The 55,773-nt window shown below is 69.4% G+C and carries 57 protein-coding genes and 1 tRNA gene (2 of these 58 only partly in view); 30 read left to right on the top strand and 28 right to left on the bottom strand.

Features of this window, described 5'->3' with window-relative positions; genetic code table 11:
- From fliG to fliS, 15 genes are all read left to right on the top strand, one after another.
- Positions 1–379: the end of a flagellar motor switch protein FliG gene (gene fliG, locus AC07U4_RS10600; protein ID WP_283214460.1), read on the top strand. 644 nt of this gene lie to the left of the window's left edge; the window shows 379 of its 1,023 coding nt (coding positions 645–1,023); the start codon falls outside the window, past its left edge; it ends in the stop codon at positions 377–379.
- Positions 372–1,133: a FliH/SctL family protein gene (locus tag AC07U4_RS10595; protein ID WP_038664002.1), complete on the top strand. Its 762-nt coding sequence runs from the start codon at positions 372–374 to the stop codon at positions 1,131–1,133. Before fliG ends, AC07U4_RS10595 begins: the two co-directional genes overlap by 8 nt.
- The gene (locus AC07U4_RS10590) at positions 1,127–2,455 is read left to right on the top strand and encodes a FliI/YscN family ATPase (protein ID WP_038664005.1); all 1,329 of its coding nucleotides are present in this window, start codon (positions 1,127–1,129) and stop codon (positions 2,453–2,455) included. Before AC07U4_RS10595 ends, AC07U4_RS10590 begins: the two co-directional genes overlap by 7 nt.
- Positions 2,448–2,879 (top strand): hypothetical protein, encoded by a 432-nt coding sequence (locus AC07U4_RS10585; RefSeq protein ID WP_495195383.1) that lies wholly within the window; start codon positions 2,448–2,450, stop codon positions 2,877–2,879. The genes AC07U4_RS10590 and AC07U4_RS10585 overlap by 8 nt, the downstream gene beginning before the upstream one ends.
- A gap of 35 nt (positions 2,880–2,914) precedes the next feature.
- Complete coding sequence (locus AC07U4_RS10580) at positions 2,915–5,479, top strand: flagellar hook-length control protein FliK (RefSeq protein ID WP_495195382.1); 2,565 nt, start codon at positions 2,915–2,917, stop codon at positions 5,477–5,479.
- Positions 5,480–5,499: 20 nt separating this feature from the next.
- Entirely contained in the window at positions 5,500–6,117 is a 618-nt protein-coding gene (locus AC07U4_RS10575) for a flagellar basal body-associated FliL family protein (RefSeq protein ID WP_038664014.1), read from the top strand.
- Between the two features lie 4 nt (positions 6,118–6,121).
- Positions 6,122–7,060 carry a flagellar motor switch protein FliM gene (locus AC07U4_RS10570; protein WP_495195381.1) on the top strand — a complete coding sequence of 313 codons (939 nt, stop codon included), beginning with the start codon at positions 6,122–6,124 and terminating at the stop codon, positions 7,058–7,060.
- Entirely contained in the window at positions 7,057–7,359 is a 303-nt protein-coding gene (fliN, locus tag AC07U4_RS10565) for a flagellar motor switch protein FliN (RefSeq protein WP_038664020.1), read from the top strand. Before AC07U4_RS10570 ends, fliN begins: the two co-directional genes overlap by 4 nt.
- A gap of 10 nt (positions 7,360–7,369) precedes the next feature.
- Positions 7,370–7,624 (top strand): flagellar biosynthetic protein FliO, encoded by a 255-nt coding sequence (locus AC07U4_RS10560; RefSeq protein WP_038664023.1) that lies wholly within the window; start codon positions 7,370–7,372, stop codon positions 7,622–7,624.
- A complete protein-coding gene (gene fliP / locus AC07U4_RS10555) occupies positions 7,621–8,505 on the top strand; it encodes a flagellar type III secretion system pore protein FliP (protein ID WP_038664026.1) in 885 nt (294 codons plus the stop codon). Before AC07U4_RS10560 ends, fliP begins: the two co-directional genes overlap by 4 nt.
- A gap of 156 nt (positions 8,506–8,661) precedes the next feature.
- Positions 8,662–8,931: a flagellar biosynthesis protein FliQ gene (gene fliQ / locus AC07U4_RS10550; protein WP_038664029.1), complete on the top strand. Its 270-nt coding sequence runs from the start codon at positions 8,662–8,664 to the stop codon at positions 8,929–8,931.
- Positions 8,932–8,935: 4 nt separating this feature from the next.
- Complete coding sequence (fliR, locus tag AC07U4_RS10545; protein ID WP_495195380.1) at positions 8,936–9,706, top strand: flagellar biosynthetic protein FliR; 771 nt, start codon at positions 8,936–8,938, stop codon at positions 9,704–9,706.
- A complete protein-coding gene (gene flhB, locus AC07U4_RS10540) occupies positions 9,706–10,845 on the top strand; it encodes a flagellar type III secretion system protein FlhB (protein WP_137899287.1) in 1,140 nt (379 codons plus the stop codon). The genes fliR and flhB overlap by 1 nt, the downstream gene beginning before the upstream one ends.
- A 51-nt stretch (positions 10,846–10,896) precedes the next feature.
- The gene (fliD, locus tag AC07U4_RS10535; protein WP_495195379.1) at positions 10,897–12,411 is read left to right on the top strand and encodes a flagellar filament capping protein FliD; all 1,515 of its coding nucleotides are present in this window, start codon (positions 10,897–10,899) and stop codon (positions 12,409–12,411) included.
- Positions 12,411–12,809, top strand: coding sequence for a flagellar export chaperone FliS (gene fliS, locus AC07U4_RS10530; protein WP_038664041.1), 399 nt, complete (start codon positions 12,411–12,413; stop codon positions 12,807–12,809). Before fliD ends, fliS begins: the two co-directional genes overlap by 1 nt.
- A gap of 107 nt (positions 12,810–12,916) precedes the next feature.
- On the opposite strand, the gene AC07U4_RS10525 is transcribed toward fliS, so the two are convergent.
- Genes AC07U4_RS10525 through argH form a run of 5 tightly spaced genes read right to left on the bottom strand, consistent with a single transcriptional unit; the run spans position 12,917 to position 17,513 of the window.
- Positions 12,917–13,870 (bottom strand): zinc transporter ZntB, encoded by a 954-nt coding sequence (locus AC07U4_RS10525; protein WP_495195378.1) that lies wholly within the window; start codon positions 13,868–13,870, stop codon positions 12,917–12,919.
- A complete protein-coding gene (locus tag AC07U4_RS10520; RefSeq protein WP_495195857.1) occupies positions 13,867–14,628 on the bottom strand; it encodes a precorrin-2 dehydrogenase/sirohydrochlorin ferrochelatase family protein in 762 nt (253 codons plus the stop codon). The genes AC07U4_RS10525 and AC07U4_RS10520 overlap by 4 nt, the downstream gene beginning before the upstream one ends.
- Positions 14,625–15,902: a diaminopimelate decarboxylase gene (lysA, locus tag AC07U4_RS10515; RefSeq protein ID WP_495195377.1), complete on the bottom strand. Its 1,278-nt coding sequence runs from the start codon at positions 15,900–15,902 to the stop codon at positions 14,625–14,627. Before lysA ends, AC07U4_RS10520 begins: the two co-directional genes overlap by 4 nt.
- 10 nt (positions 15,903–15,912) lie before the next feature.
- A complete protein-coding gene (locus tag AC07U4_RS10510; protein WP_038664050.1) occupies positions 15,913–16,149 on the bottom strand; it encodes a flagellar basal body L-ring protein FlgH in 237 nt (78 codons plus the stop codon).
- Positions 16,146–17,513, bottom strand: a complete 1,368-nt coding sequence (argH, locus tag AC07U4_RS10505) for an argininosuccinate lyase (protein ID WP_495195856.1) — start codon at positions 17,511–17,513, stop codon at positions 16,146–16,148. The genes AC07U4_RS10510 and argH overlap by 4 nt, the downstream gene beginning before the upstream one ends.
- Before the next feature lie 16 nt (positions 17,514–17,529).
- Between argH and AC07U4_RS10500 the strand changes: the two genes are divergently transcribed.
- The gene (locus tag AC07U4_RS10500) at positions 17,530–18,123 is read left to right on the top strand and encodes a TlpA family protein disulfide reductase (protein ID WP_495195376.1); all 594 of its coding nucleotides are present in this window, start codon (positions 17,530–17,532) and stop codon (positions 18,121–18,123) included.
- 114 nt (positions 18,124–18,237) lie between these two features.
- Here AC07U4_RS10500 and AC07U4_RS10495 read toward each other — a convergent pair whose 3' ends face one another.
- The 3 genes from AC07U4_RS10495 to AC07U4_RS10485 form a co-directional block, all read right to left on the bottom strand.
- Positions 18,238–18,795 carry a hydrolase gene (locus AC07U4_RS10495; RefSeq protein ID WP_495195855.1) on the bottom strand — a complete coding sequence of 186 codons (558 nt, stop codon included), beginning with the start codon at positions 18,793–18,795 and terminating at the stop codon, positions 18,238–18,240.
- A gap of 7 nt (positions 18,796–18,802) precedes the next feature.
- On the bottom strand, positions 18,803–19,648 hold the full coding sequence (locus AC07U4_RS10490; RefSeq protein WP_495195375.1) for a DUF429 domain-containing protein: 846 nt from the start codon (positions 19,646–19,648) through the stop codon (positions 18,803–18,805).
- Positions 19,649–19,662: 14 nt separating this feature from the next.
- Positions 19,663–19,736, bottom strand: a tRNA-Gln gene (locus AC07U4_RS10485).
- A gap of 174 nt (positions 19,737–19,910) precedes the next feature.
- On the opposite strand from AC07U4_RS10485, the gene AC07U4_RS10480 reads away from it, so the two are divergent.
- On the top strand, positions 19,911–20,933 hold the full coding sequence (locus AC07U4_RS10480) for a Ppx/GppA phosphatase family protein (RefSeq protein WP_137899292.1): 1,023 nt from the start codon (positions 19,911–19,913) through the stop codon (positions 20,931–20,933).
- 13 nt (positions 20,934–20,946) lie between these two features.
- Entirely contained in the window at positions 20,947–21,624 is a 678-nt protein-coding gene (locus AC07U4_RS10475; RefSeq protein WP_495195374.1) for an RlmE family RNA methyltransferase, read from the top strand.
- Positions 21,625–21,952: 328 nt separating this feature from the next.
- Here the strand turns inward: AC07U4_RS10475 and rpoZ are convergent, their stop codons facing one another.
- Positions 21,953–22,297 (bottom strand): DNA-directed RNA polymerase subunit omega, encoded by a 345-nt coding sequence (gene rpoZ, locus AC07U4_RS10470; RefSeq protein ID WP_038664062.1) that lies wholly within the window; start codon positions 22,295–22,297, stop codon positions 21,953–21,955.
- Between the two features lie 121 nt (positions 22,298–22,418).
- On the opposite strand from rpoZ, the gene AC07U4_RS10465 reads away from it, so the two are divergent.
- Positions 22,419–23,588 (top strand): phospholipase D-like domain-containing protein, encoded by a 1,170-nt coding sequence (locus AC07U4_RS10465; RefSeq protein ID WP_495195373.1) that lies wholly within the window; start codon positions 22,419–22,421, stop codon positions 23,586–23,588.
- A gap of 22 nt (positions 23,589–23,610) precedes the next feature.
- Here the strand turns inward: AC07U4_RS10465 and AC07U4_RS10460 are convergent, their stop codons facing one another.
- Together AC07U4_RS10460 and AC07U4_RS10455 are read right to left on the bottom strand one after the other, a co-directional pair.
- The gene (locus AC07U4_RS10460; RefSeq protein ID WP_038664068.1) at positions 23,611–24,096 is read right to left on the bottom strand and encodes a MarR family winged helix-turn-helix transcriptional regulator; all 486 of its coding nucleotides are present in this window, start codon (positions 24,094–24,096) and stop codon (positions 23,611–23,613) included.
- 89 nt (positions 24,097–24,185) lie between these two features.
- Positions 24,186–24,797, bottom strand: coding sequence for a class I SAM-dependent methyltransferase (locus tag AC07U4_RS10455; RefSeq protein ID WP_137899717.1), 612 nt, complete (start codon positions 24,795–24,797; stop codon positions 24,186–24,188).
- Between the two features lie 180 nt (positions 24,798–24,977).
- On the opposite strand from AC07U4_RS10455, the gene AC07U4_RS10450 reads away from it, so the two are divergent.
- Positions 24,978–25,301, top strand: coding sequence for an antibiotic biosynthesis monooxygenase family protein (locus AC07U4_RS10450; RefSeq protein WP_495195372.1), 324 nt, complete (start codon positions 24,978–24,980; stop codon positions 25,299–25,301).
- A gap of 64 nt (positions 25,302–25,365) precedes the next feature.
- Positions 25,366–26,604 carry an MFS transporter gene (locus tag AC07U4_RS10445; protein WP_495195854.1) on the top strand — a complete coding sequence of 413 codons (1,239 nt, stop codon included), beginning with the start codon at positions 25,366–25,368 and terminating at the stop codon, positions 26,602–26,604.
- Between the two features lie 132 nt (positions 26,605–26,736).
- Here AC07U4_RS10445 and AC07U4_RS10440 read toward each other — a convergent pair whose 3' ends face one another.
- Positions 26,737–29,028 carry a CDC48 family AAA ATPase gene (locus AC07U4_RS10440; RefSeq protein WP_495195371.1) on the bottom strand — a complete coding sequence of 764 codons (2,292 nt, stop codon included), beginning with the start codon at positions 29,026–29,028 and terminating at the stop codon, positions 26,737–26,739.
- A 255-nt stretch (positions 29,029–29,283) separates the two neighbouring features.
- Between AC07U4_RS10440 and AC07U4_RS10435 the strand changes: the two genes are divergently transcribed.
- Positions 29,284–30,171: a LysR substrate-binding domain-containing protein gene (locus AC07U4_RS10435; RefSeq protein WP_038664080.1), complete on the top strand. Its 888-nt coding sequence runs from the start codon at positions 29,284–29,286 to the stop codon at positions 30,169–30,171.
- Between the two features lie 119 nt (positions 30,172–30,290).
- On the opposite strand, the gene AC07U4_RS10430 is transcribed toward AC07U4_RS10435, so the two are convergent.
- On the bottom strand, positions 30,291–30,746 hold the full coding sequence (locus AC07U4_RS10430; protein WP_038664083.1) for a peptidylprolyl isomerase: 456 nt from the start codon (positions 30,744–30,746) through the stop codon (positions 30,291–30,293).
- Positions 30,747–30,870: 124 nt separating this feature from the next.
- Between AC07U4_RS10430 and mgtE the strand changes: the two genes are divergently transcribed.
- The gene (gene mgtE, locus AC07U4_RS10425; protein ID WP_495195370.1) at positions 30,871–32,274 is read left to right on the top strand and encodes a magnesium transporter; all 1,404 of its coding nucleotides are present in this window, start codon (positions 30,871–30,873) and stop codon (positions 32,272–32,274) included.
- A gap of 16 nt (positions 32,275–32,290) precedes the next feature.
- Entirely contained in the window at positions 32,291–32,692 is a 402-nt protein-coding gene (locus tag AC07U4_RS10420) for a DUF1489 family protein (RefSeq protein WP_038664089.1), read from the top strand.
- Between the two features lie 28 nt (positions 32,693–32,720).
- On the opposite strand, the gene AC07U4_RS10415 is transcribed toward AC07U4_RS10420, so the two are convergent.
- The 6 genes from AC07U4_RS10415 to AC07U4_RS10390 all read right to left on the bottom strand — a co-directional run bounded on the left by AC07U4_RS10415 (position 32,721) and on the right by AC07U4_RS10390 (position 38,468).
- A complete protein-coding gene (locus AC07U4_RS10415) occupies positions 32,721–33,452 on the bottom strand; it encodes a GIN domain-containing protein (RefSeq protein ID WP_495195369.1) in 732 nt (243 codons plus the stop codon).
- 20 nt (positions 33,453–33,472) lie between these two features.
- Positions 33,473–34,192, bottom strand: a complete 720-nt coding sequence (locus AC07U4_RS10410; protein ID WP_495195368.1) for a head GIN domain-containing protein — start codon at positions 34,190–34,192, stop codon at positions 33,473–33,475.
- Positions 34,193–34,516: 324 nt separating this feature from the next.
- Positions 34,517–35,050 (bottom strand): CarD family transcriptional regulator, encoded by a 534-nt coding sequence (locus tag AC07U4_RS10405; protein WP_038664094.1) that lies wholly within the window; start codon positions 35,048–35,050, stop codon positions 34,517–34,519.
- A gap of 216 nt (positions 35,051–35,266) precedes the next feature.
- Positions 35,267–35,608: a ferredoxin FdxA gene (fdxA, locus tag AC07U4_RS10400; RefSeq protein ID WP_038664097.1), complete on the bottom strand. Its 342-nt coding sequence runs from the start codon at positions 35,606–35,608 to the stop codon at positions 35,267–35,269.
- 96 nt (positions 35,609–35,704) lie between these two features.
- The gene (locus tag AC07U4_RS10395; protein WP_038664100.1) at positions 35,705–35,995 is read right to left on the bottom strand and encodes an RNA-binding S4 domain-containing protein; all 291 of its coding nucleotides are present in this window, start codon (positions 35,993–35,995) and stop codon (positions 35,705–35,707) included.
- Positions 35,988–38,468: a helicase-related protein gene (locus AC07U4_RS10390; RefSeq protein WP_495195367.1), complete on the bottom strand. Its 2,481-nt coding sequence runs from the start codon at positions 38,466–38,468 to the stop codon at positions 35,988–35,990. The genes AC07U4_RS10395 and AC07U4_RS10390 overlap by 8 nt, the downstream gene beginning before the upstream one ends.
- Before the next feature lie 204 nt (positions 38,469–38,672).
- Here AC07U4_RS10390 and AC07U4_RS10385 point away from each other — a divergent pair, with 204 nt between their 5' ends.
- Positions 38,673–40,139 carry a M23 family metallopeptidase gene (locus tag AC07U4_RS10385; RefSeq protein ID WP_495195366.1) on the top strand — a complete coding sequence of 489 codons (1,467 nt, stop codon included), beginning with the start codon at positions 38,673–38,675 and terminating at the stop codon, positions 40,137–40,139.
- A gap of 30 nt (positions 40,140–40,169) precedes the next feature.
- Here AC07U4_RS10385 and AC07U4_RS10380 read toward each other — a convergent pair whose 3' ends face one another.
- The 6 genes from AC07U4_RS10380 to AC07U4_RS10355 form a co-directional block, all read right to left on the bottom strand.
- Positions 40,170–41,852, bottom strand: coding sequence for an ATP-binding protein (locus tag AC07U4_RS10380; RefSeq protein WP_038664108.1), 1,683 nt, complete (start codon positions 41,850–41,852; stop codon positions 40,170–40,172).
- 68 nt (positions 41,853–41,920) lie between these two features.
- Positions 41,921–42,691, bottom strand: coding sequence for a TIGR02186 family protein (locus AC07U4_RS10375; RefSeq protein WP_495195365.1), 771 nt, complete (start codon positions 42,689–42,691; stop codon positions 41,921–41,923).
- Positions 42,688–43,602: a sulfite exporter TauE/SafE family protein gene (locus AC07U4_RS10370; protein WP_038664111.1), complete on the bottom strand. Its 915-nt coding sequence runs from the start codon at positions 43,600–43,602 to the stop codon at positions 42,688–42,690. The genes AC07U4_RS10375 and AC07U4_RS10370 overlap by 4 nt, the downstream gene beginning before the upstream one ends.
- A 40-nt stretch (positions 43,603–43,642) precedes the next feature.
- Complete coding sequence (locus AC07U4_RS10365; protein ID WP_495195364.1) at positions 43,643–44,428, bottom strand: hypothetical protein; 786 nt, start codon at positions 44,426–44,428, stop codon at positions 43,643–43,645.
- Positions 44,429–44,694: 266 nt separating this feature from the next.
- Positions 44,695–46,056: a glycosyl transferase family protein gene (locus AC07U4_RS10360; protein ID WP_495195363.1), complete on the bottom strand. Its 1,362-nt coding sequence runs from the start codon at positions 46,054–46,056 to the stop codon at positions 44,695–44,697.
- Between the two features lie 384 nt (positions 46,057–46,440).
- Positions 46,441–46,935 (bottom strand): outer membrane protein assembly factor BamE, encoded by a 495-nt coding sequence (locus AC07U4_RS10355; protein ID WP_038667428.1) that lies wholly within the window; start codon positions 46,933–46,935, stop codon positions 46,441–46,443.
- 123 nt (positions 46,936–47,058) lie between these two features.
- On the opposite strand from AC07U4_RS10355, the gene AC07U4_RS10350 reads away from it, so the two are divergent.
- On the top strand, positions 47,059–47,565 hold the full coding sequence (locus AC07U4_RS10350; RefSeq protein ID WP_245640728.1) for a ubiquinol-cytochrome C chaperone family protein: 507 nt from the start codon (positions 47,059–47,061) through the stop codon (positions 47,563–47,565).
- The gene (locus AC07U4_RS10345) at positions 47,562–48,080 is read left to right on the top strand and encodes a YceD family protein (RefSeq protein WP_038664118.1); all 519 of its coding nucleotides are present in this window, start codon (positions 47,562–47,564) and stop codon (positions 48,078–48,080) included. Before AC07U4_RS10350 ends, AC07U4_RS10345 begins: the two co-directional genes overlap by 4 nt.
- Before the next feature lie 6 nt (positions 48,081–48,086).
- On the opposite strand, the gene AC07U4_RS10340 is transcribed toward AC07U4_RS10345, so the two are convergent.
- From AC07U4_RS10340 to AC07U4_RS10330, 3 genes are all read right to left on the bottom strand, one after another.
- A complete protein-coding gene (locus AC07U4_RS10340) occupies positions 48,087–49,160 on the bottom strand; it encodes an AI-2E family transporter (protein WP_495195362.1) in 1,074 nt (357 codons plus the stop codon).
- Positions 49,161–49,552: 392 nt separating this feature from the next.
- Positions 49,553–50,092 (bottom strand): SixA phosphatase family protein, encoded by a 540-nt coding sequence (locus AC07U4_RS10335; RefSeq protein WP_495195361.1) that lies wholly within the window; start codon positions 50,090–50,092, stop codon positions 49,553–49,555.
- Positions 50,089–52,818 carry an ATP-dependent DNA helicase gene (locus AC07U4_RS10330; protein ID WP_495195853.1) on the bottom strand — a complete coding sequence of 910 codons (2,730 nt, stop codon included), beginning with the start codon at positions 52,816–52,818 and terminating at the stop codon, positions 50,089–50,091. Before AC07U4_RS10330 ends, AC07U4_RS10335 begins: the two co-directional genes overlap by 4 nt.
- Before the next feature lie 96 nt (positions 52,819–52,914).
- On the opposite strand from AC07U4_RS10330, the gene AC07U4_RS10325 reads away from it, so the two are divergent.
- The 3 genes from AC07U4_RS10325 to AC07U4_RS10315 all read left to right on the top strand — a co-directional run.
- Positions 52,915–53,223: a hypothetical protein gene (locus tag AC07U4_RS10325; RefSeq protein ID WP_038664126.1), complete on the top strand. Its 309-nt coding sequence runs from the start codon at positions 52,915–52,917 to the stop codon at positions 53,221–53,223.
- Positions 53,224–53,280: 57 nt separating this feature from the next.
- Positions 53,281–54,861: a lysine--tRNA ligase gene (locus tag AC07U4_RS10320; protein WP_495195360.1), complete on the top strand. Its 1,581-nt coding sequence runs from the start codon at positions 53,281–53,283 to the stop codon at positions 54,859–54,861.
- A 152-nt stretch (positions 54,862–55,013) separates the two neighbouring features.
- Positions 55,014–55,773, top strand: partial view of an MFS transporter gene (locus tag AC07U4_RS10315; RefSeq protein ID WP_495195359.1) — the 5' portion only. Its footprint extends 449 nt past the window's final position; only the first 760 of its 1,209 coding nucleotides appear in the window; its start codon is at positions 55,014–55,016; its stop codon lies beyond the right edge, outside the window.

Here is a 55,773-nt window from a genome sequence, read left to right as displayed (position 1 = left end):
GCGCAAGGCGACCGAACAGCGGGTGCTGCCGAAATTGTTCAAGATCGACAAGGACGTCGCCAAGGCGATCGAGGAGGCGATGTTCGTCTTCGACAATCTGCTCGACATGGACGACAAGAATCTCGGCACGCTCATCCGCAACGTCGACGGCGACATCCTGTCGCGCGCGCTCAAGGGTGTCGACGAGACGGCGCGCAACCGCTTCCTCGGCTGCATGTCGGCGCGTGCCGCCGACGGCATCCGCGACGAGATGGAGGCACGCGGGCCGATGAAGCTCGCCGAGGTGCTGGAGGCGCAGAAGGCGATGATCGGCATCGCCCGCAACCTCGCCAAGGACGGCACGATCATGATGGGCGCAGGCGACGACGATTATGTCTGACTTCGTCGCGGGTTTCGCCGCACGCCACGACACCGCCGCGCATCTGTTGCAGGCCGCCTTCGCGCCCCCCGCCGGCTTTTCGCCGCGCGAGATGTGGGCGACGCTGGAACGCACGATGGGCGGCGCTGCCGCCGCCGCGCCGGCACCCGAGCCGCGCAGCGGCCCGCGCCACTTCAGCCCCGCCGACCCCGGCGGCGACAAGCCGACGCGCGGCTGGGACCCGCTCGACACCGAGGCGGAGCCGAGCGGCTTCATCGACCCGGTCGAGACCGCGCACGCCGCCGGCTATGCCGAGGGACTGGCCGCCGCCGCCGCCGCCGCGCGCGCCTCCGGCGACCGCGACCGCGCGCTGCTCACCCAGCTCGCCGCGGCGCTCGCCAACGGCCACCAGCTCGACCGCGACCATATCGCCGGGCAATTGCGCCAGACGGTGCTGCTGCTGGTCAACAAACTGGTCGGCGAATGCGGCGTCGCCCCCGCGGTGCTCAACGCCCGGATCGAGGCGGCGGCGGAGCTGCTGGCGGAGGCCGGCGAATCGGCACTGCTGCGGCTCCATCCCGACGACCTGCCGCTGGTCGAGGGATCGCTGCCCAAGACGATCTTCGCCGCCGGCGACGCCTCGCTGACGCGCGGCAGCTTCGTGCTCGAAAGCGCCTCGACGCTGGTCGAGGACGGCCCCGAATTGTGGCTCGGCCAGCTCGCCGAGGCGATCGACCGCGTGCCCGTGCCGACGCTGGAGGAGCGCGGGTGTTGAACCGCTTCACCGCCGATTACCTCGAAACGCTCGCCGCCGCCGACTTCCGCCCGACGCCCAAGGTGTCGGGGCGGCTCTCGTCCTACGACGGGTTGCTGATGGAGGCGGTCGGCCTGTCGCTGCCCGTCGGCACGATCTGCGAGATCGGCGGCCATGGTGACGCCAAGGTCGAGGCGGAGGTGATCGGCTTCCGCAACGGCCGGACGCTGCTGATGAACCTCGGCGGCCCCGCCGCCCTGCTGCCGCGCGCGCCGGTACGCCCGATCGGCGCGCCCGGCGAGGCGGAGGTCGGCGCGGCGATGCTCGGCCGCGTCGTCGACGGCGCGGGACGGCCGATCGACGGGCTCGGCCCGATCCGCGGCGCGGGCAAATGGCCGCTCGCCGGCAAGCTGCAATCGCCGCTCGACCGTGGCCGCGTGCTCGAACCGATGGACGTCGGCGTGCGCGCGATCAACGGGCTGCTGACGATCGGCCAGGGCCAGCGCGTCGGCATCATGGCCGGCTCGGGCGTCGGCAAGTCGGTGCTGCTCGGCATGATGGTTCGCGCCGCGCAGGCGGACGTGATCGTCATCGGCCTGATCGGCGAGCGCAGCCGCGAGGTCGCCGACTTCCTCGAGACCAAGGTCGCCGGTGCCGCGCGCCAGCGCTCGGTCGTCGTCGCGGTGCCAGCGAACCATTCGCCGGTGCTGCGCATCCGCGGCGCGCTGCGCGCCACCGCGATCGCCGAAGCCTTCCGCAACGAAGGCAAGAAGGTGCTGCTGATCATGGACAGCCTCACCCGCGTCGCCCACGCCGGCCGCGAGATCGGGCTGGCGCTGGGCGAGCCCGCCTCCGCGCGCGGCTATCCGCCGTCGGCGATCGCCATGCTGCCCAACCTCATCGAACGCGCCGGCACCGACGTGCGCACCGGCGGCTCGATCACCGCGATCTACACCGTGCTCGCCGACGGCGACGACGGCAACGATCCGGTCGTCGATTCGGCGCGCTCGATCCTCGACGGCCATATCGTGCTCAACCGCCATCTCGCCGAGCGCGGCGTCTATCCGGCGATCGACATCGGCCCCTCGGTCAGCCGCGTGATGACCGACATCGCGCATGCCGATCACATCCATGCCGCACGCGTGCTGCGCCGCCATCTCGCGACCTATGAGGAGAATCGCGACTTGGTGCTGATGGGCGCCTATCGCCCCGGTGCCGATCCGGCGATCGACGCGGCGATCGCTGCGCATCCGGCGGTGATGGAATATATCAAACAGGGGTCGGACGAGATCGTCTCGCTCGGTGATGCGATCGGCGAGCTGACCGGCGTGTTCGGTGCCTGACGCCAGGAAACTCGCGCGCATCCATCGCGTGCGCACGCTCCAGCTCGGCCTGACCCGTGCCGACGAGGTGCGCGCGCACGAGAAGTTCGCCAGCGAGGAGCATCTCGCCCGCCGCATCCAGGCGCTCGCCGATGCGGTGTCGCCGACGCCGGACACGCGCGCCAGCGCCGCGGCAATGGGCGCACAGGCGCATTTCCGCGACCGTCTGCACCAATCGTCGGCGGCAGCACAGGCGCGGCTCCAGTCCGCCGAAACGTTCGTCAACCGCGCCACCGAGGCGACCCGGTCCGCCAAGCGCGATCAGAGCGCGATCGAGAAACTGCTCGAGCGGGCACGCCGCGCCGCCGCGGTCGCCGAGATGCGTGCGCTGGAGGAAACGCCGCCCGTTTCGCCGCTGAAAGCAAAACGGCACGATCCTTGCTGATCGCAGCGGGACACCCTCTCGACGAGATTGCCCCGATGATCACCCCCGCCACTGCCGTCGCCACGATCGCCCCCGGCCTGCCGGGCAAGGGCGCGTCGCCGGCCGGCGGCGAGATGTTCGCTCTGTCGATGCTGGCGGTGGGCGGAGAGGCGGATGGGGCGGCCTTGCCCGCCACGGCGGCCGCCCCCGTACCGATGACCGGACCGGTGGCGCCGATCGAGACCGGCCGGCAAGGCTTTGCCGCTCCCGGCATGCCGCTGCCGACCGAGGCGGTGCCGGCGCGGGTCGATCCGGCGCTCGCGTGGCTGGCGGCGGTCGACATTCCCGTGCCTGCGCCACTCGACGTGCCGCCGGCGCTTGCCGCCGTACCGGTGGCCGAGATTGCGATGCCCACGCCGCGGCCCGTCCGGCCGGTGGCGAACAACGGCGCATCGGTAATGGTGCTCGCGGCGACCGTACCCGATGCGGCCGTCGCGCCGGCCGATCCGCTGCCGATCGCAACCGCACCGGTCGACTCGCCGGCGGCGCCGGCGACCCCGGATATCCCGGCGCGGCAGCCCGATACGGCCACGCGTTCGGCCGCCAAGACGGTTGAACGTCAGCCGACACCGGCCGCCGCGATGACGGCTGCCGCACCGGCACCCGATAGTGCACCGGTGGTCACGACCGTCCCGGTGATGACATCGGTCGCACCGCAAGTCGGCGACGCTCCACAAACGGTGCCGGGTGCGGATGCCGTCGTCGTTACGCCCGACGCTCCCACGAAGCGCAGCGTCGGCAGGGCCGAAGCGCCGGCGCGGGGCACACGCACCGCCGCACCGCGTCTCGCCGAACCGGTCATGCCGACTCTGCCCGAACCGGACGAGGCCCCCGTATCCGCCAGCAATCAGGGTGACGAGGCCGCCGTCCCGGTGGCCGTCGACACGCCGGCCTTGCCGCAGCCGGACGCCGTGGTGATCGCCCAGGCCGCGCCGGCGCCCACACCGCCGCCGACGCCGGTCGTCGCGGAACAGCCGCAGCCGGCCCGCCGCGTCGCGCTGGCCACCAAAACGACGGCGGCGGCCCCCATGACCCCGTCGGCGATGCCGCAGGTCGCCGCACGCGACGCCGCATCGACCCCACAGACGGAAGCGTCCGTCCCTGTCACGGCACCGATGAGCTCGCCCGTACCGGCGGCGCCGACAACTGCACCGACGCCCTCCGCGCCGAAGCCGGTGATCGATCAAGCCACAGCGTCACCGCCGCCGGCAAAGCGCTCGGACGATGCCCCGCCGGTCGTGGCACAGCGCGTTGCCGACACCGCTCCGCCGCCTGCATCCGCGGCGCCAGTGACCGGGGCGATGGCGCCGGTCGCAGCGCCGGTGCAGATCGCGCGGTCGCAGCCGGGTGGCGGCGCTACCGTCAGCCCGGCGACGACGCAGGCGCGGCCCGCACAACGTCAGACGACGACACCGGTCCCGCAAACGGCCTTGGACCCGGCCCCGCCGACCATGACCGTCAATCGTGCTGCGGTCGCGACCGCACCGGTCACGACCGTCACCGCGCCGCTCTCCTCACCGGTCGCATCGACCGCCGCTACCGCCAACGTCCCGCCGCCCTCCACCCTCGCGGCGGCCACGCCGGCAGATGCCACCCCGGTCACCCCCGCTACGCAACCGACGGTCGCTGCGCCGGTGCCCGCGACCGCGACCGCGCCCGCGCCCGCCGCAATACCAACCGCGGTCGCGCCCCCCGTCATCGCAGCGGCAGCGCCGGTCGCGGTCGCCGGCGCGCCCGTGATAGCCGGTCCCGCGCCTGCCACCCCGGCACCCCAGCCGCGCGCGTTCGTGCGGGAGGTCGGCGGCACGGTCCGTCAGACGGTCGCGCTGCGCCCGCAGGCGGCGGCGCTGCCGCAACCGCCCGCGGGCACGACCGCGCCGGCCTCGCAGGTGTTCGGCGCCGCGATCCACGCCGCCGCCGGTGCCGACGAGCGCCGCGCCGCCGAGCCGGTCGAGCTGGCGCCGACCGCGGCACCCGCGCTCACGCCGGTCGTCGGTGGCAATGCCGTCGTCGATTCGCAGCCGACGCTCGACCTGCGCCAGAACGGCTGGCCGGCGGCGATGATCGACCATATCGAGACGCTGCGCGATGCGGCCAATGCCACCGACACGCGCATCCGCCTCGTCCCCGATGCGCTCGGCGTGATCGACATCGCAGTGAAGACGGTCGGCGACGCGATCCACGTCCGCTTCGCCGCCGCCGACGCGACGACGCGGACGCTGATCGAGGATGCGCAGCCACGCCTTGCCGCGATCGCCGAGGAACGCGGCCTGCGCATCGGCCAGACCGTGGTCGAGGCGGCGCCGGCCAGCCAGACGAACACGGGTCAGCCGCAGGGCCAGTCGTCCCAAAGCCAGTCGTCCCAAAGCCAGTCGTCCCAAGGCCAGTCCACCAGCCAGTCCGCCGGCCAGAGCACGAGCGGTCAGCCGCAAGCCAATCAGGCGCAGACCGGCCAGCAGCAGCAGCCGCGCCAGAACCAGACCTCCGCGCGCCAGCCGGCCTCGCCGCCGCGGGCGCCCTCCCCCCACACCGACGCCGCCGCCGACGGCCGCGTCGCCTGACATTCTGAGGATCCGAGACGATGAGCGACAAACCCGAAGACGCCCCCAAGAAGAAGGGCGGGATGAAGAAGATTCTGATCATGGTGATCGCGCTGATCGTGCTGGTCGGCGGCGGCGTCGGCGCCGGCGTCTATGCGGCGAGCAGCGGCCTGATCGGCGGCGGCCATGCCGCGGCGCCCGAGGAGCACGGCCCCAAGCTGATCCCCAAGTCCGAACAGAAGCGCCCCGCCGCGGGCGGCGAAGGTGGCGAGGGCCATGGCGGCGGCGAAGCGGCGTCGAGCGGCGGCAAGCACACGCCGTCGGGCGGCGACGGCGACAAATATGCCTCCAATTATTACGCGATGGACCCGCAATTCACCTCCAACCTGCAGGATTCGGTGCACGTCATCCAGGTCGGCATCGCCGTCTCGACCCCCTATGACGATACGGTCATCGAGAATCTGAAGACCAACGACATCGCCGTCCGCTCGGCGGTGCTGCTCACGCTCGGCGACACGCCCGAGGAGCAGGTGTTCAGCTCCGCCGGCAAGCTGCAGATGCAGCAGCGGATCGCCAAGGCGATCAACGCGACTCTCGAACAAAAAGAAGGATTCGGCGGCATCAGTAACGTCTACTTTACCAATTTCGTTGTTCAGTGAGCCCATGGTTAATGCCGCAGAAACCTCCGAACGACGGGCAAGGGAACGCCGCCCCGCCGCGCATGCGGCGCGGCTCGGCGAGACCAAGCTCAATCCGTTCGGCGACCTGCACACGCTGCAGCATCTGTCCGCGCGGCTCGCGCGGGCGTTGCGCGGCGTGTTCGAGCCGTTGCTGCGGCGCGAGGTGCGCGCCTGGGCCGAGCCGCTCGTCGTCCAGCGTTTCGGCGACTATCGCACGGAGCGGGCCGACGGGCTGACCGCGTGGCTGCCGCTGATCATGTCGCCGCAGGGCGCGACCGGCCTGTGCGTGCTCGACGGCGTCTTCGTGCTGGAGATGCTCGACCTGTTCTTCGGCGGCACCGGCGCCGCGCCCGCGGTGGTGCCGGCCGAATTCTCGCCCGCCGCCGAGGCGATCGTCGGCAAGATCGGCGCCGCGATCACCGGCCCGCTGCGCTCCGCCTGGGAGCCGCTGGCGCGGATGGACTTCACCCCGACGCGCGTCGAGATCAACGCCGCGATGCTCGCCACCGACAGCGACGATGCGATGATCGTCACCCGCTTCGGCCTCGCCGCGGGGGACGACAAGCCCGTCTTCATCGACCTGCTCTACCCGGTGACCGCGCTCAAGCCGCATGCGCCGACGCTGACCGGCAAGGTGCTCGACAAGCAGGAGGCGGACCCCGCCTGGCGCACGTCGCTGACCCGCGCCGCGATGAACGTCCGCTTCCCGATCCGCTCGGTGCTCGCCGAGCCGGTGGTGCCGCTGTCGATGCTGATGAACCTCAAGCCGGGCGACGTGATCCCGATCAGCTTCGGCCCGGAAGTGCCGGTGATGGTCGGCAGCGACTGCCTCGGCAAGGGCACCGTCGGCACCTCGAACGGCCATGCCGCCGTCCGCCTTACCTCCATTGCCCGATTCGACGACGAAGGACCTGACGCATGAACGATATGACCGGCGGCTTCCCGCTCGATGCGGGGGTGGCCGCCAACTTCCGGCTGCTCCAGGACGTCGACGTCAAGCTGACCGTGGAGATCGGCTCCACCCAGCTCACGCTGCGCGAATTGCTCGCGCTCGGCGAATCAAGCGTGATCGAGCTCGACCGGCAGGCCAACGAACTGCTCGACGTCTTCGTCAACGGCACGCTGATCGGCCGCGGCGAGGTCGTCACCGTCGGCGACCGCTTCGGCGTGCGGATGACCGAGCTGGTCACTCCCGACAAATCCGCTCCCTCGCGCGGCTGAAGGCAGACCCATGCTCTGGTCCTATATCCTCAAGCTCGTCATCCTGCTGCCGCTCGTCTGCGGCCTGATGATCGGCTGTCTCTACGCCTGGCGCAAGCTCGAGACGCGGATGCCGGGCAAGGCGCCCAACCGGCTGATCGCGATCAAGGAAACGATGATGATCTCGCCGGGCCTGCGGCTCGCGGTGCTCGATTTCGAAGGCAAGCGGCTGCTCGTCTCGGTCGGTCGCGGCGGCGTCACGCTGATCGACAAGGTGGACCAGTGAGCATCACCGTCACCCGCAACGGCCATGGCCCCGCGCTGATCCGGCCCGCACGCCCGTCGCGCCGTGGTGGCCGCGACCGTGCGCACAAATGGCTGTGGGCGATCCTCGCGATCGCACTCGCGCTGCTGATCGCGATGCCCGCCTTCGCGCAAGCCACGCCCGCCGCGCCGGCGCCCGGCGTCGGCGACGCGGTCGACCGCGCGCTGGGGCAATTGAGTTCGGGCGCCGCCTCGGGCGGTACGCAGTCGGCGCCGCTGTCGCTGTCGCTTCAGGTCCTCATCATCATGGGCCTGCTGACGATCCTGCCCGGCATCCTGCTGATGATGACCAGCTTCACCCGCATCGTCATCGTCCTCGCGGTCCTGCGCCAGGCGCTCGGGCTGCAACAGACGCCGCCCAATCAGGTGCTGATCGGCCTCGCCCTGTTCCTGTCGCTGTTCATCATGGCGCCGACGATCAGCCAGATGAACACGCAGGCGATCCAGCCCTATGCCGCCGGCCAGCTCGCCGGCACGCAGATGATCGAGCGCGCCGGCGCGCCGCTCCACGCCTTCATGGTCAAGCAGACGCGGATTAAGGACGTGACGATGTTCGCCGACATGGCGAAGTCCGGCCCCTATGCCGCGCCCACCGACATTCCCTTCGCCGTGCTGCTGCCCGCGTTCGTCACCTCGGAGCTGAAGACCGCTTTCCAGATCGGCTTCCTGATGTTCCTGCCGTTCATCGTCATCGACCTCGTCGTCGCGACGGTGCTGATGGCGCTCGGCATGGCGATGCTGTCGCCGACGATCATCTCGCTGCCGTTCAAGCTGCTGCTGTTCGTGCTGGTCGACGGCTGGGCGCTGACCATGGGCAGCCTCGCCAATTCGTTCGCGACATGACCGCGCCCATCCACCCCCGCCCGGTCGCCCTGAGCCTGTCGAAGCCTATCCTGAGCGACGCCGCAGGCGGCGTCGAAGGGGACATGGGACACGGGTGCTTCGACAGGCTCAGCACGAACGGTGCGGATGTCGCCACCGTCGCTTCGGGATTTCCCAATGGACGCTGATTATTTCCTCACCGTCGCCAACCAGACGATGTGGGTGCTGGCGCTGGCCAGCGCGCCGATCCTGATCCCGGCGCTGCTCGCCGGCCTGATCCTCGGCATGATCCAGGCGGCAACGTCGATCAACGAACAGACGCTGAGCTTCGTCCCCAAGCTCGTCGTCGTCGCCTTCTCGATCATGATCTTCGGCAGCCTGATCCTCGGCCTGCTCACCGATTTCACCGTCGGCATGTTCGAGCGCATCCCGGATCTGGTGAAGTAGACCCATGCTCGGCTTCGGCCTCGCGATCGAGCCCAAGCTCTGGGCGCTGATCTTCGTCATGGTGCGGATCGGCGCGGCGTTCATCGTCGCGCCGGTGTTCGGCGCGGTGGCGATCCCCCTGCCGGTGCGCGTCGGCCTGTCCGGCGCGATCGGCATCTTCGTGCTCAACGTCCATCCGATCGTGCCGCCCGCGCAGATCTTCGCGGTCGCGACCTTCCTCGCGATCTTCGCCGAGGCGCTGGTCGGCTCGGCGATCGGCTTCATCCTCCAGATCGCCTTCGCCGCGCCGATGATCGCGTCGGAGATCATCGGCGGGTCGATGGGGATCGGCTTCGCCTCGTCGATCGATCCGCAGAACGGCCGGTCCACGCCCGCGCTCGGCCAGTTCTTCAGCGTGATGCTGACCCTGCTGTTCCTGTCGGTCGACGGCCATCTCGTTCTCGTCGAATTGCTGGTGAAAAGCTACGAGACGATGCCGCCCGGCACCTGGGTCGCGCCCGATCGACTCAAGCAGATCGCCTTCTTCGGCGGCTATGCCTTCCTCGCCGGGCTGCTGCTGGCGCTGCCGGTCGGCTTCCTGCTGCTCTGCCTCAACATCATCGTCGGCATGGTCAGCCGCGCCGCGCCCGCGCTCAACCTCTTCTCGGTCGGCATGCCAGCCAGCCTCGCGGTCGGCGTGATCGCGCTCGCCGTCGCCTTTCCGGCGATGGGCGACTATATGCTCGTCATCGTCCGCGAGGGCCTCGCCGCGACGCAGGCGCTGGTGACCGGCTGATGTCGGAGGGTGGCGACAAGACGGAAGCCCCGACACCCAAGCGCAAGCAGAAGGCGGCGGAAGACGGCAATATCCTCAAGTCGAAGGACTTCGCCACCGCGCTGGTGGTGATGGCCGGCGTCGCCTGGCTGATCTTCGCCGGCCCCTCGCTGCTTGCGGCGTGCAAGGCGGTGATGGCGGCGAGCTTCCAGTTCGACCGCGCCGACGTCGAGGATTTCTCGCCGTGGCGGCCGTTGCAGGAAGCGGGGCTCAAGCTGCTGCCCTCGCTCATCACCCTCTTCGCGGTCAGCGTGATCGCGACGATCGTCAGCTCGGCGGGCCTCGGCTCGCTGACCTGGAACAACAAGCTGATCGCCTTCAAGGGCAATCGCATCAACCCCGCGTCCGGCCTCAAGCGCATCCTCGGGCCACAGGGGTGGATCGAACTCGGCAAGTCGCTGCTCAAGGTCGTGCTGCTCGGCGTGATCGGCGGCTATATGCTGTGGAAGTCGAGCCGCGCGACGCTGGGCCTCACCTCGTCGAGCCTGGGCGACGCGATCACCGAGCTGGGCGGCACCTTCATCGGCATCATGATCGCGATGGCGGCGGGGCTGTTCGCGATCGCGCTGTTCGACGTGCCGGTGCAGATCATGCAGTTGCTCAGCAAGCTGCGCATGACCAAACAGGAAGTGCGCGACGAGCACAAGGAAACCGAGGGCTCGCCCGAGGCCAAGGGCCATCAGCGCGCGATGCAGCGCGCGATGGCGACCGGCGGCGTCCGCAAGGCGGTGGCGGAGGCGCATGTCGTGCTCACCAACCCGACGCATTTCGCCGTCGCGCTGCGCTACGATCGTGGCCAGGACCAGGTGCCGGTGGTCGTCGCCAAGGGCCGCGGTGCCACTGCGCTGGCGATCCGCGAGGCGGCGGGCGAGATGCGCGTGCCGGTGCTCGAATATCCGATGCTCGCCCGCGCGGTCTATTACACCAGCCGCGAGGGCCAGGAGGTACGCGACGATCTATACGTGGCGATCGCCACCGTCCTCGCCTTCGTCTTCAACGTCAACGCCGCGGCGGGCGGCGTCGTCCAGCCGCCGATCGACGTACCCGAGGGCGCTCGATTCGACGAGCATGGCATCAAGATTACCGGGAAAACGCCCTAAATTGTGCCGCCCCACGGCCGTTTAGAGGAATGAAGCGCGCGGAGTTCGACGATGACCACGACCACTGCCACGACGAGCACGCCCACACCGACGGCCACGTCGACGACCGCGACCAGCAGCTCCGGCGTCACCCGTAACACCGCGCAGCAGGTTCTCACCTCGCTCAGCACCGGATCGGGCATCGACACCGCCTCGCTGGTGACGGCGCTGGTACAGGCGCAATTCGCCGCCAAGAATGCCGCGATCACCGCCAAGAACACCACGCTCACCGCCCAGATTTCCGCGGCGAGCACGCTCAAGAGCACGATCGCCAATTTCTCGACCGCGCTCGGCACGCTGAGTGGCGGCGGCACGCTGCAGACGCAGCCGGTCAGTTCGAACCCGACCGCACTCGGCGTCTCGGCGATCAGCGGCACCAAAACCGGCAATCTGTCCTCCAGCGTCACCGTGACCGCGCTCGCCGCGGCGCAGGGGTCGCGCTCGACCGCGGTCGCCGACCGGACCGCGACGATCGCCACCGGCACGCTGACGCTCAAGCTCGGCACCGCCACCTATAGCAGCGACGGCACGTCGATGACCGGCTTCACCGCCAATTCGGGCTCGTCGGTGTCGATCAACGTCACCGACGGCAGCCTCGACGGCATCGCCAGCGCGATCAACGCCGCCAAGGCCGGCGTCACCGCCAGCGTCATCACCGACCAGGACGGCAAGGCGGTGCTGTCGCTCAAGGGAACGACCGGCGCGACGCAGGCCTTCACGTTGCAGGCCGACGATTCGAGCAGCAAGCTCGCCGACTTCAACGTCGGTTACGGCACCGGCGCGACCAAGACGACGCTCACCGGCACCGCCGCCAATGCGCAGCTGACCGTCGACGGCGTCTCGGTCCAGCGCAGCAGCAACACGATCACCGATCTCGTCACGGGCGTGAAGCTGCAACTGAACGCAGTGACCAGCGGCCCGGTGTCGCTGACCAGCAGCCGGCCGACCAGCGCGCTGACGCAGGCGGTCAGCGATCTGGTCGACACCTACAATCAGGTCTATGCGAGCGCCAAGAGCCTGACCGATACGGGCACCGGCGACCTCAAGTCGGATACCGCCGCCAAGACGCTGCTGCGGTCGTTGCAGACGCTCACCACCAAGTCGCTGGTCTCCACCGGCACCAGCGGTGCGCCGACGACGCTGGCGCAACTCGGCGTCGCGACCAATCGCGACGGCACGCTCAGCGTCAACACCGCGACGCTCAACAAGGTGCTCGCCGCTTATCCCGACGAGGTCGAGGCGATGTTCGCGACCACGTCGGGCAATGCGCTCGGCCTGTCGAGCACGATCAGCGGCATCTCGCTCGCCGCGTCGAGCAGCATCACCGGCCTCGGTGCTTCGATGTCGCGCTACACCAAGGCGCAGACCGAGCTGACCGATGCGCAGGCCAAGATCACGACCCAGTCGGACGCGATGTCGACGCGGCTGACCCAGCAATTCTCGACGATGAACAGCAAGGTCGCCGCCTACAAGGCGACGCAGACCTTCATGACCAACCAGATCGCCGCGTGGAACAAGAGCAACTGATGGCCTACGCAACCGCACTTCGGGGCGACCCCTATGCCACCTATCGCCAGATCGACGTCGTCGGCCGCACCGCCGAGGCGCATGGCGCCGGTCTCGTCCAGTTGCTCTACGAGGAACTCGTCTCGGCGCTGCGTGCCGCGGCCTGGGCGGTCGAGCACGACCAGCTGCGCACCAAGAGCGAGCGCGTGACCCGCGCGACCGCGATCCTGTTCGCGCTCGAATCGGGCCTCGATTTCGAGCGCGGCGGCGAGGTGTCGACCACGCTGGCGCGGCTGTACGCCGGCATCCGCCAGACGGTGATCCACGCCTCGGTCGGCTACGATCCCACCCCGTTCCGCGAGGCGGCGAGCAGCCTCAGCGAGATCGCCGAAGCCTGGCGCATCGCCCGCGCGGCTTAGGCGTCCACGCCCTCGGGATCGCTCCTGCATAGCAGCGGTCCGTTGAACCCACGCTGCTTCCGCAGGAACACGGCACCAAACCATCCTACAGCGATGGAGTCTGGCGGTTACTTCTGGAACCAGTGCTTGCGCGTGAAATAGCCGAGCACCAGCACCGCGATCGCCGCGCACAGGCCCATGATCGCGTCGAACGCCCAGGGCTTTTGCGCATAGGGCAGATCGGCGACGTTCATGCCGTAGACGCCGGTGATGAAGGTCAGCGGCAGGAAGATCATCGCGATGATCGAGATGACCAGCGAGCGGCCGTCGATCTGTTCGCTCCTGAGGTCGGTGAGCGCCTCGTGCATCAGCGAGGCGCGTTCGCGGATCGATTCCAGCTCCTCGGCCATGCGCGCGGCACGATCCGCCGCGGCGGCGAGATGGCGGCGATCGTCCTCCGCCAGCCATGCGCCGGGCAGCGTCGCCAGCTTCTCCAGCGCGGCACGCTGGGGGCTGAGGAAGCGGCGATAGCCGATCGCGGCGACGCGGACGCGGGTGACGGTGCGACGCAGGTCGAAGACGCGGTTGGCGTCGAGCCGCTCCTCGCAATCGTCGAGTTCGTCCCCGAGATCGGCGACATGCGGATCGAGATCGCTGGTGATCGCGGTCGACACCGCGGCGATGAAGTCGCCGGGATCGACGATCTCGCCGGCCTCGACCTCCTTCTCGACCTCGGCGATGCCGATCAGCGCACGCCGCGTCACCGAATAGACCCGGCCCTTGATCGCCCAGATCCGGACCGAGGCGAGCGCGTCGCCGGAGGTGACCTCTTCGGTCGAGCGACCGCGCAGGTTGAGCAGGGCACCATTGGCGAACGCCTCGCAGCGCGGCCGCGTCTCGCTCGCGGTGAGCGCATCGACGACGTAATCGTCGAGCCCCGCCTGATCGCGCAGCCACGCCTGCGCCTCCGCCTCGTTGCTGGTCAGATGCACCCAGACGAAGTCGGCGGTGCAGGACAGCGCCGCCTTGACCGCGACCCGCTCGACCTTGCCGTCGGTGATGCGATAGCCGAAACCGCTCATGCCATCGCCAGTTCGACGGTGAGGCCGTCCGACGCAGCGACTCCGGGCGCCCACGGCTGCCGTGCCGCATCGGCGCGCGCGCGGTCGAGGATCGCCGCCGGCACGCCGGGATGGTGGAGCACGCGATCGGCATTGGCGAGCGCGCGTGCCTGCCGCAGGGTCAGGTCGTCGGGATCGGCGGAGGTCAGCACGACCCGGACGTGTCCGGTCGGCTGTGGCTGGTCGGCGGCGAGCCAGCGCGCGACGTCGCCCTCCCCGGCCAGCGGATCGAGCGCACCGCCCGCCGCCATCGCCGCGCCCAGCGCCCGGCGCCGCTCGCCGCCATCGGGATAGCGCCAGCGCAATGCCGGCCGTGCCGCCTGCAGCCGCTCCGCCAACGCGCCGAGGCCGGCGGGCAACAGCGCCTCGAGCCGCTGGCGCAGCGCCGCCGCCAGCCCCGCCGACACGCCGCCGGTGCCGATGGCGACCAGCACCGGCGCACGATCGACGATCGCCGGCGTGGTGAAGTCGCAATGCTCCGGCCGGTCGACCGCATTGACCAGCAGCCCGCGCGCCTTGAGCCGCGTCACCGCCGCCAGCGCCGCGTCCTCGTCCTCGATCGCGACGATGGCCAACGCCGCCGCGACCTCCTCGCCGACGATCACCGCACCGGCGCGTTCGAGCAGCCGGCGCTTGGCGTCGGCGGGCTCGCCGCTGCCGAGCAGGATCACCGGGCGGCCCGCCAGCCGCACGAACAGCGGCAGGCTGTGCAGCGTCACCGCGCCGCGCGCCCCGGCGTCAGCCATTCGGGCACGCGCTCGGCAGCGAGGATCGTCTCCGCGGCGATGCGGTCGGCGACCACCGCAAACCGGTCGCCGTCGACCAGCACTTCGGGCACCAGCGCACGGCTGTTGTAGGTCGAGGCCATCGTCGCGCCATAGGCGCCCGCGGTGCGGAACACGGCGAGGTCGCCGCTCTTCACCGCGTCGATGTCGCGGCCCATCGCAAAGGTGTCGCCGCTCTCGCAGACGGGGCCGGCGATATTCGCGGTCATCCGCTCGCCGCTCGGTGCGACCGCGTCGAAATCGTGCCAGGCGTCGTAGAGCGCCGGGCGGGCGAGGTCGTTCATCGCCGCATCGACGATGACATAGGGGTTGGTGACGCCCGGCTTGACCCAGATCACCTCGGTCAGCAGCACGCCCGCATTGCCGGCGATGACGCGGCCGGGCTCGAACATCAGTTCGACGTCCCAGCCTTCGGTGACGCGCGCGACCATCGCGCCGTAATCGGCCGGGCTCGGCAGCACGTCGCCCTGCTTGTAGGGCACGCCCAGCCCGCCGCCGAGATCGACGCGCGTGATCGTGTGCCCGGCGGCGCGCAGGTCGGCGACGAGCTGCCCGATCCGGCGATACGCCTCCTCCAGCCGCGAGAGATCGGCGAGTTGGCTGCCGATGTGGCAGGCGACGCCGCGCAGGTCGAGGCCGTCCAGCGGCGCGAGCCGGTCGAACATCGCCGGCGCCTGATCGATCGGCACGCCGAACTTGTTCTCGGCGCGCCCGGTCGAGATCTTGGCGTGCGTGCCGGCGTCGACGTCGGGATTGACGCGGAGCACTGCGGGCGCGCGCCTGCCCTTGGCGTGGGCGATCTGCGCGAGGACGGCGCCCTCTTCCTCCAGCTCGAGGTTGAACTGGCCGATGCCCTCGTCGAGCCCGCGCGACAGTTCGGCGCGGGTCTTGCCGACGCCCGAGAAGACGATGTCCGCCGCCGGAATGCCCGCCGCCAGCGCACGCGCCATCTCGCCGCCCGAGACGACGTCGGCGCCATAGCCTTCCTCGGCGAGGACGCGCAGCACCGCGACGTTGGGATTGGCCTTGATCGCATAAGCGAGATGGACGCGGCCGAGGTCTTTCAGCCCGTCGCGGAACACCTGCGCATGGCGGCGGAAGGTCGCGGTGGAATAGACGTAGACCGGCGTGCCGACCTCGTCGGCGATGCGGGTCAACGGCACGTCCTCGCAATGGAGGGTGCCGTCGCGGTAATCGAAATGGTTCATCGGGCCTGGATCAATTGGGGGGCAGGTCGAAATCGTCGCTGCGCCGCTGTTCGGAATTGCTGAGCAACTCGTCGCTGCGCTGCGGCCGCTGCTGCGTCGTCGGGGTGAGCAATTGCGCGGGGGTCGGCGTCGCCTTGGCGCCATATGGTGCGGGCGGCAACGACGCGCCCGGTGCCGGCTGCAATTGTTTGGCGGCACCGCAGCCGGCAAGCGCCAGCACCAGTGCGAGAGGGATCAGGCGCGTCATGACAGGCTCTCCCGCGCAGCCGCGATCGCGGCGCGCACGTTGGCGGGCGCGGTGCCGCCGAAGCTGGTCCGGCTGGCGACCGAGGCATCGACCGACAGCACGTCGTACAGGCTCTCGTTGACCCGCGCGTCGATGCCCACGAATTCGGCATAGGGCAGTTCGTCGAGCCGCACGCCCAGTTCCTCGGCGCGTTTGACCGCGCGGCCGGTGACGTGATGCGCCTCGCGGAACGGCAGCCCCGCCTCGCGCACCAGCCAGTCGGCGAAATCGGTCGCGGTGGCGAAGCCGCTCTCGGCGAGCCCGCGCATCCGGTCGGTGCGGAAGGTGGCGCTCTCGATCATCCCGGTCATCGCTGCGATCGACAGGCCGAGCAGGTCGTGCGCCTCGAACACCGGCGGCTTGTCGTCCTGCATGTCCTTGGAATAGGCGAGCGGCAGGCCCTTCATCGTCACCATCAGCGCGGTCTGGCAGCCGAGGATGCGCCCGGCATGGCCGCGCACCAGCTCGGCGGCATCGGGGTTGCGCTTCTGCGGCATGATCGAGCTGCCCGTCGACCATTGGTCGGACAGCGCGACGAAGCCGAACGGCTGCGACGCCCACAGCACGAATTCCTCGGCGAGCCGCGACAGGTGCAGCGCGGTCTGGGTCGCCGCGGTCAGATAGTCGATCGCGAAGTCGCGGTCGCTGACCGCATCGAGGCTGTTGCGCGTCGGCCCGTCGAAGCCCAGCGCCGCCGCAGTCATCTGCCGGTCGAGGGGGAAGCTCGTTCCCGCCAGCGCCGCCGAGCCCAAGGGACACAGGTTCATCCGCGCCCGCGCGTCGCGGAAGCGCGACACGTCGCGCGCGACCATCTCGACATAGGCCATCAGATGATGGCCGAGCGTCACCGGCTGCGCCGATTGAAGATGGGTGAAGCCGGGCATCACCGCAGCGGCATACTCCTCCGCCCGCGTCAGCAGCGCCTGCGTCAGCGCATCGAGCGCGGCGAGCACCTGATCGATCGCATCGCGCACCCACAGACGGAAATCGGTCGCGACCTGATCGTTGCGCGAACGGGCGGTGTGCAGCCGGCCGGCGACCGGGCCGATGCCTTGCGCCAGCTTCGCCTCGGTCAGCATATGGATGTCTTCGAGCGCCAGATCCTCCGGCACGCCATTCGCCGCATAATCGGCGGCGACGACGTCGAGACCGGCGTCGATCGTCGCGGCATCCGCGGCCGAGACGATGCCCTGTTGCGCGAGCATTGCGACATGCGCCTTCGATCCGGCGATATCCTGTCGCCACATCCGCTTGTCGAACGGGATCGATGCGTTAATCTCACGCATCACCGCCGCCGGGCCCTCGGCGAACCTGCCGCCCCACATCGAATTGGAACCGCTCATGCTCTTGGCCTCTTCCGCGCGCGTCGCGATCGTCTGTCTCCTGGCGCTCACCGCCGCGGGCTGCGATAGGCAAAGCCCGCCCCCCGAGCAAGCGAACGCGCAAGCAAACGTGACCGGCGCCTCGCCCGACGAGGCGACGGGCGCCGCCGCGACCGCACAGATCGGCGTCGATCGCAGCCACAAGGGCGAGGCCGCGCCCGCCACCGCGTTCAAGGACGCCGCCGGCAAGCCGACGACGCTGGCGGCGTTCAAGGGCAAGCCGGTGCTCGTAAACCTTTGGGCGACTTGGTGCGGGCCGTGCGTCGCCGAACTGCCGACGCTCGAGGCGCTGGCGAAAAGCGGAACGATCCGCGTCGCCGCGATCAGCCAGGACACCGGCGCCGCGGCGAAGGTGCTGGCGTTCCTGAAAGAGCATGGCGCACCGACGCTGACGCCCTATCTCGACGACAAGATGGCACTGTCGACCGGCTGGAGCGCGAATCTGCCGACGACGATCCTGTTCGATTCGGCCGGCAAGGAAGTCTGGCGCTGGAACGGCGGCAACGACTGGAATGGCGCCGCGGCGGCGAAGCTGATCGCCGAAGCGAGCTGAATGCCACCGCGCTTCGACAGGCTCAGCGCTGACGGTGAAGTGGGTGTCCCTGACCGGAACCGATTTCCTCCCGTTCGCCCTGAGCCCGTCGAAGGGCAGGTGAGACCTGATCCCTCACCCCAACGTCACCGTCTCCACACTGACCACCCGCGCGATCTGCGGCAGGATGTGGCGGATCGCGAAGTTGTGCAGGTCGCTGGACCGCGAGGTGCACGCATCCTCGACGATCACCACGTCATAGGACAATTCCCACGCCGTCCGCGCGGTCGACTCGACGCCGAAATTGGTCGCGATCCCGGCGATTACCACCGTCTTCACGCCGCGGCGACGCAGGTGCAAGTCGAGGTCGGTGCCGGTGAACGCCCCCCAGTGATGCTTGAGCACGACGATATCGCCGTCCTGCCTCAGCCCCTCGACCAGCACGCTGAACGCCGGTGGCGTCCCCTCGGCGGGCAGGCGCGGCTGATCGACGTTGAGGCTCGGCATCGCGCCGGCAGTGAAGCCCACGTGGACGAGCACCACCGGCGCACCCTGCGCCCGGAAGCGGCCGGCAAGCCTCTTGCCGGCGGCGACGACCGCCGCCGCGCTGTGCGGCCCCTTGTCGCCGGCGATAATGCCGTCCTGCAGGTCGATGAGGATGAGGGCGGTGGAGCGGGGATCGAAGGTCGGCATGCCGGCTTCAACCGGTCGCATCCACCCCGGTTCCCGTCAGCGCCCGCGGTACCCAGATCGCCGAGTCGTCGTCGCCGAACGCGTCCGCCTCCCCTTCTAGCGCGGTGACGCCGACCCAGGCGCAGACGATCGCATCGAGCATATCCTCATGCGCCTTGGCCGCGAAGCCGGCGGGGTGATCGGCGAGCGGCGGCAGCTGATCGGCCAGCCCGTCGAATCGCGTCGCGAGCAACGCGGCGATCCGCCGCCACTCGGCATGCAGCCGCCCGCGTCGCATTGCGAGCGGCTCACCGGGCCAATATTTTGCGCTGTTGCCCGCCTTGTACGGCAGCCGCCGCGTCCCGCCGGCGAGCCGCACCAGCGCCGGATGCGGATAGACCTCGATCAGGCCGCCCGCGCCCGCGTCACCTGTGCGCAACGGATAGCCCACCGCGGCGAAGCCGGCGCGCAGCGTGTCGCTGAGCGCCCCCGGCCGGTCGGCGCTCGGCGAATGCGTCGCGCAATGCCACGCCCCGAACGCACGGGCGATCGCATTGTCCGACGGCCGCCGTGCGACGATCGGCGCATGCGCCAGCGGCATGTCGACCGCGACCAGCGCCACGGCCTTCCCCGCGATCCGGGCCGCCGCCGCGAGCAATGCCGCCGCATCCGGCAACGACCCCGCCGGCCGCGTCGTCAGCGGCGTGCCTTCGGCGAGCGCGAGAAAATGGTCATAGGACGGCGCCACCGCGCGCAGCGTCCACCGCCCCGCCTGCCGCACGGCAAGCGCGACCCCGCTCGGCCGCGTCGCGGTCCAGGCGGCGTCGATGCCGAGCACGACGTCAGCGTTCAGACGGGATGGGATATCGCGCATGCGGCGGTGAAAACTGGATGCCCGACAAGGACTCGAACCTTGATTGACGGAGTCAGAGTCCGCTCTCTTACCATTAGAGGATCGGGCAATCGCAGGCGGCGCATTTAGGGGGCAGGTGCAGGGCTGTCAACGGGGCAAACGCCTCCGCTTGTCGCAAGCCCCCGTCCGCGCTACCTAGGGGGCAAGCACCGAGCGGGTATCGTCCCGCGACGGCAGTAGAAAACAGAAAGTCACCACGGCTATGGGGGATCGATCCGCCCGAATGCCGTACCGGCAGGAGCCCCCTGCCCGTCCGGCGCCGAGCCGGCCGCCACGCGGCCGCTGGTCCGATGCGCAGGCGTTCGCCGCGCTGGACCTCGGCACCAACAATTGCCGGCTGCTGATCGCGCGCCCGCAGGGCGACGGCTTCGCGGTGGTCGATGCCTTCTCGCGCATCGTGCGACTCGGCGAAGGCCTCGCCGCGACCGGACGGCTCAGCGACACCGCGATCGAGCGTACCATCGCGGCGCTGCGCGTCTGCGCCGACAAGCTAAAGCGCCGCAACGTCACGCTCGCCCGCTCGGTGGCGACGGAAGCGTGCCGCCGCGCCGCCAATGGCACCGACTTCATCGCGCGCGCCTATGCCGAGACCGGCATCCATCTCGACATCATCTCCGCCGAGGAGGAAGCGCGACTCGCCGTGCTCGGCTGCCATGCGCTGATCGAGCCGGGCGACGACCCCGCGCTGATCTTCGACATCGGCGGCGGCTCGACCGAGCTGGTGCTGATCGACACCAAACCCGGCGCGATGCCGCGCGTGCTCGACTGGCATTCGGCGCCCTGGGGCGTGGTGTCGCTGACCGAACATGCCGGCGGCGGCGAGGGTGAGAGCGGCCGGCTCGCGGCCTATGCGCGGATGCGCGGCATTGTCGCGGAGAGCTTCGCCGGTTTCGCCGCGCGCCTGCCTAGGGAGGTGGCGCGGCCGCGCCTGCTCGGCACCAGCGGCACGGTGACGACGCTCGGCAGCGTCCATCTCGGGCTCAGCCATTACGACCGCGCGCAGGTCGACGGGCTGATCGTGCCCGCCGATGCGATGCGGCGGATCAGTGCCGACCTCGCGCGCAAATCGGTGCGCGAGCGCGCGCAGCTCGCCTGCATCGGCTCGGAGCGCGCCGATCTGGTCGTCGCCGGCTGCGCGATCCTCGAGACGATCCTCGACCTCTGGCCCGCCGAACGGCTGGGTATCGCCGATCGCGGCATCCGCGAGGGCATTTTGCGACGCCTGATGGGGAGTCCCCGACCGTGAAGAGGAATATCGCGTGAGCCGTGATGGTGGCGGCCTGCGCACGCGGGTCAAGACGGCGCGCGGCCGCACCGCGCAATCGACGCGCTGGCTCGAACGCCAGCTCAACGATCCCTACGTCAAGCGCGCGCGCGCGGAGGGCTATCGCAGCCGCGCCGCCTACAAGCTGATCGAGCTCGACGAGCGGTTCGGCATCATCCGCGGCTCGAAGCGCGTCGTCGATCTCGGCATCGCGCCGGGCGGCTGGAGCCAGGTCATCAAGCGTCGCCTGCCCAAGGCGGCGGTGGTCGGCATCGACCTGCTGCCGGTCGATCCGATCGACGGCGTGACGATCTTCGAGATGGACTTCATGGACGATGCCGCGCCGGGCAAATTGATCGAGGCGCTGGGCGGCGCGCCCGATCTGGTGCTGTCGGACATGGCGGCGAACACCGTCGGCCATCCCCAGACCGATGCGCTGCGCACGATGGCGCTGGTAGAGACCGCCTTGGCGTTCGCGGTCGAGGTGCTGGAGAAGGGCGGCACGTTCGTGTCGAAAGTGTTCGCCGGCGGCGCCGACCAGCAGCTCGTCGCCGAGATGAAGCGCAACTTCACCACGGTGAAGCACGCCAAGCCGCCGTCGAGCCGCAAGGGCTCGGTGGAATGGTTCGTCGTGGCACAGGGGTTCAAGGGCAGGGATCGGCCAGCGGATTAGCCCCGCTAATCCGCGTCGCGGGCCGATCCACGGCCAGCGTCGCGGCACGCGACGACTGACGACGCGGCTTTGCCGCGGCGGGGGGCCTGGAAGTCGCCCCCACCCTCGTCATCCCCGCGCAGGCGGGGATCCATACGCGCGGATGTCGCGGCTCTTGTCACGAGCGTCAGCGTTTATGGATCCCCGCCTGCGCGGGGATGACAAGGAGGGTAGGCATCCCCCAAACGCAAACGACGCGGCAAAGCCGCGTCGTCAGTCGCGCTAGCGCCCGCTGGCCGAGGATCGGTCCGAGGCGCGGATTAGCCAGGCCAATCCGCCGACCGATCGCTCACCCGTCGTAATCGGCACCCAGATTCTGGTTACGAGGCGGCGCGGCGGCGGTCAGGCGGAGCGCCTCGGCCGAGGCCGACAGCGAGCCGACCGCATCGACCTCATCGTCGTCGTCGATCTGGACGCGCTGCAGGCTGTTGATCACCGCCTCTTCCAGATTGTCCGGACGGACCAGCTCGTCGGCGATCTCGCGCAGCGCGACGACCGGATTCTTGTCGCGATCGCGATCGAGCAGCAGTTCTGCGCCGCCCGAAATCTGTCGCGCACGCTGTGCGGCGAACAGGACCAGATCGAAGCGGTTGGGGATCTTGTCGACGCAATCCTCGACAGTGACGCGCGCCATGGACGCTTTCCTTCGCAAATACCGATGTAGTGAAGGCGGGGGACTAGGCGCCTGTGCCCGCAAAGTCAAGAAATGCGCGGGCGCGCTTGTGCGGCGGCGGCGCAATCGCCACAGACGGGCGATGGCCGCCCCCGCCCCCCAACCGACGTTCACCGTCGACGGCAACCGGCTGACGCTGCTCGACACCGGGCCGCGACGGCTCGACGCCTTGCTCGCGCTGATCGACGGCGCGCAGACCGATTTGCGCATCCTCTATTACATCTACGCCGACGACGAGACCGGCCGGCGCGTCAATGCCGCGCTGATCGCCGCGGCGGATCGCGGCGTCGCCACCGCGCTGATCGTCGATGGCTTCGGCAGCGAGACCGACGACGCCTTCTACGCGCCGCTGCGCGCGGCGGGCGTATCGGTGTGCCGCTTTTCGCCGCGCTTCGGCCGCCGCTATCTGCTGCGCAACCACCAGAAGCTCGCGCTCGCCGACGCGGGCAGCGACGCCCAGCGGATCATCATCGGCGGCTTCAACGTCGAGGACGATTATTTCGGCACCCCCGCCGAGGAAGCGTGGCGCGACCTCGGCCTGCTGGTCGAGGGGCCGGCGGCGGGGCGGCTCGCCGGCTATTTCGACGCGCTCCACGATTGGGTGCGCGCGCCCAAGGGCAAGGTGCGCCACCTCAACAAGGCGCTGTCGCGGTGGAGCGAGACGCGCGGGCTGACGCGGTGGCTAATCGGCGGCCCGACGCGGCGGCTGTCGCCCTGGGCGCGGGCGGTGCGCGACGACCTGCGCCGGGGCAAGCGGATCGACATCATCGCCGCCTATTTCACCCCCTCGCCAACAATCCTGCGGCGGCTCGACAAGGCGGGGCGGCGCAAGGCGAAGGTGCGGATCGTCACCGCCGCCAAATCCGACAATGCCGCGACGATCGCCGCGGCGCGCTTCACCTATGCCGGCCTGCTGCGCAAAGGCGTGCAGGTCTTCGAATATCAGCCGACCAAGCTGCACACCAAATTGTACGTGATCGACGATGCCGTCCACGTCGGCTCGGCCAATTTCGATATGCGCAGCCTGTTCATCAACATGGAGCTGATGTTCCGCGTCGAGGATCGCGCCTTCGCCGATCATGTGCGCAGCTATGTCGAGGGCGAGATCGCGCGATCGCAGCCGATCACCAAGGCATGGTACAAGGCGCATACCGGCCCGGTGCAGCGCATCCGCCAGTTCTTCGCCTATCTGATGATCGCGGTGGTCGATCCCGGCGTGTCGCGCGGGCTCAATTTCGGCATCGACGAATAAGGCGAGGGGCTACCCCGCCCCCTCAGCGTCCCAATGCGTCGACATGGACGCGCGAAGCCTCGGGGATCAGCGCCTCGAGCACCGACCAATAGCCCGCCACCGCCTCCTGGCCGGCGTGCGAATAGGCCCGCGCCATCTTCTCGCGCTGTTCCTCGTACAGCGCCTGTTCGAGCGCCTCGCCGGCGTCGGTCAGCCGCAGCAGCCGATGGCGGCGGTCGTGATCGCCGTGACGCATCTGGACGAGGGTGCGATCGACCAGATCCTTCATCACCCGGCCGAGCGATTGCTTGGTGACCCCGAGCAGGGTGAGCAGTTCGCCGACGGTGATGTCGGGCTTGCGGCCGATGAAATACATCGCGCGATGATGCGCCCGTCCCAGGCCGATCTCGGCGAGCTTGTCGTCTGCGCTGCGGACGAACCGCGATTGGGCGAAGATCATCAATTCCATGCCGCGACGGATCGCCGAATCGTGCAGGAACAAGGCAGACGAGAGCTTGGGTGCGTCCATAACGGACGGGCTAACTTAACCTTGGATAAAAGGGAAGCGGATTCACATCCGAAAACGTTGCTAAATTTCGCGATCGTCGCGTTTTGCGATCAATCCTTCCATGCCCAATAGAGCTGGGCGGGCGGGACGTTCCACCATTCCATGTCGTGATCGATCCGCTCGAAATGCGGGGTGAGGAAATCCTTCACCTTCGGCGAGAATTGATAGACGAGGAAAGCGCCGCCGGGGCGGATCACGCGGTGCGTCGCCGCGCCGATCGCCGGGCCGACGCCAGCGGGCAGCGTCGAGAAGGGCAGGCCGGACAGCACGTAATCGGCATGGTCGTGCCCGTGGTCGCGGACGATCTGCTCGACGTCCGCCGCCGATCCCTCGACCGCGACGAAGCGCGAGTCGGTGATGGTATGATCGAGATAGCGGATGAAGTCGGCATTGGTGTCGATCGCGATCAGCGTCGCGTCCGGCGCCATCCGCTCGAGGATCGGGCGGCAGAAGGTGCCGACGCCGGGCCCATATTCGACGAACAGCTTGCACGCGCTCCAGTCGACCGGGCCGAGCATCTTGCGGATCAATTTGTCCGACGACGGGATGATCGAACCGACCATCACCGGATGCTTGAGGAACCCCTGGAAGAACATCGCGACCGGACTCGGCACGCCGGCAGGACGGGAATTGCGCCGGGCGGCGGTGGTCGGACTGGGCATCGTGTTCCTGTCGTTCTCGTGATCGGCCCGCGTCGACACGCGGGTGACACCCCGTGCCACGTTTTCCGAACGCGTTTCAAGACACACGGTTGCGTTTGGCCACGCGGTTCATCGCAGCGGTGCGCGCTTGCCCCGCCCGAACGGAGGCGTAGGAAGGGGCGGCACGGGGGGTGAGCGGCGATGCAGCGGGAGGATGAAGGCGAGGTCGCGGTGATCTTCGTATCGCGGCGCAACGGCGAGGATGCGGCGGGCTACGATGCCGCCGCCGCGGCGATGGACGCGCTGGCCGCGTCACAGCCCGGCTATCGCGGCGTCGACAGCGTCCGCGACGGCGACGGGGTCGGCATCACGATCAGCTATTGGGCGGATACCGCGAGCGCGGAGGCGTGGCGCGACCATCCCGAGCATGTGACGATCCGCAAACGCGGCCGCGCGCGCTGGTACGATTGGTATCGCGTCACGGTGACGACGACGACGCGCGCCTATGCCTGGACGCGTCCGTGAGGGTACAGAGGTGAGGGCGGACCCGCGCACGATCGATCCACATTTCGCATTGCTCTTCCTCGTCATGCTGACGATCGCGGCGGGCAATACCGCCTTGCAGTCGATCCTGCCGGCGCTCGGCCGCTCGCTCGGCGTCGCCGATCGCGCGGTGGCCGCGGCGTTCTCGGTGTCGGCCTTGCTGTGGGTGATCGCCGCGCCGTTCTGGGCGAACCGGTCCGACCGGCATGGCCATCGCGCGCTGATCCTGCTCGGCGTCGGTGGTTTCGCGGTGTCGCTCGGCCTGTGCGGGCTGTTCCTGGCGGCGGGGATCAACGGCTGGATCGGCGGCACCGCGGCGTTCGGCTGCTTCATCGGCGGCCGGCTGATCTACGGCACGTTCGGCTCGGCCGCGCCACCGGCGGTGCAGGCGCTGGTCGCCGGCGAGACGAGCCGGCAGGATCGCACCCGCGCGCTGACGCTGCTGGCGAGCGCGTTCGGGCTCGGCACCATCCTCGGCCCGGCGATCGCGCCCTATCTGTTGCTCGGCACGATCGGCGGGGTCGAGATCGGGCTCGCCGGCCCCGCCTTCGTCTTCGCGCTGTTCGGCGTCGGCGTGTGGATCGCGGTGCGGTCGCTGCTCCCCGACGACCGGCGTGCGGGGAATCGCAAACATGGTGCGTCGTCCGCCTATCCCTCGATCGGCGGCGCACCGACCGGCGCGAGCGTCGCCGCCGCCACCGCACCGCACGCCGAGCGCGTCGGCTATCTCGACCGCCGCGTGCGCGGCTGGATGATCGCCGGGCTGGTGATGGGGCACGCGCAGGCGATGACCAGCCAGGCGATCGGCTTCCTGGTGATCGACCGGCTGGCGATCCCGCCCGCCCAGGCGCTCGAGCCGACCGGCATCGTGCTGATGATGGGCGCGGGCGCGGCGCTGCTGGTGCAATGGGGGGTAATCCCGCTACTCGGGCTCAGCCCGCGCCGGCTAGTGCTGACCGGCCTGATACTGGCGGCGGCGGGCGTCGCGCTGACCGGGGTGGCGACGTCGCTGTACGGCATCGCCACGGCCTATGCGCTCGCCAATCTCGGCTTCGGCTTCACCCGCCCCGGTTTCACCGCCGGATCGAGCCTCGCGGTCGGCCCGGCGGCGCAGGGTTCGGTCGCGGGCAAGGTGACCAGCGTCAACGGCGCCAGTTTCGTGCTCGGTCCGTCGATCGGCGTCGGGCTGTACGAAATCGCGCGACCGCTGCCGTATCTGACGGCGGCGGCCGCGCTGCTGCTGCTGTTCGGCTACGCATGGGCGAGCTTGAAGGAGCGCATCTAATTCCTCCCCGGCACGGGGAGGGGGACCGCGGCCGCAGGCCGCGGTGGAGGGGGATCACCGCGAGCGCAACGCCTGTGGACGTCCCCCTCCGTCACCGCTTCGCGGCGCCACCTCCCCGTCCCGGGGAGGACCTTACACGTCCGCCTTGCCGCCGCGGCTCTGCAACTGGCCGGGCGAGATGAAGCCCAATGGCTGGATCGCCGCCGCATCCTGTTTCAGGCGCGAGGCGATCTGCTCGTAATCCTTCTCCATCTCGGGGGTGACGCTCGCCCGCGATTCGGTCAGCGCCTCCTCGAAATCGGCCATCGTCACCTCGGTCGACTGCAGCGACCGGCGCAGCGCGATCAGGCCGGCGCGGCGCACCACGTCCTCCAGATCGGCACCGGTGAAGCGATCCGTCCGCTTCGCCACCCGATCGAGATCGACGTCGCCGGCGAGCGGCATCTTCTGCGTCTGGATCGACAGGATGCGCCGTCGCCCCTCGGTGTTGGGAACACCGACGTACACCAATTCGTCGAACCGCCCCGGCCGCAGCAGCGCCGGATCGATCAGATTGGGCCGATTGGTCGCCCCGATCACGACGACCGATTGCAGCTCCTCCAGCCCGTCCATCTCGGCGAGGATCGTGTTGACCACGCGCTCGGTGACCTGCGGCTCGCCCGCCCCCGAGCCTCGTGCCGGCACGAGGCTGTCGAGTTCGTCGATGAAGATCACGCACGGCGCGACCTGACGCGCGCGCTGGAACAGCCGGCTGATCTGCTGCTCGCTCTCGCCATACCATTTCGACAGCAGATCGGAGGATTTGGTGGCGATGAAATTCGCCTCCGCCTCGCGCGCGACCGCCTTGGCGAGCAACGTCTTGCCGGTGCCGGGAGGGCCGTAGAGCAGGAAGCCCTTCGCCGGCCGGATACCCAGTCGCCGGAACGCGTCCGGGTCCTTGAGCGGCAGTTCGACGCCCTCCTTGAGCCGCGTCTGCGCGGCATCGAGCCCGCCGACATCCTCCCAGCGCACGCGCGGCGCCTCGACCATCACCTCGCGCATCGCCGACGGCTGGACGCGCTTCAGCGCACCGAGGAAATCCTCGCGCGTCACCGACAGCGTATCGAGCACCTCGGGTGGCACGGTCCGCTCCTCGAGGTTGAGCTTCGGCATGATCCGCCGCACCGCCTCGATCGCCGCCTCGCGGGTCAGCGCGGCGAGATCGGCGCCGACGAAGCCGTAGGTGGTGCGTGCCAGCTCAGCGAGATCGACCTTGTCGCCCAGCGGCATGCCGCGCGTATGGATACCGAGGATCTCGCGTCGGCCGCGCTCGTCGGGCACGCCGACGACAATCTCGCGGTCGAAGCGGCCCGGCCGGCGCAGCGCTTCGTCGATCGCCTCGGGCCGATTGGTCGCGGCGATGACGACGAGATTGGCGCGCGATTCGAGCCCGTCCATCAGCGTCAGCAGCTGCGCGACGACGCGCTTCTCCGCCTCGCCCTGCACGTTGCCGCGCTTGGGGGCGATCGAATCGATCTCGTCGATGAAGACGATCGACGGCGCCGACTTGGCCGCCTCCTCGAAGATCTCGCGGAGCCGGCCTTCGGATTCGCCGTAGGCGGAGCCCATGATCTCCGGCCCGTTGATCAGGAAGAAACTGGCATCGCTCTCATTGGCGACCGCGCGCGCGAGCCGCGTCTTGCCCGTCCCCGGCGGGCCATAGAGCAGCAGCCCCTTGGGCGGCTCGACCCCCAGCCGCTCGAACAGCTCGGGATAGCGCAGCGGCAGTTCGACCATCTCGCGTAACTGGTCGATCGTCGTCGCCATGCCGCCGATATCGTCATAGGTGACGTCGGCACGGCGCTGCGTCGGCTCCTCATATTCGGGGCGCAGCTCGATCTCGGTATTCTCGTCGATATGGACGACGCCCTTGGGGCTCGCCGAGACGACCGCGAGGCGGATCTCCTGCAAGGCATAAGCGGGCGCGTTCATGAACTGCTGGATGCCCGGCGGCATGTTGCCGACGCGCTGGTGCCCCGCGGTCGCGACGACGTCGCCCTGGCACAACGGCCGGCCGAAGAAGGTGCGCTTGAGCGCCTGCGGCTGGCCTTGCAGGCGCAGGTTCGCCTGCGCCGGTGCGAAGACGACGCGCGTCGCCGGCTTGGATTCGACCTTGCGCACCTCGACGAAATCGCCCGCGCCGACGCCGGCATTGGCGCGCTGCAGACCGTCGATGCGCAGCACCTCGATGCCTTCGTCCTCGGTATAGGGGCCGACCGCGCGTGCCGGGGTCGATTGCTTGCCGACGATCTCGATGACGTCGCCCTCGCCCACCCCCAGCGCCGCCATCAGGCTACGCGGCAAATGCGCCAAGCCGCGGCCGGAATCTTCCGGACGGCTGTTCGCCACCTGGATCTTGCGGGTGGTGGAATCGCTATCGGCCATGCACGTTGATCCTCGAAACCGTTTCGAGCGTGCGAGATAGGAAGACGGTTCCGCCTGCGCCACCGCGCGCCGAACCAAAAAAAGGGCCAGTCCCGAAGGGCCGGCCCGTGAAAGTTTTAGGAGAGGATGCCTGAAAGGCCCGTCCCTTTTGTCGTCCGCAGCTTTATGTTGCAAGTGCGAAAAGATACGTTACGATTGCAGAAGTTGCATTCGTCGGCGTGATCGGTCAGGAACGGATGCAAGGAGAGGATCGTCATGCGCAGACTGCCGCCGCTTGGCGCGATCGAGGCATTCGTCCAGGTCGCGCGACTGGGATCGGTCAAGGCCGCCGCCACCGAACTGGCGCTGTCGGCACCGGCGCTCAGCCGACGCGTCCAGTCGCTGGAACGCTTTATCGACAGGCCGTTGTTCGAACGCCGGCATCAGGCGATGGTGCTCAACGCCGATGGCGAACGGCTGCTCGGCCAGATCGCGCCGGTGCTCGACAGCCTGTCCGACGCGGTCGAGGCGATGACCGGCACGGTCGAGGTGTTGCGGCTGCGGCTCGGCATCCTGCCCTTGTTCGCGTCGCAACGGCTGTTTCCGCGGCTGGGTGAATTGCGTGCGGCGCATCCGGAACTGCATCTCGACATCGATACCGCCGGCCATGGCGTCGCACGGCTCGGCGAGGGGCTGGACGCGGTGATCGCGCTGTCGCGCGAGATCGAGCCGACACTCTATGCCAAGCGGCTCGATCGCAATTCGGTCTATGTGATCGGCGCCAGGACGCTGCTCGACGGGCCGGACCCGGTGACGCGGCCCGAGCAGCTCTCCCGCCTCACCGCGCTGATCCACCGCGAGATGCCCGACAATTTCACCGCCTGGCGCGACGCGGCGAAGGTCGATCCCGGCATCGAACCGCTGGCGATCGACTATTTCGATTCGGGTGCGCTGATGCTCGAGGCGGCGGCCCAGGGGCTCGGCGTCGCCTTCATGCACGAGAGCCACTTCCAGGAGGCGCGCGATCCGCGGCTGGTGCGGCTGTTCGATATCGTCGTGGAGAGCCCGTACAGTTACTGGTTCGTCTGCCGCCCGCGCGCGCTGCACCAGCGTCCGGTCCGCATGTTCCACGACTGGCTGATCCAGACGCTGGGCGAGGTATGAACCTCGTTCCTTCCCGGCACGGGGAGGTGGCAGCGCGTCAGCACTGACGGAAGGGGGCTTCCACGAACGGCACGCCCGCGGCGCGGTCCCCCTCCCCGTGCCGGGGAGGGGGAGGCAGCTTACTCGGCGCGGGCCTTGACGATCTTGCCCGGCTCGCGCGGCGGCTCGCCCTTGGGGAGCGCGTCGATCAGCTCCATGCCGTCGGTGACCTCGCCCCAGACGGTATATTGGCTGTCGAGGAAGCGCGCATCGTCGAAGACGATGAAGAACTGGCTGTTCGCCGAATTGGGATCGCTGGTCCGCGCCATCGAGCAGACGCCGCGCACGTGCGGTTCCTTGCTGAATTCCTGCTTGAGGTTCGGCTTGTCCGATCCGCTGGTGCCGGTGCCGGTGGGGTCGCCGCCCTGCGCCATGAAGCCGGGGATGACGCGGTGGAAGACGACGCCGTCGTAGAAGCCTTCGTTGGCCAGCTCGGCGATGCGCGCGACGTGATTGGGCGCGAGATCGGGGCGCAGCTTGATCGTGACGTCGCCGTCCGCGAGCGTCAGCGTCAGGGTATTGTACGTATCGGCCATGGTTCGTCCTCTTATGGTTGACGTGCAGGTAGTATCGCTGACGCCGAAGGGCAAATCCGCGAGGGTGGCCAATCGTGCCGCAGCGCGGTAGAGCGCGAGCGGACAACGCCGGGAGGAGGCAGCGATGAGCGAGACCGAACTTCCCGAGGCCCCCGCCCCCGAACAAGACGAGCTGGACGAGGACGACCGGTTGCGTCCCGAATTCGTCGATGCGGTGCGCGACGCGGTCGCCGACGGCGACGACGAGGCGGCGCGCGCCTTGGTCGAGCCGCTCCATCCCGCCGACATCGCCGACCTGTTCGAGCTGACCCCGCACGAGGATCGCGGGCGGCTCGCCAAGGCGCTCAAGGACCTGCTCGACGCCGACGTCTTCGCGGAGATGAACGATTACGTCCGCGAGGATTTGATCGATGCGCTGACGCCGACCGAGGTCGCCGACCTCGCCTCCGAACTCGATACCGACGACGCCGTCGCGATCATCGAGGACATGGAAGAGGCGGACCAGCGCGCGGTGCTGCGCGCGCTCGACCCCGACGATCGCGCCGCGATCGAGGAGGCGCTGTCCTATCCCGAGGAATCCGCCGGCCGCCTGATGCAGCGCGAGCTGATCGCGGTGCCCGATCACTGGACGGTCGGCGACGCGATCGAATTCCTGCGCGGCCACGAGGAACTGACCACCGACTTCTGGGAGATTTTCGTCGTCGACGCCGGCCATCACCCGGTCGGCACCTGCCAATTGTCGTGGATCCTGCGTACGCCGGGCAATATCGCCATCGCCGACGTGATGAAGCGCGAGCAGACGCTGATCCCGGTCGACATGGATCAGGAAGAGGTCGCGCTCCGCTTCCAGAAATATGCGCTGATCAGCGCCGCGGTGGTCGATTCGGCCAATCGCCTCGTCGGCATGATCACCGTCGACGACATCGTCCACATCATCCAGGAAGAGGCGGGCGAGGATACGCTGCTGCTGTCCGGCGCGGGTGACGGCGACATCAACGAGCCGATCCGGCTGACCGTACGGACGCGGCTGATGTGGCTGGTGGTCAATCTCGGCACCGCGATGATCGCCTCGTCGGTGGTCGGCCTGTTCGAAAGCACGATCGCCGGTTTCGCAACGCTCGCCATCCTGATGCCGATCGTCTCGGGGATGGGCGGCAATGCCGGCACGCAGACGCTCGCCGTCGTCGTCCGCGCGATCGCCACCAACCAGCTGACCGATTCGAACACGCGCTGGATGGTGTTCCGCGAACTGCGCATCGCCGCCGCCAACGGCCTGGCGCTCGGCGTGCTGATCGGGCTCGGCACGTTCATCGTCTTCGGACGCACCGACCTCGCGCTGGTCATCGCCGCGGCGATGTTCACTAACAACATCACCGCGGGGCTCGGCGGCGTGCTGGTGCCGGTGACGCTCGACCGGATGAACATCGATCCCGCGGTATCCTCGGCGGTGTTCGTGACGACGCTGACCGATACGATGGGCTTCTTCTCGTTCCTGGGTCTGGCGACCTTGTGGGGACTGCACGCCTGACCCACATCGCACGTCCATGTTGCACCTGACGAAAGTGGCCTTCGGCGCGACCAGTGTCGAGCATCTCGCCGAACGCCTTGCTCTGCGCGCCGCCGACGGACCGGTGTTCCTCACCACCCGCTATCTGCCGAAGCGGCACGAGGAGGTCGCGGGCCAGGGCTCGCTGTTCTGGATCCTGAAGCACCAGCTGGTCGCGCGCTCGGCGATCCTCGGTTTCGGCGAGGCGGAGGGCGGCCGCGTCGCGATCCACATCGACCCGGCGCTGGTGCTGGTCCAGGCGCGCCCCAAGCGCGCGCATCAGGGCTGGCGCTATCTCGAAGCGGCGGATGCGCCGGCCGACCTCGGCGGCGAGACCGACGGGCTCGCGGCGATGCCGCCGGCACTGGTCGGCCGGCTGGCGGAACTGGCGCTGATCTGAACGACGCGCGCGGCCACACCCGCCGTCCCTATTCCGCCGCGCCGCACGTCACCGGCGCGCCGGCGGCGGCGATGACCCTGCATTTCGGGCGCCCCGCCACCGTCACCGCCCCCAGCCCGCTGCTCGCCACCAGCGCGGTGTAGCGCGCGCGTGCGCGCACCGTGCCCGGGCCGTCGAGATGCAGGTCGAGGTCGTTCGCCTCCAGCCCCGCCGCGTCGATCGTGCCCGCGCCGCTGGCGACCAGCCGCATCGCGGTGGCGCGGCCGGCGAGGCCGATCCTGCCGTCGCCGGCGAGCTGCACGATGAGCTGGTCCGCCTGCACCGCGGCGACCTCGATCGTGCCGGTGCCGGCAGCGGAGAGGTCGACGCGCGACCCGACCAGCCGCGCCACCGTCACCTTGCTGCCGCCGTTCACCGTGATCCCGCTCAGCCGCGGCGTCGCGAGCAGGATACGGACCGGCACCCTCGCGGTCGCCTGCCGCTGCTCGCCCCAGCGGCCGGTGCTGGTCTGACGCACGGTCAGCGTCGTGCCCTCGGCGCGCAGGTCGATGTCACCGATCACGCCGCGATCGCCGATCACCGTGGCGCCGGGCGATCCGGTGGTGATCGTCACCTCGAACGCACCATTGATCCGCACCCGCTCGAAGCTGCCGAGCGCGACGCGGCGCTCTTCGGCCATCGCCGCCGAGGGCAGGAGCAGCAGCAGGGCGAGCAGACGGATCATCGCGCCGAGCGTCGCACCGCTTTGCCGGTGCGGCAAGGACTTACGGCTTATCGACGTTAGCGCCCGCAGCGCACCGAGCCGGTGCCCGTGTTCGACACGGAGCAGCGCGCCGCCGCGCCGAGATCGACGTCGCCCGTCCCGGCGACCTGCACCTTCGCGATTCCGGATACCGCAGCGCGCACGTCGCCGGTGCCGGTGACCGAGACGTCGGCACGCTCGACGCGCAGCCCGGCGGCATCGAGACTACCGGTGCCCGCGACCTCGACCGCCAGATCCTTGACCGCGCCACCGGCGCGGACGTTCCCGGTCCCGGCGATCGAGACCTCGGCGCGGTCGGTCATGAGCGCGGCGATGTTCAGATCGCCCGATCCCCGCACGTCCGCCTTGAACGCGTCGCCCGACACGCGGTCGACCGCCATCGTCCCCGATCCGGCGATGCTCGCCTCCGTCAGGCGCGGCAGCGTCACATAGACGGTGACCTTGCCGCCGTGCCCCCAGCGGAACGACCGCTTGCGCCCGATCGCCAGCGTCTCGTCGTCCATCGCGATGCGCAGCGTGTCGAGATCCTCGGGCTTGCCCTCGGCGCGGACCGAGAATGCCTTGCCGGCGCGCACCTCGACCTCGTCGCTGCCGGTCAGATCGATCTTGGAGAAGTCCGTGACGGCGTAGCTGCGGGTGGTGCCGCTGCCGGTCGGCGTGACGCCGGGGCCGTCGTCCTGCCCCATCGAGCAGCCGGCGAGCATCGCGCCGACCATGACAAATGCGACCGCCTGCATTCTTCAACCCTCCTTGTGTATTGCTTTAATAATACACGCAGGCGGCAATGGCAAGGTTTCGCTCCGGGAGCAGGGCACGTATGATCCATTGGACTGCCTCAACGACCTCAATATCTTTCGTCATGCCGGACTTGATCCGGCATCCCGCTTCTTCGCACCGTCGAAAGAAGCGGGACCCCGGCACGAGGCCGGGGTGACGGAATCGGTCTGGAGATTCGATCGATCGGAACGATCGCCTTGCCGTCGCGTAGCGCAACACCCGCCCCAAAGAAAAAGGGCGGCCCCGCGGGACCGCCCTCTTGCTTCGCCGGAACGATGCGCAGCTTACGCCGGCACCTTCTCCTTGTTGTAGATCGCGGCTGCGGCGCGGAGGATGTCGAGAATCTTCTCCTGTGCCTTGGGCTCGTCGACCTCTTCCATCGCGGCGAGTTCGCGGGCGAGTCGGCTGCACGCCGCCTCGAAGATCTGCCGCTCCGAATAGCTCTGCTCGGGCTGGTCGTCGGCGCGGAACAGGTCGCGGACCACTTCGGCGATCGACGCGAGGTCGCCCGAATTGATCTTCGCCTCATATTCCTGCGCGCGGCGCGACCACATGGTGCGCTTCACCTTGGGCTTGCCCTTGAGCGTTTCCATCGCCTCGCGCATCGTCTTGTCCGACGAGAGCTTGCGCATACCGACCGATTCGGCCTTGTTGGTGGGGACGCGGAGCGTCATCCGCTCTTTCTCGAAGCGCAGCACGTACAGCTCGAGGCTGGTACCGGCGATCTCCTGCTTCTGCAGCTCGATCACACGGCCGACGCCATGCTTCGGATAAACAACGTAATCACCGACATCGAAGGACAATGCCTTGGCAGCCATGAACGGGCCTTTCTGGATCGCATCCGTCGCGAGGATCGTCCGGGGCGGGATACCCGCGGGTCCGGACGGCGAGGATGGTTGGTACGAGTGTCTCCTGACGGGCAGGACTCATCATGCCCGTCGTGGACACTTTTAACACAGTCGCAACAAAATTACCAGCGTGGATAAGCCAGTTGGACTGACTTACCCTGCACGATCGAACCCGATTCGGATCGCTCAGTCGCCCGCGCCCGGCTCCGGCGAGAAGAATTGCTCATATTTGTTCTCGACGCCCTTCATCGCATCGGCGTCGGGCGGCGTCTGGTCGAGCTTGCGCGTGACGTTGGGCCATTGCGCCGAGAAAGTCGTGTTGAGCTCCAGCCATTGCTCCAGCCCGCTCTCGGTGTCGGGCAGGATCGCCTCGGCCGGGCATTCGGGCTCACACACGCCGCAGTCGATACACTCGCTGGGATTGATGACGAGCATGTTCTCGCCCTCGTAGAAGCAGTCGACCGGACACACCTCGACGCAGTCCATATACTTGCAGCGGATGCAGGCATCGGTAACGACGTAGGTCATTCTGGTTCCTTGCGGCCCTGTGCGCCGGCTAGAGTGCATCGGCTCGAAAGAAGCCGGGTATGAACGCGAGGCTGCTATGCCGCGTTCCCCCCCGCGTCAATCGAAGCCGTTCGGTTGCGACACGTTTGCAGCCAGTTCCTGATAGCAGCTTTGCGCCTCGGGCGCCGGTCCACGCCGCGTCGGCAGCGCCTCGACGCGCAGCACGCGCACCCGGTCGTGCAGCGCAAAGGTGAGGATATTGCCGACCCGCACCGGCGCCGCGCTGCGCTCGATTCGCCGCCCGTCGATGCGCAGGCGGCCGTCGCAGGCGAGGTCCTGCGCGAGGCTGCGCGTCTTGGCGAGCCGCACGAACCACAGGAACATGTCGATCCGCATAGTGTCAGCCATGGCCGCTCCATGCCGCCAGCGCGGCGAAAGCCCCCGTCGGCGACGGCGCGGGCCGCTCGGCGCGCTGCGGCGGCCGGCGGCCGCGCCACACCCAGGCGGGCGGCGCTTCCGCCTCGCCACGTACGGTGCGGAACCCCAGTTCGGCCATCAGCCGCTCCAGCGTCGCCGCCGTGATCCCCATCGAGGTCGCAAGCGCGGGATCGGGCGCGAACGGTTTGCGCCCCTGCCGCGCGTCGTGCGCAGCGCGCGCGATCCGCTCGACGAGGTCGACGCGCACCGCCTGCGCGGCGAGCGGGCGGTAACCGGTGGCGAGCTGCGCGCCGGGCACGCCGCGCGGCAACACCGTCGCTCCCTCGCGCGGCAGCACGTGACGCTTGCCGCGCACGCCGAGCAGCGCCTGCCGCCAGCGCGCCGCGCCGGGCTTGAGCAGGCGCGGGTCGAACAGGTCGAGCGCGCCGATCGTGATGCCGATCCGGCGCAGCCGCTTGCGCTCGTCCTGCGTCAGCGCGTCCAGCGATTCGTGCAGCGCGAGCCGCGGTATCAGCCCGCCCGCTGCTTCGAGCTCGCCCGCGACGACGCGCAGCGCCGGCGTCGCCTGCGGATCGCGCGCCGCCTCGGCGAGCGCGACCAGCGCCGGCAGATGCCGGCCGAGTATCGCCGCGAACCAGCCGTTGACCCGCGCCGCCACCGCCTCGCGCTGCGGCCTCGCGAGACAGTCGAGATCGCGATCGAGCTTGAGCAGCGGCCGCGCCAGCGACGGCCCCGGCGTCAGCAGCGCGATCGCATGGCCGTTCCACACGATCGCGTCGTCGACCAGGGTGAAGGCCGCGTCCTCCGCCGCGACCAGCGCCTCGCCGCGCCGACGCCGCTCGCCGCTGAGATGCTTTTCCGCCGCGGCGAGCAGCAGCCGGCGGTCGGTCGCGCGCGCCGCGGGGTCGACGGTGAAGCGGAAGCCGTCGAGCCGCCCGATCGGATGATCCTCGACCAGCACCTCGCCCTCCGGCCCGATCACCACCGGCAGCAGCGACGCGTCGGCGCCGATCTGGCGGATCAGCGCGGTCGTGCGCTTGTCGACGAAACGCTGCGTCAGGCTGGCGTGGAGCCCGTCGGACAATCGCTCCTCGATCGTCTTGGTCCGCTCAGCGCCCGCGGCGGGGTCGGCGAGCCAGTCGGGGCGCTGCGCGATATAGGCCCAGCTGCGGATCGCGGCGATCCGCCCGGCGATCGTCTCGACGTCGCCGGCGATCGTGTCGAGCCGTGTCACCTCGTCGGCGAACCATTGGTTCGGCACGACGCCGCGGCCTTCGCTGAGATAGCCGAAGATGCGGCTGACGAAGCGCGTATGCGGGTCGAGGCCGAGCTTGCGGAAATCGGGCAGGCCGCACGCCGCCCACAATCGTTTGACCATCGCCGGATGCCGCGCGCGATCGCGCACCCACGTCTCGTCCGCCATGCGCTTGAGCACGGCGAGATCTGTCGACTGCGGCGCGGCGAGCAGCACGCCCGGCTCGGGCCGCCGTTCGAGGCTGGCGATCAGCGCATCGACGCTGGCGTAGTCGGGTTCGCCGTTGCGCCAGTAGAGCTGTTCGATGCGCGGGAAGCGATGCTCCTCGATCGCGAACACCTCCTCGGGCAGGAACGCGCCCGGCCCCTCCTCGGTGACGCCGCCGAAGGTGCCGTCGCGCTGGTGGCGGCCGGCGCGGCCGGCGATCTGCGCCATTTCCGCCACCGTCAGCCGGCGGCTGCGGCGACCGTCGAACTTGCTGAGGCCGGCGAAGGCGACGTGCGCGACGTCCATGTTGAGCCCCATGCCGATCGCATCGGTGGCGACGAGATAATCGACCTCGCCCGCCTGGAACATCGCGACCTGCGCGTTGCGCGTGCGCGGCGACAGCGCGCCCATCACCACCGCGGCACCGCCGCGCAAGCGGCGCAGCATCTCGGCGACCGCATAGACCTCCTCGGCGCTGAATGCGACGATCGCCGAGCGCTTGGGCAGCCGGCTGATCTTCTTGGCGCCCGCATAGGTCAGCTTCGAGAAACGCGGCCGGACGATGATCTCGGCATCGGGCACCAGTGCGCGCACCATCGGCCGCAGCGCCTCGGACCCGAGGATCATCGTTTCTTCGCGCCCGCGCCGGCGCAGCAGCCGGTCGGTGAAGACATGGCCGCGTTCGGCATCGGTGCCGAGCTGCGCCTCGTCGAGCGCGACGAAGGCGGCGTCGTGCTCGGGCATCGATTCGACCGTGCACAGATGCCAGCGCGCATTGGGCGGGACGATCTTCTCCTCGCCGGTGACGAGCGCGACGCTGTCGACGCCCTTCAGCTTGACGACGCGGTCGTAGACCTCGCGCGCCAGCAGGCGGAGCGGAAAGCCCATGATCCCGCTCGAATGCGCGCACATCCGCTCGACGGCGAGATGGGTCTTGCCCGTGTTGGTCGGCCCGAGGACCGCGGTGACCGCCGCTTTCATGGGGGCAACATCGGGTGTCGCGACCGATCGCGCAATGAGGCAAAGCAAGCGGGGCGACCCCAATTCCCCCCCACCGCACCGGCGAACCCGTCCACCGCACCGCACCCCCCGGTTAATTTGACTTTAGACTTTGCCCCCCACAGTGCTGCGACCCGACGCCGGGGGACGATCGGCGACCAATTCCACGATGAGGCGCCTTCCCGCGTGTTCTTGCGCACCGATCAGGGTTTCGATCTCGCCGGCGGCACCGCCGCCCGGCCGTTCGGCCGCGCGCTCGCCGTACCGCGCCGGCTCGGGCCGATCGAGCGGCTGCGCGGGCGCGACTGGACGCCCGACCTCGGCGCGCAGATCGGCAGCGGTGATTGGTGGCGCGGCCTCGCCACCTTCGGGACGCTGATCGGCGCGGTCTGGGCGCTCGCTCCCGGTATCATGCCGCTGACCGGCGCCACCCCCGCACCGCTCGCCGGCACCGCGCTCGAGGAAAGCCGCGCGCTGGCGATCGCGCCGCTCGCCTGGGGCGGGGACACCGGCCACCGCATGGCGGCGAACGACCTCGTCGCGCCGCTTGCCGAAGCCCCCGAACGCCCGATCGTCGAGCTCAACGCGACGCTCGGCGAAGGCGACGATTTCGACCATGTGCTGATGCGCGCCGGCGTCGGCCGCAACGACGCGCGCGCCGCCGCCGGGCTGGTCGCGCAGGCGGTGACGCTCGGCGACATCGCGCCGGGAACGCGCATCGCGCTGACCCTCGGGCGGCGACCGGCGAAGACGGTGGCGCGCCCGCTCGACAAACTGGCGCTGCGCGCGCGTTTCGATCTCGCGCTCAGCCTCGATCGCGGCGTCGGCGGCCTCGCCATGACCCGCAAGCCGATCGCGGTCGACAGCACGCCGCTGCGCATCCAGGGGCTCGTCGGGTCCAGCCTCTATCGCTCGGCGCGTGCCGCCGGTGCGCCGGCGCGTGTCGTCGAAAGCTATATCAAGGCGCTCGCCACCCGCCTATCGATCGGCCGCGACGTCACCGCCGCCGACGGCTTCGACCTGATCGTCGAACAGCAGCGTGCCGCCACCGGCGAGGTGCGGCTGGGCGAATTGCTCTATGCGGGCATCGATCAGGGCCGCCGCAAGGTGCAACTGGTGCGCTGGGACGGCGACGGCAAACCGTCATGGTTCGACGCGCACGGCCAGAGCGAACGCCGCGGCTTCATGGGCATGCCGGTGGCGGGCCGGATCACCTCGTCGTTCGGCTATCGCATGCATCCGCTGCTCGGCTATCTCAAGATGCACAAGGGGCTCGACATCGGCGCGCCTTATGGAGCGCCGATCTTCGCCGCGCTCGACGGCGTCGTCCAGGGCGCGGGCCGGTCGGGCGGCTACGGCAATTTCGTCAAGCTCGTCCACGGCGGCGGCCTCGCCAGCGGCTATGGCCACATGAGCCGGATCGCGGTGGCGCGCGGCGAGCACGTCCGCCAGGGACAGGTGATCGGCTATGTCGGCTCGACCGGCCTGTCGACCGGGCCGCATCTCCATTGGGAGGTCTGGCGCAACGGCCAGACGATCAACCCGCGCTTGATCTCGTTCGCGAGCGTCCAGGCGCTGTCCGGCGAGAGCCTGCGCCGCTTCAAGGCGCGCGTCGCGGGACTGCTGGCGGTGAAACCGGGGCATACCTCTTAAGTCCTCCCCCGCAAGGAGGAGGAATTTGCGTTACCGCCCCTGCGCGCGCCAGCGCAGGACGGTGCGTTGGATGATCGCATCCTCGCCGCCCGCGTCGCGCCATAGCGCAGAGAACAGCGGATCGCCCGATGCCGGCCGCTTGCCCTCCTCGAGTGCGTCGAAGCTCACCCGGATCGGCACCGCGACGCCCTCACCGCAGATGATCGATTCGCGGTTGCGCAGCGCGGGGATCGAATCGAGGAACCCGCGGGCGCCCTCGGGCATCGCCGCGCGGACGAACGCCTGGTCGCGCTCGTTGTTGAGCCGCATCGCGATGATCGTGCCGCATTGCGACAGCACGCCCTCCTCCAGGTCGGACGGCCGCTGCGTGATCAACCCCAGGCTGACGCCATATTTGCGCCCCTCCTTGGCAATCCGGCCGAGGATGCGCCCGACCGAAGCGTTGCGTCCCTCGTCGCGCGCGCTGCTTGGAATGTAACGGTGCGCCTCTTCGCAGACGAGCAGGATCGGCCGCTGCGGCTCGTTACGCGACCAGATCGCGAAGTCGAACGTCATCCGGCTGAGCACCGCGACCACCACCGAGGTGATCTCCGACGGCACGCCCGACACGTCGATGATCGAGATCGGCTTGCCGCCGCCGGGCATGCGGAAGATGCGCGCGAGGAAGTCGGCCATCGTGTCGGCGACCAGCATCCCCGAGAACATGAAGCTGTAGCGCGGATCGGCCTTGATCTCGTCGATCCGGCTCTTGAGCCGCAGATAGGGCGAGGTGTCGCCGGCGCGATCCATCTTGCCCATCTCGGCGCTGATGATGTTGGTGAGGTCGCTGAGCAGATAGGGGATCGGCGCGTCGACGGTCAGCTTGGCGATCTCCTGCCCCAGCCGGTTCTTGGCGCGCGCCATCAGCAGGCATCGGGCGAGGATGTCGCTGTCGGCTTGGCGATCCGCGGCGGAGGCGGTGACGAACACCTCGCAATGCTCTTCGAGATTCATCAGCCAATAGGGCATGGCGAGATTGTTGACGTCGTAGATCGCGCCATTGGTGCGGAACGCCGCGGCATATTCGCCATGCGGATCGATCATCACGACATGGCCCTGCGGCGCCAGTTCGCAGATGCGGTGGAGGATCAGCGCCGCGGCGGTCGACTTGCCGGTGCCGGTCGACCCGACCAGCGCGAAATGCTTGCCGAGCATCGCGTCGACGTACAGCGAGGCGCGCACGTCGCGGGTCGGATAGACGGTGCCGATCTTGATGTGCGGCTGGTCGGCGGCGGAATAGATCTGTTCGAGGTCGCGCGTGGTGATCGCGAACACGTCGCAGCCGGGGATCGGATAGCGCGTCACGCCGCGGCGGAAATGGTAAAGCTTGCCGGTCAGCCGCTCCTCGTCGCCCTCGCCGAGGAAGTCGATGTCGGCCGCGACCCAGTCGTTGCCGGCGCCGTCCAGCACCAGGCTGCGGATGTTGGCGATCAGCCATGCGCCGCCGACGCGCATCTTGATCTGGCCGCCGACCTGCCCGGCGGTGGCGACCACCGGATCGGCATCCTGCGCGACGAGCTCGAGCGCGTTGCGATCGAACAGCACGCGGCTGCCGCCGCCGGCGACCGCCAGGACGCAGCCGATCGCCGCCGGCCCGGCGCCGTGGCCGACCGCGGCAGCGGCCGAAAGGGGCGTCGCACCCGCGAATACGCTCGGGCCGGGCATTTCGGTCATTGCGGCAGCATCCTGTCCATCGTCCGCCGAGCGCTAGCCGGGAGCCGTTAAGATACCGTCATCGCATGTTATATCCGCCGCGCGATCCACCCGGCGGCAAGTCCGAGACCGACCGACAGCACCACCGCCGCCAGCCCGTAGAGGATCGACCGGCGCTCGGCAGCGCGTGCGACGAAGCGCTCGAATCCCGATTTGCGGATATCGATCTCGCGCACCGCGGCGGCGAGCACGCGGCCGTCGCGGATCAGGAAGGTCTCCGCGGTGAACCGCCCGACCGGCACGCGCGCCGGGATGGTCAGCCGGGCGCGATACAGCACGCCCTCGCTGATCTCGATAGCATGCGGTGCCTCCAAATACAGGCCGGCGCGCCGCTTGAGATCGACCAGCCCGCGCTGGAATCCCTGTTCGACCGTGATCGCGCTATTCGATCCGGGCGACAATTGCAGGCTGTCGAGCCCGAGTTCGTAGATCGCGCGGGTGCGCTCGTCGACGATGCGCTCGATCGGCCGCGACGAGGCGAGCGCATAGAAGCTCGGCACCGAACTGTAGCGCTGATGCTCGGCATTGACCCAGATGCCGGCGACCTTCTTCTTCTCGCGCACCAGCACCGGCTGCGTCGGTCCTTTCACGACAACGACGATGTCGGTCGGCGCCTCGCCCCGCGGCAGGCGGCCGCCGGGGTAGAGGATGGCGCCGAAGAGCAGCAATTCGGCGCCGGTGAAACTGTAGGCGATCTCGATGTCGCGCTGCGACACGTCGGGGACGAGCACCGGCTTGTCGGCCGGGGCGGGTGCCTGCGCCGACAGCAGCAGCGCGGCGAACGGCAGCCAGCGCCTCACGTCAGCTCGACCGTGAAGATCTCCTCCGGCCGCCAGACGAGGCCGAGCAGGATGCGCAGGCCGACGAGCAGCACCATGATCGCCAGCGCGAGGCGGAGATATTCGGGCTTCACCTTGGTCGCGAACCGCGCGCCGAGCTGCGCGCCGATCACCGACCCGATCAGCAGCAGCCCGGCAAGCACGATGTCGACCGCCTTGGTCGTCAGCGCGTGGACCATCGTCGCCACCGCGGTGACGAACAGGGTCTGGAACAGCGAGGTGCCGACGACGACGCTGGTCGCCATGCCGAGCAGATAGATCATCGCCGGCACCAGGATGAAGCCGCCGCCGATGCCGAGCAGGATCGTGAGGATACCCGTCCCGAAGCCGAGCAGCAGCGGCGCCAGCGGCGAGATGTAGAGGCCCGAGGCGTAGAAGCGCGTGCGCAGCGGCAGCGCGGCGACGAGCGGATGATGGCGGCGCTTGCGCGGTTTCATCGGCCGCCGGCCGCGCGCGACGCCGATCGCACCGATCGATTCGCGCGCCATCAGCGTGCCGATCGAGCCGAGCATGACGACGTAGACGATGCCGATCACGGTATCGATCTGTCCGCTCGCCTGCAGCAGGCGGAAGATCCACGCGCCGGCGAAGCTGCCGACGATGCCGCCCGCGACGAGCACCCCGCCCATCTTGGTGTCGACGCCGTTGCGGCCGAAATGCGCGATCACTCCCGAGACGCTCGCGCCGGTGACCTGGCTCGCCGAGGAGGCGGCGGCAACGGTCGGCGGAATGCCGTAGATGATCAGCAGCGGCGTGGTGAGGAAGCCGCCGCCGACCCCGAACATCCCCGACAACAGCCCGACGCCGCCGCCGAGCAGCACGATGACCAGCGCGTTGACCGACAGATTGGCGATGGGAAGATAGACGTCCACGGGGCGGCTTTATACGCGGCTGGCGGCTGCCGACCAGCCGTCACCACCCACTGCCGAGCGACAAAGCCGGACCCGAACCCGGCCGCGACCGGCCGGCGACCCGCTGCCGCCAGTCGACGGCGACGCGGATGCGGGGTTCGCAGGGCAGGTCGAGCCCTATCGTCGGCCCGATATCGAACCGTTCCGCACCGGGCTGAACGCCGCCCCAGATGCCGGCGCCGGCATCGATCGCGATGCCGCGGATCGCGCCCAACGGATGCGCGGCACGAATCGCGCCGTCGGCGAAGAAACCGACGTCGCGCCGCGCGGCCACGCCGGTTTGGCCATAGCCTTCCACCATCAGATCGCGTTGGACCGGCATCGGCCCGAACCCTCCGACCAGCCCGAGCATCGGCCCGCTCGCAGCGCCATCGATCGAGAAGCGCTGTTCGGCAAGGACATGGATCGGCGCATGCGTCGGCTGCCAGTCGATCCCCAGCGCGATCTCCCTGCCCGGCCCCGCGAGCGGCGTCGACACCCGCGCGGACACCGCGACGCGTTGCGCGCCGTCGAGAGGATAGGTCAGCCGCATTCCTGCCTGCGATCCGCCGAGCTGGCTTGCCGGCACGTGCGCCTCACCGCCGCCGGCGCGGACGATCAGCCAACCGCTGCCGGCCAGCCGATTGCGGATCGGCGGCGGCAGGGCGACCATCTCCAGCCTTGCCACGGGTATGACGGCGTTGCGATCCTGCGAGAAGGCGCGCGACGCGATGGCCGGGAACGGTGTCGGCACCAGCGTCATCTCGTCCGGCGGGTATGGCCCCTGCACCTCCTGACGTGCCCGCATGACGCCGGCCGCGATGTCCGGCTTTGGGTACACGCCCGCACGCGAATGGGATTGTGACGCCGCCTGCTCCGAAGCAGCCAAAGACGCCCCGGCGTCACCCGATAGTCTTCGCCTCTTGCGGGAAGGGCTCCCCACGCGCCGTTCGCGACCAACGTCCACCGCCATTTCCGATCGCTCCGTGACCGCCCGGCGCCACACGTCCGTCACCCGCATCCCCGCCCAGAACCCGAGCCACAGCAGCAGGAACCGGAACGGCCGGCTGACCTTCATCCCAGCGCATCGATGTCGGGAAAGGCGTGGACCGTCTTGTCCCATACCGGCGAGTCTCCGCGCAGGAACAGCGCGTAGCGGCGCAGCGCCAGAGGGGTGGCGAGCAAGGCTATCAGATTGGCGACGAGGACCCGCGGCACCGACCGGCAGCCTTCGCGCCAGCCGTAAGCGCTTGTCGTGCACACGATCCGCACCGCCACGCGCCAACCGAGCAGCAGCGTCGTCGTCCAGCACAACCAGCCGGCGATATGCTGCCCGGTATCGGGAACGCCGCTCAGCCAATGCGCCGTCGCTACCGCCGCCCACAACAGTATCGCGCCATAAGCGACGCCGAGCACGACCACCGAAATCAGCGCCCGCCGGTCACGCATCCGCATCCAATGGTCGGCGAGCGCCCCCGGCAGGCCCCAGCCGATCCGGTCCCAGCCGGCAAGGGCGATGCCGGTCATCCACCGCGCCTTCTGCCGGATCGCGGTTTGAAACGTCTCGGGGAAATAGGCCCGCACGGCGACGAGGCTGCGATCGCACGGGTCCCATATCCGCGCGAAGCAGACGCCGCCGCCGCGGCCGGCGACGTGGAGGCCGAGTTCGTAATCCTCAGTGAGGCAGGACGCATCGAACGGCGCGCCGCCCCGCTCGACGGCGATCTCGCCGAGGACGTCGGTGCGGATCGCGCACCCGGTTCCCGCCAGCGGCAAGGGCGCACCCAACATCGCGCGCACGGGCTGCTGCATGCCATGCGCGTAGGCGAATTCGTCGGCATAATGGCCCGACACCAACGATCCCGATCGGATCAGCGGCAATACCGGCACCTGCACCACCGCATAGGTCCGCAACAATGCGTCGAAGACCCGCAGTTCCGCCGGATGAACCACGTCCTCGGCATCGTGGATGACGATCGCCTCGGTCGGCCGCTCCGCCGCGGCATCGTCCCGTTCCAGCGCAGCCCATAAGATATTGAGGCAATCCGCTTTGGTCGTCGGACCATCGCGCGGACCGACGATCACACGGATGCGTGGATCACGTTCGGCAAATCCTTGCGCCGCCTCGATCGTCGCGGGATCGTTGGGATAGACCCCGACGTACACGCGATAGCCGGAATCACCGAACCGCGAGGTCGTCGCCGCCAGCATCGCCCCGATTACCGCCTCCTCGCGCCAGGCCGGGACGAATATCGCGAACAATGCGGGCACCGCCCGTTCGGGCAGATCGCTCACCCACCGGCGCGGTGCCTGCCAGTGCCGCAGCCGATCGACGAAAAAGCAGAGGTCGACACCAAGATCGTCGACCCCGCCGATCAGGAACCAGGTCGCCGCGAACAACATCGACTCGCGCACGGCGCCGTCCAAGACGACCATCAGAAAATCCAAGACCCCCGCCCCGCATTTCTAGGCGACAACATCCGCAACGGATGCTTTTGAGCAAGGAGAATTCGTCAAGCCATTAGGAATATTGAGGCCGAACGGCCAATCCTTCATGCAAATCGCAATACGGCGGCATGCTTATCTCGAATTATCAATAAGATGCCTGACGGGGCGGGAAATATGGGTCACGCGAGCGGTGCCGGACCGGTCCTGCCGCCCACATAAATCGCGCCGGCTCGCAGTAACGGTGCGAACCATTCCGTGGTCGGCGCGTTACTCGCCACTGATCCCTTTTCCCCTTTCGGGATCAGTGCCGGTCCAAGCACGGCACGGTCGCGCCGATGCGTAGCAGGCGGCGCGGCCAACGTGCTGGGCGGGTTACGGCGTGTCGCGACCGCCGCCGGTGCCGCGGCCCGCGCCGCCACCCGCACCCGCAGCACCGACCGTGCCGATGTTGCCGAACAGATCCTCGAAGAAGCCGCGCTTGCGACCCAGCGTCGGCGTCGTCTTGCCATATGGATCGATGCTGGCGATCTGCTCGACGCCGGTGCGCGTCACCGACTTGACCGTGCCGTTGGGATCGAAGCTGATCTTCAGCGCGATCTGGTCCTTCGCCTTGGGCTTCTGGAAGTTGAGGTTGCGGCTGTCGCGCGCGACATAATACCAGTCGCGCGTGCCGAACTGGCTGGCGATCGTCGGCTGGCCGAGCGTGCTCGCCACCGACTGGCGGTTGTCGACACCCGGCTGCACCGAATTCACCAGATCGGCATCGATGATATAGCCCTGATGCGACCGCAGCGGCGCGCAGGCGCCCATGGCGACGGTCAGCCCGAGGGTCAGCCCGAGGCCGATACGGGCAAAGGATACGCTCATCACTATCTCCAGCGGCAGCGCCACGCCATGTCGATTGCATCGCCCGCCGATCGCCTCGATATGCGAAGCACGGGCGGGCTTCAAGCGCCGGGGCCATGTTGGCGCGAATGGTGAGGATATGCCGTGGGTTGGTGGGGACGATTGTTTGGCGAACGCCGTGAAGAGGCGTTGCCGCTGTACAATGCGGTGGTGACGCGCGGACGCGCCGAACATTGGTATCTGGCCGGCGGCGTACCAGACACGGTCGACGGCCGCTTCGACATGATCGCCGCGGTGCTGGCGATGGTGCTGCTGCGGCTGGAGCGCGAGCCCGCCGCGGCGGCGCTGTCGGCGCATCTCACCGAGCGGTTCGTCGACGATATGGACGGGCAATTGCGCCAGATGGGCATCGGCGACATCGTCGTCGGCAAGCATATCGGCAAGATGATGAGTATGCTCGGCGGCCGGATCGGCGCCTATCGCGACGGGCTGGCGAGCGGCGATCTCGGCCCGGCGCTGGTCCGCAACCTTTATCGCGGCGCGGCGCCTGCGCCGCAGGCGCTGGCCGCGGTCGCCGCCGATCTGACCGCGCTGCACGACGCGCTCGCCACCGCCCCGCTCGACCGCCTCGTTGCCGGAGACCTGCCATGACCCCCGAATTCAGCCGCCCGGAACGACTCGATGCGATCGGCGCGGGCGAGCGAGAGGTGCGCATCGCCGCGACCGAGGCCGAACGGGCGGCACTGGCGGTGCGCTTCGGCGTGCTGTCGGTCGAACGGCTCGACGCCACGCTCCGGGTCAAGCGCGAGGCGGCGGGGATCGTCGTGCGCGGCCGCGTCACCGGCGCGGTGGTCCAGGCCTGTTCGGTCACCGACGTGCCGCTCGACGCGACGATCGACGAGCCGGTCGCGCTGCTGTTCGTCGAGGCGCTCGACGAGCAGGAGGAGGTCGAGCTCGACGCCGGCGCGCTCGACACGGTCGAGATCGAGGGCGGCGCGGTCGACCTCGGCGAGGCGGCGGCGGAGACGATGGCGCTGGCGCTCGATCCCTTCCCGCGCAGTCCGGATGCCGAGACAGTGCTGCGCGAGGCCGGCGTGATCAGCGAGGACGATCATCGCCCGTACAGCCCGTTGCAGGACCTCAAGTCGCTGCTGGGCAAGGGGTAGCGCCCCCTACGCTGTCTCCGCCCCGCGCCCGCCATGACGCTGCTCGGTGAGGATCTGCCACCCGGTGATGAACAGCGCCGCGACCAGCGGGCCGACGACGATGCCGCTGATCCCCGCCACCTCGATGCCGCCGAGCGTCGTCACCAGCACCAGCCAGTCGGGGATGCCGGTATCGCGCCCGACGAGGATCGGCCGCAGGATATTGTCGGCGAGTCCGATCACCGCGACGCCCGAGACGATCACCACGACGCCCTGCCACACCGCGCCGATGGCGAGCAGGTAGATCGCGACCGGCACCCATACCAACGCCGGCCCGATCGCCGGCAGCAGCGCCGCCAGCGCCATCAGCAGACCCCAGAGCAACGCCGCCGGCACCCCGACGATCCAGAAGGTCACCGCGCCCAGCGTACCCTGCACGAGGGCCACGACGACCGACCCCTTGATCGTCGCGCGGACGACGGCGACGAACTTGTCGATCAGCCGGTCGGCGACCGGCCGCTCGAGCGGCAGCGCGTCGCGGATCACCGGGCCGAGCTGGTCGCCGTCGCGCAGCAGGAAGAAGGTGACGTACAGCCCGACGCCGAAGGCGAGCAGGAACGCCGCGGCATTGCGCCCGATCGACAGCGCCTGCGACGCGATCGACTGAAAGCTGCTGCGAAGGCCCTGCGCGATCCGCGCCTGTGCGGTGTCGAAGCTGCCGAGCCCGGCGCGGTCGAGCGGATGCTGCACCCATTGCGGCAGCGCGTCGTGCACCTGTTCGAAATAGCGCGCGAAATCGATCTGGCCGCTCTGCACCTTGGCATAGACGCCGGCCGACTGGTCGACGACCATCCCGGTGATCGCCAGCGCCGGGATGATCACCGCGACGAGGATGATCAGCAACGTCGCCGCCGCCGCCCAGTTGCGCCGCCCCGGCATCTTGGCGAGCAGCCAGTGGAACAGCGACTGGAACAGGATCGCCGCGAGCAGGCTCCACAGCAGCGCCGCGACGAACGACGACACGACGAGCAACAGCCCGCCGGTGATCAGCGCCAGGAACAGGATCAGCCCGCCCGATTCGAGCCGTCGTCTATCGATCACGTCATTCCCCTTCGTCGTCCGTCCCCGTGCGGACCGGGGCAAGAACCCGTCAGGACCGTTTCGGGTCCGTCTCGGTCCTGCGGTGAATCACGCAAAGGCGCGAAGGCACGAAGAAGAAGGAAGATTTGGTTCGCGCGGAGGCGCGGAGGCGCGGAGAGCTTGCGCCTGTGGGACGGTCACCGCGTACCACGAGCGTGGTCCTGACCAGATCCGCGCGCAAAGGCGCAGAGGGACGAGCGCGATTCCGTCGCGATGCCGATCTGCGCCGGAAAGATGAAGCGCCTTCGGCGCAACGGGCACGCCTCTCGGCGCCTCTGCGCCTCTGCGCGCAAAACCCTTCTTCTCTCCGCGCCTCCGCGTGAACCGGTCTTCTTCGCGCCTTCGCGTGAAAATCAGCGCTCGTCGGGCCCGAGGCTCGGATCGAGGTCGCGTGGCCGTACGAACCGGCGCAACGCACCGCCGCCCTCCGCCACCGCCGACCAATCGGCGATATCGAAGGTCATTTCCGCCAGCGTCGCGGTCGGATACTTCTCTTCGACCAGCGCCCGCAGCCCGTCCGGCGCCGCCGGTACCAGCATCAGCACCAGATCCTCGAGCCCCGGATTGTGCCCAACGAGCAGCACCCGCTCCGCCTCCGCCGGCAGGTCGTGCACCACGTCGAGCAGCGTCGCCGCCGAAGCGAGATAGATACGCCGCTCCCACGCAGGCGCCAGGTCGCGGCCATAGCCCGCCACCACCGCATCCAGCGTCTCGCCGACGCGCACCGCCGGCGAGGCGACGACGTGATCGAAGGCGAGGTCGAGGCTGCGCATCGTGCGGCCCACCGTCTCGGCGGCGCGCTTGCCCTTGGCGTTGAGCGGGCGGTCGAAATCGCGGCTCACCGGATCGTCCCAGCCGGACTTGGCGTGGCGCAGCAGCGTCAGCGTCTTCAACCGGCGTCTCCGTGATGTGTCGCGAGCGCCGCCTCATGCCCGATGGGGAGCGATAAGGAAAGCCGCGCCTGCACCCGCGCCACCGCCTCGTCGAGCGTCACCCGCGCGATGCCGACGCCGGGCGGAAACGCCGACAACAGCCGCGACGGCATCGCCGACGACAGCATCACGAACGCGCCGCGATCGTCGGCGCGGCGGATCAGCCGCCCGAACGCCTGCGCCAGCCGCGCCCGCACGATCCGGTCGTCATAGGCCGATCCGCCCCCCGCCAGCCGCCGCGCGGCGTGCAGCACGCTCGGCTTGGGCCAGGGCACACCCTCCATCACCACCAGCCGCAGCGACGATCCCGGCACGTCGACGCCGTCGCGCAGCGCATCGGTGCCGAGCAGCGAGGCGTGCGGATCGTCGCGGAAGATATCGACAAGCGTGCCGGTATCGATCGGATCGACGTGCTGCGCGTGCAGCGGCAGCCCCTCGCGCGCCAGCCGGTCGGCGATCCGGCCATGCACGCCGCGCAACCGCCGGATCGCGGTGAACAGGCCGAGCGTGCCCCCGCCGGCGGCGACGATCAGCCGCGCATAGGCATTGGCGAGCGCGGGCAGGTCGCCGCGCTTGACGTCGGTGACGATCAGCACCTCGGCATTGGCGGGATAGTCGAACGGGCTCTTCGCCTCGAACCGCGACGGCGCGCGGGCGAGATGCGGCGCACCAACGCGCGCCTCCGCCGTTTCCCAGTCACCGCCGCCGGTCAGCGTCGCCGAGGTGACGAGCGCGCCATGTGCGGGCTTCAGCACGATCTCGGCGAAGGGCCGGGTCGGATCGAGCCAGTGGCGGTGCAGGCCGATGTCATATTCGCGCCCCTCGATCCGGTCGACCGCGAGCCAGTCGACGTGCGCCGGATCGACCGGGCCGCCGACGCGGGCGAGCAGCGACAGCCACGCCGCCACCGTCTCGGCACGCCAGCCGATCGAGGCGATCGCCCCCTCGACGCGCGCGCGCGCCGGCGCATCCATCCAGTCGGGCGCCTCGGCGAGCACCGCCTCCAGCCGCCGCCCCAGCGTCACCAGCGGCCGCACCAGCGCATCGAGCGCCGCCGCGGCGGGTGCCGCCGCCTCGATCAGCTCGGGGGTCGGCTCGGCCAGCTCGGTTTCCAGGCCGTACCCGGCGTCGCCCGGCTGTTCGGCGCGCGCATAGGTCAGGCCGCGCACCGCGGCGAGCAGATGCTCGATCGGCCCGAACGGCGCGCCTTCGTTGATCCGCCCCAGCCAGCCGTCGCTGGCGAGATGCCGCGACGCCTCGATCGCGTCCTGGATCGCGATCCCGCCCTGTTCGTCGTAGCTGGCGACGTCAGACAGCCGCGCCTGCAGCCCGCGTCGCCGGCCGCGCCCGCCGCTCTCCGGCCCTAGGATCCAGCGCCGCAGCTCGATCGTCTCCTGTCCGGTCAGCGCGGTGGCGAACATCGAATCCGCCGCCTCGAACAGATGATGGCCCTCGTCGAAGACGTAGCGCGTCGGCCGCGTCGTCGTCTCGCGACCGCGCGCCGCATTGACCATAACCAGCGCATGGTTGGCGATCACCACGTCGGCCTCCGCCGAGGCGCGCGCGGCGCGCTCGATGAAGCATTTGCGGTAATGCGGGCAGCCGGCATAGACGCATTCGCCGCGCCGGTCGGTCAGCGCGGTCGGGCCGTTGCGCCGGAACAGCGTCGGCAGCCAGCCGGGCAGGTCGCCGCCGACCATGTCGCCGTCGGCGCTATACGCCGCCCAGCGCGCCACCAGTTGCGCGAGGATCGCGGCGCGGCCGGCGAAGCCGCCCTGCAGCGCATCCTCCAGATTGAGGAGGCACAGATAATTCTCGCGGCCCTTGCGCGTCACCACCTTCTGGCGGCGCAATGCCGGATCGGGGAACAGCCGCTCGGTCTCCTTCGACAATTGCCGTTGCAGCGCCTTGGTATAGGTGCTGATCCACACCGCGCCGCCGGCCCGCTCCGCCCACAGCGAAGCCGGCGCGAGATAGCCCAAGGTCTTGCCGATCCCCGTCCCCGCCTCGGCGAGCACCAGATTGGGCGCGTCGCGCATCGCGCGCGGGGCGAAGGCATCGGTCGCCGCCGCGGCGAAGGCGCGCTGGCCGAGCCGCTCCTCGGCGCCATGACCGGTGAGGTCGGCGAGCCGCGCCTCGGCGTCGGCGGGGGGGATCGCGACGGTCAGCGGTGCTGGCCGCGGCGCCTGTTCCTCCCATTCGGGCAGGGTCGCGAACAGCCAGCGCTCGTTGACCTGCGGCTTGGCGAGCAGCGGGGCGAGCGCGGGTCCCCATGGCCAGCGCAGCCGGGTCAGCGACTGTGCCGCGGTCCACGCGCCCTCGCGCTCGGGCCAGCCGCCTTGCGTCACTGCGAGCAACGCCGCCGCCGCCTCGCGCAGGAAGGCGGCGACGCCCTCGTCGGTGTCGGGCGGCGACAGATCGACCGCGCGCGCCAGCCCCCTGGGCGTCGGCACCGCGAACCGCGCCGGATAGAGGAAGGCGAACAACTCGAGCAGGTCGAGCCCCGACAATTCGGGATAGCCGAGCCGCTGCCCCACCAACGGCGCGTTGAGCAGGATCACCGGCGTGTCGGCGGCGATGCGGATCGCCTCGCCGCGCCCGATCGGCCGCGTTCCCTCCGCGGTGGCGATCCAGATGCCGCCATGGCTGGCGTGAAGGGCGGGATAGGGGATCACCCGTGCCGCCATAGCCCGCCGGAACAGAATGGCAACCGGACGGCAGTGCAACTCGGCGGCGCATCGCACGTTCGGCACGGGTCATCCGCCTGATAAGGATCAGTCTTCATGCGTACTCTGCTGTTCGCGCTCGGCGCCGTCTCGCTCGCCCTCCCTGCCAGCATCGCTCTGCCGGTCAGCAAGGCTGAGGCGCGCCATCATTACCGCAATTCGCACGAGCGCGGCTATCGTCACGTCAAGCGCTGCCGCCATTCGAGCGGCACCACCGGCCTCGTCGCGGGCGGCGTCGGCGGCGCCTTGCTCGGCAATTCGGTGCTCGGTCATGGTGCGCTCGGCACCGTCGGCGGCGCCGTCGGTGGCGCGTTTGCCGGCCGCGCGATCGACCGCACGATCACCGCGAAAGACCGCTGCCGCTAAGTCCCGTTGTCAAGAGAGTTGCCGTGAGCGCGCGGGGTGCTTAGTCCCGCGCGCACCATGACCGATATCGACCTGCGATCCGCCGCCCTCGACTCCAAGGCCTGGCCCTATGAGGAGGCGCGCAAGCTCCTCAAGCGCTATTCCGACGGCAAGGCGGATGGCAGTCCGATCCTGTTCGAGACCGGCTATGGCCCCTCGGGCCTGCCGCATATCGGCACGTTCAACGAAGTGTTGCGCACGACGATGGTGCGCAACGCCTTCCACGCGCTCTCCGACCAGCCGACGCGGCTGATCGCGTTCAGCGACGATATGGACGGCCTGCGCAAGGTGCCCGACAACGTCCCCAACGGCGACATGCTGCGCGAACATCTCGGCAAGCCGCTGACGCGCATCCCCGATCCGTTCGGCAAGTTCGACAGCTTCGCCGCGCACAACAATGCGATGCTGCGCCAGTTCCTCGACCGCTTCGGCTTCGACTACGACTTCGCCTCGTCCACCGACTATTACGAGGGCGGCCGCTTCGACGATGCCATCAAGGGCGTGCTGCGCCACTATCGGGGCATCCTCGACGTCATGCTGCCGACGCTGCGCGCCGAGCGCCGCGAGACCTATTCGCCGGTGCTGCCGGTCAGCCCGATCACCGGCATCGTGCTGCAGGTGCCGGTCGAGGTGGTCGATGCCGAGGCTGGCACGATCGCCTTCACCGACGAGAGCGGCGAGCGCGTCGTCCAGTCGGCGCTCGGCGGTCTTGCGAAGCTGCAATGGAAGGTCGACTGGGCGATGCGCTGGGTCGCGCTCGGCGTCGATTACGAGATGGCGGGCAAGGACCTGATCGATTCGGTGACGCAAAGCTCCAAGATCGCACGCGTGCTCGGCGGCCGTCCGCCCGAGGGGTTCAACTACGAGATGTTCCTCGACGAAAAGGGCGAGAAGATCTCCAAGTCGAAGGGCAACGGCCTCAGCCTCGACCAGTGGCTGACCTATGGCCCCGAGGAGAGCCTCGCCTTCTTCGCCTATCGCGAGCCCAAGAAGGCCAAGGCGCTGCATTTCGGCGTCATCCCGCGCGCGGTCGACGATTATTGGCAGTTCCGCGGCAATTACCCGACGCAGGAGATCGCGCAGCGGCTCGGCAATCCGGTGCATCATATCCACGACGGCAAGGTGCCGACCGCGACGCTGCCGGTCACCTTCGGCCTGCTGCTCAACCTCGTCGGCGTGATGGGCGAGGCGAGCAAGGAGCAGGTCTGGGGCTATCTGCGCAACTACGTCCCCGACGCGACGCCGGAGCGCGATCCCGAACTCGACCGGCTGATCGGCTATGCGCTGGCCTATGCCCGCGATTTCGTCGCGCCGACGCTCAAGCGCCGTGCGCCGGAGGGCGTCGAGGTCGCGGCGCTGCGCCGGCTCGACGCCGATCTCGCCGCCTTGCCCGCCGAGGCGAGCGCGGAGGATATCCAGAACGTCGTCTATGAGATCGGCAAGACCGCCGGCTTCGACACTTTGCGCGACTGGTTCAAGGCGCTCTACGAAACGCTGCTGGGGTCTGAACAGGGTCCGCGGATGGGCAGCTTCATCGCGCTGTACGGCATCGCCAACAGCCGCACGCTGATCGCCGAGGCATTGGCGAAGGCCTCTTAATTCCTCCCCCTGCCAACAGGGCCGGGTTGAGCGGCCCCCGGCAATCCAGCCTTGCACTCCCGCTAAAGCGAGGGAGGATTTCCTCACGGAACCACCCCCGCCCGCCGGCCGTTGATTTGCTGCAACGCAGCAACGGCGGCTAAAAGATCCACATGACCCTACGCCACACCGCCGAGGCCCATCCGGGCCTCGTCCATCTCGCGCTCGCCGTCGGCGGCTTCGCGATCGGTACGACCGAATTCGCGGCGATGAGCCTTGAACCCGATCTCGCGCGCGGGCTCGGCATCGATGCGCCGACCGTCGGTCACGTCATCAGCGCCTATGCGCTCGGCGTCGTCGTCGGCGCGCCGACGATCGCGGTGCTCTCAGCGAAGATGTCGCGACGCACGCTGCTGATCGGGCTGATGGCCTTGTTCGCGATCGGTAATTGCCTGTCCGCCCTCGCGCCGAGCTATGGCTGGATGCTCGTCTTCCGCTTCCTCGCCGGCCTGCCGCACGGCGCCTATTTCGGCATCGCCTCGCTCGTCGCCGCGTCGCTGGTGCCTGCCGACCGGCGGACGCAGGCGGTCGGAAGGGTGATGCTCGGCCTCACCGTCGCGACGATCGTCGGCGTGCCCTTCGCCACGTTGCTCGGCCAGATCGCCAGCTGGCGCTGGGTGTTCGGGCTCGTCGCGCTGCTCGCGCTGACCACCGCCGGCCTCGTCGCGTTGCTCGCGCCGGTCGACGCGCCCGATCGCGATGCCAGCCCGTTGCACGAACTCACCGCGCTGCGCCGCCCGCAGGTGTGGCTGACGCTCGGCATCGGTGCGATCGGCTTCGGCGGCATGTTCGCGGTCTACACCTATCTCGCCGCGACATTGGTCGAGGTCACCGGCCTCACGCCCCGCAGCGTGCCGCTGATGCTCGCCGTGT

This window comes from Sphingomonas sp. GW821-FHT02B09, from assembly GCF_059421875.1.
The sequence above is the reverse complement of the archived record's forward strand: the minus strand, read 5'-3'. Positions and strand labels throughout refer to the sequence as shown.

Coding starts and splice junctions, on each gene's coding strand:
- AC07U4_RS10380 (WP_038664108.1), bottom strand. CDS start 41,852: ATGACCGAAATGCCCGGCCCGAGCGTATTCGCGGGTGCGACGCCCCTT.
- AC07U4_RS10495 (WP_495195855.1), bottom strand. CDS start 18,795: ATGCCGACCTTCGATCCCCGCTCCACCGCCCTCATCCTCATCGACCTG.
- AC07U4_RS10500 (WP_495195376.1), top strand. CDS start 17,530: ATGCTCTTGGCCTCTTCCGCGCGCGTCGCGATCGTCTGTCTCCTGGCG.
- AC07U4_RS10580 (WP_495195382.1), top strand. CDS start 2,915: ATGATCACCCCCGCCACTGCCGTCGCCACGATCGCCCCCGGCCTGCCG.
- AC07U4_RS10430 (WP_038664083.1), bottom strand. CDS start 30,746: ATGGCCGATACGTACAATACCCTGACGCTGACGCTCGCGGACGGCGAC.
- AC07U4_RS10465 (WP_495195373.1), top strand. CDS start 22,419: ATGGCCGCCCCCGCCCCCCAACCGACGTTCACCGTCGACGGCAACCGG.
- AC07U4_RS10575 (WP_038664014.1), top strand. CDS start 5,500: ATGAGCGACAAACCCGAAGACGCCCCCAAGAAGAAGGGCGGGATGAAG.
- fliS (WP_038664041.1), top strand. CDS start 12,411: ATGGCCTACGCAACCGCACTTCGGGGCGACCCCTATGCCACCTATCGC.
- AC07U4_RS10440 (WP_495195371.1), bottom strand. CDS start 29,028: ATGGCCGATAGCGATTCCACCACCCGCAAGATCCAGGTGGCGAACAGC.
- AC07U4_RS10560 (WP_038664023.1), top strand. CDS start 7,370: ATGCTCTGGTCCTATATCCTCAAGCTCGTCATCCTGCTGCCGCTCGTC.
- argH (WP_495195856.1), bottom strand. CDS start 17,513: ATGTGGGGCGGCAGGTTCGCCGAGGGCCCGGCGGCGGTGATGCGTGAG.
- AC07U4_RS10435 (WP_038664080.1), top strand. CDS start 29,284: ATGCGCAGACTGCCGCCGCTTGGCGCGATCGAGGCATTCGTCCAGGTC.
- AC07U4_RS10365 (WP_495195364.1), bottom strand. CDS start 44,428: ATGCGGGCACGTCAGGAGGTGCAGGGGCCATACCCGCCGGACGAGATG.
- AC07U4_RS10450 (WP_495195372.1), top strand. CDS start 24,978: ATGCAGCGGGAGGATGAAGGCGAGGTCGCGGTGATCTTCGTATCGCGG.
- AC07U4_RS10355 (WP_038667428.1), bottom strand. CDS start 46,935: ATGAGCGTATCCTTTGCCCGTATCGGCCTCGGGCTGACCCTCGGGCTG.
- AC07U4_RS10330 (WP_495195853.1), bottom strand. CDS start 52,818: ATGGCGGCACGGGTGATCCCCTATCCCGCCCTTCACGCCAGCCATGGC.
- lysA (WP_495195377.1), bottom strand. CDS start 15,902: ATGAACCATTTCGATTACCGCGACGGCACCCTCCATTGCGAGGACGTG.
- fliQ (WP_038664029.1), top strand. CDS start 8,662: ATGGACGCTGATTATTTCCTCACCGTCGCCAACCAGACGATGTGGGTG.
- AC07U4_RS10420 (WP_038664089.1), top strand. CDS start 32,291: ATGTTGCACCTGACGAAAGTGGCCTTCGGCGCGACCAGTGTCGAGCAT.
- AC07U4_RS10360 (WP_495195363.1), bottom strand. CDS start 46,056: ATGGTCGTCTTGGACGGCGCCGTGCGCGAGTCGATGTTGTTCGCGGCG.
- AC07U4_RS10480 (WP_137899292.1), top strand. CDS start 19,911: ATGCCGTACCGGCAGGAGCCCCCTGCCCGTCCGGCGCCGAGCCGGCCG.
- AC07U4_RS10490 (WP_495195375.1), bottom strand. CDS start 19,648: ATGCGCGATATCCCATCCCGTCTGAACGCTGACGTCGTGCTCGGCATC.
- AC07U4_RS10390 (WP_495195367.1), bottom strand. CDS start 38,468: ATGAAAGCGGCGGTCACCGCGGTCCTCGGGCCGACCAACACGGGCAAG.
- AC07U4_RS10570 (WP_495195381.1), top strand. CDS start 6,122: ATGGTTAATGCCGCAGAAACCTCCGAACGACGGGCAAGGGAACGCCGC.
- AC07U4_RS10525 (WP_495195378.1), bottom strand. CDS start 13,870: ATGAGCGGTTTCGGCTATCGCATCACCGACGGCAAGGTCGAGCGGGTC.
- AC07U4_RS10445 (WP_495195854.1), top strand. CDS start 25,366: ATGCTGACGATCGCGGCGGGCAATACCGCCTTGCAGTCGATCCTGCCG.
- AC07U4_RS10455 (WP_137899717.1), bottom strand. CDS start 24,797: ATGCCCAGTCCGACCACCGCCGCCCGGCGCAATTCCCGTCCTGCCGGC.
- AC07U4_RS10405 (WP_038664094.1), bottom strand. CDS start 35,050: ATGGCTGCCAAGGCATTGTCCTTCGATGTCGGTGATTACGTTGTTTAT.
- flhB (WP_137899287.1), top strand. CDS start 9,706: ATGTCGGAGGGTGGCGACAAGACGGAAGCCCCGACACCCAAGCGCAAG.
- AC07U4_RS10345 (WP_038664118.1), top strand. CDS start 47,562: ATGACCCCCGAATTCAGCCGCCCGGAACGACTCGATGCGATCGGCGCG.
- fliN (WP_038664020.1), top strand. CDS start 7,057: ATGAACGATATGACCGGCGGCTTCCCGCTCGATGCGGGGGTGGCCGCC.
- mgtE (WP_495195370.1), top strand. CDS start 30,871: ATGAGCGAGACCGAACTTCCCGAGGCCCCCGCCCCCGAACAAGACGAG.
- AC07U4_RS10460 (WP_038664068.1), bottom strand. CDS start 24,096: ATGGACGCACCCAAGCTCTCGTCTGCCTTGTTCCTGCACGATTCGGCG.
- fliD (WP_495195379.1), top strand. CDS start 10,897: ATGACCACGACCACTGCCACGACGAGCACGCCCACACCGACGGCCACG.
- fliR (WP_495195380.1), top strand. CDS start 8,936: ATGCTCGGCTTCGGCCTCGCGATCGAGCCCAAGCTCTGGGCGCTGATC.
- AC07U4_RS10510 (WP_038664050.1), bottom strand. CDS start 16,149: ATGACGCGCCTGATCCCTCTCGCACTGGTGCTGGCGCTTGCCGGCTGC.
- AC07U4_RS10595 (WP_038664002.1), top strand. CDS start 372: ATGTCTGACTTCGTCGCGGGTTTCGCCGCACGCCACGACACCGCCGCG.
- AC07U4_RS10395 (WP_038664100.1), bottom strand. CDS start 35,995: ATGGCTGACACTATGCGGATCGACATGTTCCTGTGGTTCGTGCGGCTC.
- fdxA (WP_038664097.1), bottom strand. CDS start 35,608: ATGACCTACGTCGTTACCGATGCCTGCATCCGCTGCAAGTATATGGAC.
- AC07U4_RS10410 (WP_495195368.1), bottom strand. CDS start 34,192: ATGCAGGCGGTCGCATTTGTCATGGTCGGCGCGATGCTCGCCGGCTGC.
- AC07U4_RS10325 (WP_038664126.1), top strand. CDS start 52,915: ATGCGTACTCTGCTGTTCGCGCTCGGCGCCGTCTCGCTCGCCCTCCCT.
- AC07U4_RS10320 (WP_495195360.1), top strand. CDS start 53,281: ATGACCGATATCGACCTGCGATCCGCCGCCCTCGACTCCAAGGCCTGG.
- rpoZ (WP_038664062.1), bottom strand. CDS start 22,297: ATGGCGCGCGTCACTGTCGAGGATTGCGTCGACAAGATCCCCAACCGC.